Origin of the sequence: Parapusillimonas granuli (genome assembly GCF_013416525.1) — a bacterium.
Taxonomy (GTDB): Bacteria; Pseudomonadota; Gammaproteobacteria; order Burkholderiales; family Burkholderiaceae_B; genus Parapusillimonas; species Parapusillimonas granuli.
Genome location: NZ_JACCEM010000012.1, coordinates 1 through 55,101, shown reverse-complemented (window position 1 = coordinate 55,101; position 55,101 = coordinate 1). Strand labels below are relative to the sequence as shown.

The window sequence follows — 55,101 nt, the reverse complement described above, 5'->3', positions numbered from 1 at the left end:
GCGATGCGCTCGATTTTTTGTTGTGGATTTCCCACAACCAATGGACGGCGTTGTAAGGCATTGCAAATAATATTACCGAGCTCGTCCAGGTTGCGGGCGCTGCGCGAGCGGCCCATCCAGACCAGGCCGTCGCGGCCGCAAAGCACGGGCTGGCCATCGGCGCCGAGCTCGGGCTCCAGGCCCAGCACCCGCGCCAGCTGTGCGTTGTTGCCCAGCGTCGGGTGGGCGTCCAGCGGCAGGTGGTAGCCGAACAGATTCAGGTCGTGCGCCAGGGCCAGCGCCAGGCGCTTGCGCTTGGGGCCGCGCACGCGGGGGCTCTCGTTCTGCCAGAACCAGCCGTGGTGCACCAGCACGGCATCGGCTTTTCTATCGATCGCCGCCTCCAGCAGCGCCTGCGATGCCGTGACACCGGTGATAATGTGTCCGATACTGGCTTTGCCCTCGACCTGCAGTCCGTTCGGGCAGTAGTCCTTGAAGCGCGCGGCCTGCAAGGTGGCGTCGAGCCAGTCGGCCAGTTGTTGGGTGGAAACCTGTTTCATTGTTTTGCCTTTTCCTTATTGCGAGCTTATGCGTCGATTGTGGTTGCTGTTTGCCCAGACGGTGACGATATGCCTGGGTATTTTATTCATCGTGGCAACCTTGCGCCCCGACTGGCTGCACACACCGCAGCCGGCGCCGGCCACGCCACCCGCCCCGGAGCAGGGCGCGCCCTTTTCATTCGCCGCCGCCGTGGCGCAGGCCAGGCCGGCCGTGGTCAACGTCTACACCAGCAAGCACGTCAATGTGCCGGTCATCCCCATTCCCGCCGATCCCGAGCTCGAGCGTCTGTTCCGGGACATTCCCGGCTTCAGCCGCCGCAAGGAATCCACCAACCTGGGCTCGGGCGTGATCGTCCGGGAAGACGGCTACATACTCACCAACTACCACGTCATTGAAGCCGCCGACGCGATCGAGGTCGCATTGAGCGACGGCAGGCAGACCCGCGCCGCGGTGGTGGGCGCCGACCCTGAAAGCGACCTGGCGGTGCTGAAGATAGACCTGCCCGACCTGCGCGCGATCGCCTTCAACGGTTCGCACGAGGTCAGGACGGGCGACGTGGTGCTGGCCATAGGCAACCCTTTCGGCGTGGGGCAGACCACCACCATGGGCATCGTGTCGGCCTTGGGGCGCAACCGCCTGGGCATCAATATATATGAAAACTTCATCCAGACCGACGCTGCCATCAATCCCGGCAATTCCGGCGGCGCGCTCATCGACACCTCGGGGCGCCTGATCGGCATCAATACCGCCATTTATTCGGAATCCGGGGGATCGCTGGGCATCGGCTTCGCCATCCCGGCGGGCGCGGCGCAGACCATCATGGAGCAGATCATCAAGACGGGGACGGTGACCCGCGGGTGGCTGGGAATCGAGCCGCAAGACATCACCCCCGACCTGGCCCGCGCTTTCGGCTTGAAGCAGCACGACGGCGTCATCATCGCCAGTGTGTTGCGCAATGGCCCGGCGTGGCAGGCGGGGCTGCGGGTGGGCGATATCGTGCTGGCGTTGAATGGAGAGCCGGTGCGGGACGCGATCGGCTTCCTGAACCAGATCGCGCCGCTGCCGCCGTCGGAAAAGGCGAAGCTGCGCGTGGTGCGCGAAGGGCGGCGGATGGAGCTGGAAGTGCGTGTCGGGACGCGGCCGCCGATTCCGAAGCGGTGAGGGCGCCGGCCGCTGCCGCCGTCACCCGTTATCCGGATCGGACTCCAGCTCGTCGGCCGCGGCTTCCTTTACCTTCAGCATCCCCGCGACCACCACGCCGACTTCATACAGCAGGCACAAGGGCACCGCCAGCATGAATTGGCTGACCACGTCCGGCGGCGTCACCACCGCGGCGATGACGAACGCGCCGACGATGACGTACCCCCGCGCGCCGCGCAGTTTCTCGACCGTGACCATTCCGCTCTTCACCAGCAGAATCACGGCGATCGGCACTTCGAACGTCACCCCGAAAGCGACGAACATCGTGATCACGAAACTTACGTAGGCCTCGATGTCCGGCGCCGGCGTGATCGATTCCGGCGCGAAACCCGCGATGAACTGGAAGACCGTGCGGAACACCACGAAATAGCAGAACGCCATGCCCGCCAGAAACAGCAGCGTGCTGGACGCGATCAGCGGCAGCGCCAGCCGCTGCTCGTGGCGATACAGCCCGGGCGCGACGAAGGCCCAGGCCTGGTACAGGACCACCGGGAGCGCCAGCACGAAAGACGCCAGCAGCGTCACCTTGATCGGCACCATGAAAGGCGTGATCACGCCCGTGGCGATCATGCGCGTGCCTTCCGGCAGGGAGGCGAGCATGGGCTGGGCCAGCACGTCGTAGATGGCGGACGGCCCCGGGTAGATGAACAGAATGACGAACACGGCCAAGACCGCGCTGACCGCGCGCAGCAGGCGCGAGCGCAGTTCGACCAGGTGCGAGATGAAGGTGTCTTGGGAAGCTTCTTGTGTCACGTGGGAGCCCCCGGTTTGTCTTTGGTGTCTGGGCCGGCCGTGCCGGCCGGCTGGATGTCGGCGCCTGCGCTGGGCGCGGCCGCGCCATTGCCGGCGGGAAGGGTGGCTGGCGCGGCCGCGGGCTTGGCGGGTTCGGCGGCCGGCGCCGCGGTCGTTTCCGGGCCGCTCATCTGGGCCCGGGCCGAGTCGACCAGGGACTCGACCGAGGCGGATGCCTCTTTCAAGGCCTGCTCGGCCTCGGACAGAGGCTGCCGCAGGCTGTCGGAGGCTTCCTGCATGGACGACTTGACCGACTTGGCCGCTTCCTCCATTTGGCCCTTCAGGTTGTTGAGCTCGTCCAGGTCCATCTCGCGTTGGATGTCGGACTTGACATCGCTGACGTAGCGCTGAGCGCGGCCGACCAGGTGGCCGATGGTTCTGGCCACCTTGGGCAGGCGTTCGGGCCCGATGACGATCAGCGCGATCACGCCGATCAGCATAAGTTCACTAAAGCTGACGTCAAACATGGGTAAAGGATTCGCTTGAAAGAATAGGGTTAACGGAGCTCGGAGCGGCCATCAGCCCTGTTTTCAGGCGTCTTTCTTTTCCTTCGCCTGGACGTCGATGGTGTCGTCGCTTTGCACGCGCTGCGTCACCGTGGCGGGCGCGTCTTTTTCCTCGTTGGCGTCCTTCATGCCCTTCTTGAAGCCTTTCACCGCTCCGCCCAGGTCTTCGCCGATGTTGCGGATTTTCTTGGTGCCGAATACCAGCGCCACGATGACCAGGACGATAAGCCAATGCCAAATGCTGAAACTACCCATGATAAGTCTCCGTTAAGCAGCGGGTGCTGCGCGTTTGTTCCAGGGGCGCGGGCCGCCCAGGATGTGCATGTGCAGGTGGGCGACTTCCTGCCCGCCTTCCGTTCCGTTGTTGAACACCACCCTGAACCCGCCTTCGGGTCCGGGCGTGCAGCCGTTGTCACGCGCCAGCGCGGGCGCCAGGGTGACCATTCTACCCAGCCAGGCCGCGTCGCTTTCCTGGACCTCCTGCAAGGAAACGACGTGGCGCTTGGGGATGAGCAGCAAGTGTACGGGAGCGGCGGGATTTATGTCGTGGAAAGCGAAGAAATCGTCGTCCTCGTAGACTTTGCGGGAAGGGATTTCCCCCTTGGCGATCTTGCAGAAGATGCAGTTGTCACTCATGAGCTGTTCTCGGCTGATTACGGTTGGGGCCGGCCGGCTTTTTCGGCCAGCCCGGAAATGCCTTCGCGCCGTTCCAGTTCGGCCAGCACTTGTTCCGGGCGCAGCCCATAATAGGCCAGCGCGACCATGCTGTGGAACCAGAGGTCGGCCGTTTCGGCCACGATGCGTTCGGGCGTGTTGTCTTTGGCCGCCATGACGAGTTCGGTGGCTTCCTCGCCGATCTTCTTCAAGAAGGCGTCGGGACCCCGCGCCAGCAGCTTGGCGGTGTAGGAGCTGGACGGGTCGCCGCCGTTCGCGGGCAGGCGCGATTCCAGGGTGTCGGCCAGGCGGGCCAGGAAATTCCGGGTGTCGGCTCGTGTCATTTGTAGATCTGTTCCGGGTCTTTGAGCACGGGGTCCGTGACGGCCCAGGAGGCGGTGTCGCCGATGCCGTCCAGGCGCCGGAAGAAGCAGCTCTGGCGGCCCGTATGGCAAGCGATGCCGCCTTCCTGGCGCACCTTCAGGAGGATGACGTCGCCGTCGCAGTCCAGGCGGATTTCGTGGACGATCTGCACATGCCCGGATTCCTCGCCCTTGCGCCACAGGCGCCGGCGCGAGCGCGACCAGTACACGGCGCGGCCGGTGGCCACGGTTTCCCGCAGGGCCTCGGCGTTCATCCAGGCCACCATGAGTATCGCGCCCGTTTGCTCGTCTTGCGCAATGGCGGGCGCCAGCCCGTTCTCGTCGAAAGTGATGGCATCGAGCCAGAGGGGCGCGGTCATGATTGCAAGCGTACCTTGATGCCTTGGGCCGCCATGAATTCCTTGGCCTGCCGCACGGTGTATTCGCCGTAGTGGAAAATGCTGGCGGCCAGCACCGCGCTCGCGCGGCCGGTGGTGACGCCGTCGGCCAGGTGCTGCAGGTTGCCGACGCCGCCGGAGGCGATGACCGGCACCGGCACGGCGTCGGCGACGGCGCGGGTGAGTTCCAGGTCGAAGCCCGATTTGGTGCCGTCGCGGTCCATGCTGGTCAGCAGCAGTTCGCCGGCGCCGTACTCGGCCATTTTGCGGGCCCATTCGACGGCGTCGATGCCGGTGGCCTTGCGGCCGCCATGGGTGAAGATTTCCCATTTTGGCGCTTCGCCCGCCGCCGACACGCGCCGGGCGTCGAGCGCGACCACGATGCACTGCGAACCGTGGTAGCCGGCCGCCTCGCGCACGAGCTCCGGGTTGGCGACGGCCGCGCTGTTGATCGACACCTTGTCGGCGCCGGCGTTCAGCAGGCGCTGGATGTCGGCGACCTGCCGCACGCCGCCGCCCACCGTGAGCGGTATGAAGACCTGGCTGGCGACGGCTTCGATGATGGGCAGGATCAGGTCGCGGTCGTCGCTGGTGGCGGTGATGTCCAGGAAGGTGAGTTCGTCGGCGCCCTGCTCGTTATAGCGCTGGGCGATCTCGATGGGGTCGCCCGCGTCGACCAGGTCGACGAAGTTGACGCCCTTCACGACGCGGCCCGCCGTGACGTCCAGGCAGGGAATGATGCGGCGGGTCAGTTCGGAATCGGTACCGGGGGGGGAAACGGAATTCATGTCGCTCCAAGTTGGTCCGCCATTTCCTGGGCGGCGGCGAAATCCAGGGTGCCTTCATAGAGGCTGCGCCCCAGGATGGCGCCCTCGACGCCTTCGCTTTCAACGGCGCAAAGGGCTTCGATGTCTTTCAGGTCGGTGACGCCGCCCGAGGCGATGATGGGGATGGTGACGTGTTGCGCGAGCTTGACCGTGGCTTCGATGTTGACGCCGGACAGCATGCCGTCGCGGCCGATGTCGGTGTAGACGATGGCCTCGCAGCCGTAGTCTTCGAATTTGCGGGCAAGGTCGAAGACGTCGTGGCGGGTGAGCTTGCTCCAGCCGTCGGTGGCCACCTTGCCGTCGCGGGCGTCCAGCCCCACGATGATGTTGCCGGGAAAGGCGCTGCATGCATCGCGCAGGAAGCCGGGATCCTTGACGGCGGCGGTGCCGATGATGACGTAGCTGATGCCGGCGTCCAGGTAGCGTTCTATGGTGTCCAGATCGCGGATGCCGCCGCCGATCTGCACCGGGATGTCGTCGGCCACCGCGCTGATGATGGACTTGATGGCCGCTTCGTTCTTGGGCTTGCCCGCCACGGCGCCGTTGAGGTCGACGAGATGCAGGCGGCGCGCGCCCTGGTCCAGCCATTGTGTGGCCATGGCGGCCGGGTCATCGGAAAAAATAGTTGCGTCGTTCAGGTCGCCCTGGCGCAATCGCACGCAACGCCCGTCTTTGAGATCTATGGCGGGTATGAGTAACATGATGTTATGGATTCCAATCAACGAAATTCCGATAGAGCCGCAAGCCATGGCCGGCGCTTTTCTCGGGATGGAACTGTACTGCAAAAATGTTAGCCGCTGCTACTGCGCAGGTAAAGCGCATGCCATAGTGACTTACCCCAACAGTAATTTCGGGGTCGTCGGGCTGGGCGTAGTAGCTGTGCACGAAATAGAAATGCGTGCCGTCGGGTATGCCGGACCACAGCGGATGGGCGCGCGTCTGGCGCACGCGGTTCCAGCCCATGTGGGGAATCTTCAGCAGTTCGCGCCCCGCATCGCCGGCTTCGGAGGCGTATTGCGGCCCCGCGAAGCGCTTCACGCGGCCGGGGAAGATGTCCAGGCACCGCACATTGCCTTCCTCGCTTTCCGAGAACAGCATTTGCTCGCCCACGCAGACGCCCAGCAGAGGCTTGGCGCGCGCGGCGCGCAGGACGGCGTCGCGCAGGCCGGAGCGGTCCAGCGTGCGCATGCAGTCGGGCATGGCGCCCTGGCCCGGAAACACCACGCGATCGGCGCGATCGATGCCTTGCGGCGTGTTGCAGATTTCGATGTTCGCATCCGGCGCGGCGGCCCGCAGGGCGCGCGCGACCGAATGGAAATTGCCCATGCCATAGTCGACGATGGCGATATTGTTCACGGTGTGCACCCGTTGGGGGATGGAAAAGGTTTGTGCGCCGGCCGCCTTACAGTACGCCCTTGGTCGAGGGCACCACGCCCGCGTTGCGGGGGTCGGCTTCCGTGGCCATGCGCAGCGCGCGCCCGAAGGCCTTGAACACGGTCTCGCATTGGTGGTGCGAGTTTTCGCCGCGCAGGTTGTCGATGTGCAGGGTGACCAGGGCGTGGTTGACGAAACCCTGGAAGAATTCGCGCGCCAGGTCGACGTCGAAGCGCCCGATGTGCGACCGTGTGAAAGGAATGTGGTAGTACAGGCCGGGCCGCCCGGAGAAGTCGACCACCACGCGCGACAGGGCTTCGTCCAGCGGCACGTAGGAATGCCCGTAGCGGCGCAGGCCGGCCTTGTCGCCCACGGCCGCGGCGAAGGCCTGGCCCAGGGTGATGCCGACGTCTTCCACGGTGTGGTGGTCGTCGATGTGGGTGTCGCCGTCGCAGTGGATGTCCAGGTCGATCAGGCCATGGCGGGCGATCTGGTCCAGCATGTGGTCCAGGAAAGGCACGCCCGTGTTGATGGTCTGGCGGCCGGTGCCGTCCAGGTTGATCGAAACGCGCACGCGCGTTTCGTTGGTGTTTCGGGTGATGTCGGCGGTACGCATGGTGTTCAAGCAGTCGATACGGTGGGATTCAGGCGGTATTCGGCGCTGGCGGCGTGGGCTTGCAGGCCTTCGCCGTAGGCCAGCTTGGCGGCGACGCGGCCCAGCGTTTGCGCACCGCTTTCTGAAATGTGGATGAGGCTGGAGCGCTTCTGGAAATCATACACGCCCAGGGGAGACGAAAAGCGGGCGGTGCGCGAGGTGGGCAAAACGTGGTTTGGCCCGGCGCAGTAGTCGCCCAGGGATTCGGAGCTGTAGCGCCCCAGGAAGATGGCGCCGGCGTGGCGGATCTTGTCGGCCCATTGCCCCGGCTGCTCGGTGGAGATCTCCAGGTGTTCGGGAGCGATGTAGTTGGCGATTTCGCAGGCCTCGTCCAGGCTGCGCACGTGGATCAGGGCGCCGCGCCCGCCCAGGCTGGCGCGGATGATGTCGGCGCGCGGCATGGTGGGCAGCAGGCGGTCGATGGCGGCCTGGACTTCGTCCAGGTAGCCGGCGTCGGGGCAGAGCAGAATGGCCTGGGCCAGTTCGTCGTGCTCGGCCTGCGAGAAGAGGTCCATGGCGATCCAGTCGGCCGGCGTGGTGCCGTCGCAGATGACCAGGATTTCGCTGGGCCCGGCGATCATGTCTATGCCCACGGTGCCGAACACGCGGCGCTTGGCCGCGGCCACATAGGCGTTGCCGGGGCCGACGATCTTGTCGACGGGGTCGATGCTTTGCGTGCCATAGGCCAGCGCGCCCACGGCTTGCGCGCCGCCCATGCCCCAGACGCGGTCCACGCCGCCGATGGCGGCCGCCGCGAGCACGATGGGGTTGCGCACGCCGTCGGGCGTGGGCGTGACCATGACGACTTCGGGCACGCCCGCCACCTTGGCGGGAATGGCGTTCATGAGCACGGACGACGGGTAGGCCGCCTTGCCGCCCGGCACGTACAGGCCCACGCGGTCGAGCGGGGTGACTTTCTGGCCCAGGACGGTGCCGTCGGGCTCGGTGTAGGTCCAGGTCTGGCTGCGCTGGTGTTCGTGGTAGCGGCGCACGCGTTCGGCCGCGGTTTCCAGGGCGGCGCGCTGGTCGCTGGGCAGGGCGTCCAGGGCGGCCTGCCATTCGCGCCTGTCGATTTCCAGTTCGGGCACGGAGGCGGCCGCCACGCGGTCGTAGCGCCGGGTGTAGTCCAGCACGGCCGCGTCGCCGCGCTGGCGCACGTCGTGCAAGATGGCCGCCGTGGCGTGCTCGATGGATTCGTCCTGAGAGGCGTCGAAGGCCAGCAGCGTGCGCAGGCTGGACTGAAAGTCATCGGATAGGGTGCTCAGGCGCTTGATCGAAGGCATATTGCGGAACAAGAAAAAATCGTTTTATAACAATGCAGTGTACCGTAAGCGGCGGCCCTAGGCTTGCGCTTGCGATGCCTGCGCGAACGCGTCGAGCAGCGGCTGCAGCTTGGCCGCGCGGGTTTTCAGCGACGCCTGGTTCACGATCAGGCGCGAAGATATCTGCGCGACCTCTTCGACGGCGACCAGGTTGTTGGCCTTGAGCGTCCCGCCGGTGGAGACCAGGTCGACGATGGCGTCCGCCAGGCCGACCAGCGGGGCGAGCTCCATCGACCCGTACAGCTTGATGATATCCACATAGACCCCTTTCGCCGCGAAGTGTTCCCTGGCCGCCTGCACATATTTGGTGGCGACGCGCAGGCGCGAGCCCTGGTGCACGGCGGCTTCGTAGTCGAAGCCGCGCCGCACGGCCACGCACAGGCGGCAGCGGGCGATGTTCAGGTCTATGGGCTGGTACAGCCCGCCCGGATGCTGGGCGGCGTGTTCGTACAGGACGTCCTTGCCCGCGATGCCGAAATCGGCCGCGCCGTACTGCACGTAGGTGGGCACGTCGGACGCGCGCACGATGATCAGCTGCAGGTCGGGACTGCTGGTGGGCAGGATCAGCTTGCGCGAGGACTCGGGGCTTTCCGCGACCTCCACGCCGGCGGCGGCCAGCAGCGGCATGGTTTCGTCGAAGATGCGGCCCTTGGACAGGGCGAGCGTCAGGGGTTTGTCGAGGCTGGCAGGGCTCATGCGGCTTCCCGTGTGATGCGTTGGATGTCGGCGCCCACGGAGCGCAGTTTTTCTTCCATGCGCTCGTAGCCGCGGTCCAGGTGGTAGATGCGTTCGACGGTGGTGCGGCCGTAGCCGGCCAGGCCCGCGATGACCAGGCTGGCCGAGGCGCGCAGGTCGGTCGCCATCACGGTCGCGCCCGACAGGTTGGGCACGCCGGTCACGACCGCGGTGTGGCCGTCGATGTCGATCCGGGCGCCCATCCGGCACAGCTCCTGCACGTGCATGTAGCGGTTCTCGAAGATGTTCTCGACGATGACGGCGGTGCCGTCCGCGATGGTGTTCAGGGCCATCATCTGCGCCTGCATGTCGGTCGGGAAGCCGGGGTATTCGCTGGTGCGCACGCCCGTGGCGCGCGGGCGGCGGTTCATGCAGGCGCGCACCCAGTCGGGGCCGGTCTCGATCTCCAGGCCGGCGTCGCGCAGCTTGTCCAGCGTGGCGCCCATGGTCTGGGGGGCGGCCTGCCTGAGCATGATCTCGCCGCCGGCGGCGCCCACCGCGCACAGGAAGGTGCCGGCCTCGATGCGGTCGGCGACGATCCGGTGGCTGGCGCCGTGCAGGCGGTCGACGCCGTCGATGACGATGCGGTCGGTGCCGTGGCCCTGGATGCGGGCGCCCATCTTGATCAGGAGCTCGGCCAGGTCGGCGACCTCGGGCTCGCGCGCGGCGTTTTCCAGCACCGTGCGCCCGTCGGCGAGGACGGCGGCCATCATCAGGTTTTCCGTGCCGGTCACCGTGACCATGTCCGTGAGTATCGACGTGCCTTTCAGGCGCTTGGCCTTGGCCACCACGAAGCCGTGTTCGATGCGGATGTCCGCGCCCATGGCCGCCAGGCCCTTGATGTGCTGGTCCACCGGGCGCTGGCCGATGGCGCAGCCGCCCGGCAGGCTGACGCGGGCCTCGCCGTAGCGCGCCAGCAGCGGCCCGAGCACCAGGATGGAGGCGCGCATGGTCTTGACCAGCTCGTAGGGCGCTTCCAGGCTGTGCACGCCGGCGGCGCAGAGTTCGACCGTGCCGTCCGCGGCGCGGTCGTGGCGCACGCCCATCTGGCTCAGCAGGCGCAGCGTGGTGCCGATGTCGTTCAGGCGCGGCACGTTGTGCAGGGCGATGGCGTCGTCCGTGAGCAGCGAGGCGCACAGAATGGGCAGGGCGGCGTTCTTGGCCCCGGATATGGCGATCTCGCCGTTCAGGCGATTGCCGCCCTGGATCTGGAGTTTATCCATTCGGATTGGCCTTGTATTCTTCCGGGGTCAGGGTGCGCATGGACAAGGCGTGGATCTCGGCCCTCATGCGGTCGCCCAGCGCGGCATAGACCAGCTGGTGCCGTGCGATCAGGCGCTTGCCCGCGAAGGCGGGGCTGACGATCAGGGCGTCGAAGTGAGCGCCGTCGCCCTGGACCTCGATGTGCTCGCACTCGAGATGGTCGGCGATGTATTGGCGTACTTGTTCTGGGGTGGGCAGCATGGCCATGGCAGTCAGTTCCGGAGTTTATAGCCGCTCGCCAGCAGGCGCAGCGCAAAGATGGACAGTACGGCGAACGAGGCCGCGACGACCGCCAGGCTGTGCCAGGGCGAGACGTCGGACACCGAGAAGAAGCCGTAGCGGAAGCCGTCTATGGTGTACAGGACGGGATTCCATCGTGACACGGCCTGCCAGAAGGGCGGCAGGCTGTGTATGGAGTAGAACACGCCGGACAAAAAGGTGGCCGGCATGATCAGGAAATTCTGGAAAGCCGCGAGCTGGTCGAATTTTTCGGACCAGAGCCCGGCGATCAGGCCCAGCGTGCCCATGATGCCGCAGGAAAGCACCGCGAAGCACAGCACCCAGAAGGGATGCCGGACGGGCAGGTCGATGAAAAACAGCGCCACCAGCCAGATACAGGCGCCCACGCACAGCCCGCGGGCGATGGACGCCAGGATGTAGGCGCCGAAGATCTCGCGGTGCGAGAGCGGCGGCAGCAGGATGAACACCAGGTTGCCCGTGATGCGGCTCTGGATCAGCGACGACGAGGGATTCGCGAATGCGTTCTGCAGCATGCTCATCATCATCAGGCCGGGGATCAGGAACGAGGTATAGGGCACCGAGCCGTATACCTGCACTCGCCCCTCCAGCACGTGCGCGAAGATCAGCAGGTACAGCAGGGCCGTCAGGACGGGCGCGGCGATCGTCTGGAACGCCACTTTCCAGAAGCGCAGCAATTCCTTGCGCAGCAGGGTCGGGAAGCCGGAGCCCATGTCGTCGCGCGGCTTGATGACGGGGCGGGCGCTCATGCCGTCACCCCCAGGAATTCGTCGTCGTGCATGATGCGCACGAAGGCGTCTTCCAGGTGGGCGCCGCCCACCCGCGCCAGCAGCGCCTGCGTGGTGTCCAGGGCCACGACCCGGCCGCTCTTGAGCATGGCGATGCGGCCGCACAGGGCTTCGGCCTCTTCCAGATAATGCGTGGTCAGCAGGATGGTGTGGCCTTCCCGGTTCAGCCGGGCGATGAATTCCCACAGGGTGCGCCGCAGGTCGACGTCGACCCCGGCCGTGGGCTCGTCCAGGATGATGACCGGCGGCCGGTGCACCAGCGCCTGCGCGACCAGCACGCGGCGTTTCATGCCGCCGGACAGCGCGCGCATATTGGTGTCGCCCTTGTCGAGCAGGCCCAGGTTGGTCAGGATTTCGTCGATCCAGTCGTCGTTGTTGCGCAGGCCGAAGTAGCCGGATTGCAGCCGCAGGGTTTCCCGCACCGTGAAGAAGGGGTCGTAGACGATTTCCTGGGGTACCACGCCCAGCGAGCGGCGCGAGCGCTTGAAGTCGGCCACCACGTCGTAGCCGCAGACGCGCGCGGTGCCCGAGGTGGCATAGGCCAGCCCCGCCAGGATGGAGATGAGGGTGGTCTTGCCCGCGCCATTGGGCCCGAGCAGGCCGAAGAATTCGCCGTGCTCGACCGAGAAGCTGACACCGTCGAGCGCCTGGAAACCGCGTTTCCGGCCCGAGGACGAGAATCGTTGCTTCCAGGCCGCGGTGCGAGGGGTGTAGATTTTCGAGACGTTTTCTAAGCTGAGCGCTGACATGGACACACGAGAAAGGCCGGGCCGGCGCCCGCCGCCGCCAAAAGGGCGGCGGCGCTGGACCCGGCCAAGCCTGACATTATAGTGGCTGCCCCGCCGTGGGGGCGGCCGATGCGCGGCGCGGCGGCCTTATTTGCCGCCGTTCAAGGCTTTGATCAGCCCGTCGACGCCGTTTTGCGCGATCTGCTGCGAGAACTGGTTGCGGTAGTTCTGGATCAGCCAGATGCCTTCCACGTTCAGGTCGTAGATTTTCCAGCCTTGGCCGGTTTTTTCCAGGCGGTAGTCGATGCCGACCGAAGGGCCGTTGCTTTGCGTGAGCGTGGAGCGCACCACGACGTCGTCGGCGTTCGCGTCGCCGCGGAAGGGCTGCATGGTGAAGGCGGATTTCTGGTCCACCTTGGTGAAGGCGCCCGCATAGGTGCGGATCAGCGTGCCCTTGAATGCTTCGACCAGCGCCTTCTGCTGCTGGGGCGTGGCCTGGCGCCAATGGCGGCCGGCCGCCAGGCGCGTGGTTTTCTCGAAGTTGACGTAAGGCAGCACGTATTCGTTGACCACGCGCTTGATGCTTTCGAGGTTGCCGGACTTGACGGCCTGGTCTTTCTTGACGGCGTCCAGCGCGTTGTCGGCCACGGTCTGGACGAAATCGTTGGGCGCGGCCTTGCTGTCGACGGGCGATTGCGCCAGGGCGGGCGCCGCGCCCAGGCCGGCCAGGCCCAGCAGCGCGGCCGCGGCCAGGCCGCGGATCCGGATGAAAAAAGCAGAGGTATGGCGTTGAAACATGGGTTCTCCTGTTACTTGCCGGGCGCGGGCGTAGGCGCGGCCGCGGGCGCCGGCGCGGAACCGGGCGCGGACGTGGCGCCGGAGTCGGCGTCGTCGGAGTAATCGGGCAGGTCGTCGTCCGAGTAGTCCGGCAGTTCGTTGCCGTTGCGCCGGCTGTCCACCAGCGCCTTGCGGCGCTGGATGTAGGCGTCGCGGATGAAGCTGTAGCGGTCCAGCGCGACTTCGTTCACCAGCTTGTCGGCTTCCAGCAGGTCGGCCCGGGTATCGACGACATACAGGCCGACGAGCGAATTGCGCAGGGGCACGTCGTGGATGTGGAAGACCGGCGTGATGGGCGACACGCCCGCGGCGAAGGTGCCCAGCGTGCTGGTGGCGTCGCGGACGGAGCTGGAACCCAGGAAGGGCAGCACGACGTAGGGGCCGGAATCGAAGCCCCACACGCCCAGCGTGACGCCGAAATCGTTGGCGATGCGCTTGGCGCCGTTCATGGAGGCGACGTCGATGCAGCCCCCCAGGCCCATGGTGGTGTTGAACAGCACGCGTCCCAGCGTGTTGAAGAAATCGTGGCCGCGCGCCTGCAGGAAGCTGTTGATGGCCGACCAGACGTCGCCCACGTTATTGAAGACGTTGTGGATACAGGTTTGCGCCGGATCCGGCATGAGCTGGTCGTAGCCCGTGGCGATGGGCTTCAGCAGGGCCTGGTCGACCGTGTCGTTGAAGGCGAACATGCCGCGGTTGTAGCGTTCCCAGGGATCCTCGGGCGTGGGATTGCTGACGGTTGCGCAGCCCGTCGCCAATGCCGCCGCGCCCAGCGCGGCCGCCAGGCGCAGCCCGCGCGGAATCGGTCGGCAAGGCGTCGGAATGGAGTTAGAAGTCATGTTCTGGCTGTTGTCGTGTTGTTGAGCGGACATGCCGCAATTGTAGTGTGGGCGCGGATCACTGGCCGGCGGCGGGGGCGTCCTGCGCGCCGCCGCCTTCCTTGTCGGCGGAACTGTACAGGAATTTGCTGATCAGTTCCTCCAGCACGACGGCGCTCTGGGTGTATTGGATCCGGCTGTTCTGGGCGAGCATTTTTTCATCGCCGCCCGGGGTCAGCCCGATGTATTGTTCGCCCAGCAGGCCCGAAGTGAGGATGGAGGCCGATGAATCGGCCGGAAACTGGTATTGCTGTTCCAGGTCCAGCGTGGCGACGGCCTGGAAGCGTTCATTGTCGAAGCCGATGGCGGCGACCCGGCCCACCACCACGCCGCTGCTTTTCACGGGGGCGCGCACCTTCAGCCCGCCCAGGTTGTCGAAGTGCGCCGTCACCTGATAGGTGGGCGTAAAGGAGAACGAGCTCATGTTGCCCGCCCGCAAGGCCAGGAACACCAGGGCGATGGCGCCCAGCAGAACGAAAAGGCCTACCCAGAAATCGGTTCTTTCACGCGTCATGATTCATCCGTGTCTATCTGTTAATTGCTGAACATCAGCGCGGTCAATACGAAGTCCAGGCCGAGCACCAGCAGCGACCCGGTCACCACCGTGCGCGTCGTGGCGCGCGACACGCCTTCGGGCGTCGCCTTGGCCGTCCAGCCGGCGTGCAGCGCCACCAGCGTGACGGCTATCCCGAACACCACGCTCTTGAACACGCCGTTCAGAATGTCGTCGAAGACATCCACGCCGTCCTGCATCTGCGACCAGAACGAGCCGGGATCGATGCCGATGAGCAGGACGCCCACCACCCAGCCGCCGATGATGCCGACCATGGAGAAGACGGCCGCCAGCACCGGCATGGCGACCACGCCGCCCCAGAAGCGCGGCACCAGCACGCGCCGTATGGGGTCCACGGCCATGACTTCCATGGCGGCGATCTGCTCGCCGGCCTTCATCAGCCCGATCTCGGCCGTGAGCGAGGTGCCCGCCCGCCCCGCGAACAGCAGCGCCGTCACCACCGGGCCCAGCTCGCGCAGCAGCGACAGCGCCACCAGCAGGCCCAGCGCCTCTTCGGAGCCGTAGCGGTTCAGGGTGTAATAGCCTTGCAGGCCCAGCACGAAACCGACGAACAGGCCGGACACCGCGATGATCAGCAGCGAGTGGTTGCCGATGAAGTGGATTTGCTGGGAAACCAGCCCGGGGCGCCGGAAGACCAGGCCGCTGCGCCCCACGATGGCGCAAGCCAGGCGAATGAAGGCCCCCAGCCCGATGAGCTGCTTGCGGACCCGGGAGCCCAGGCGCGAAATGGATGCCGCGGGCGATTTCATGAGCGCCCCGTATGTTGGTCCAGCCATTTGTCGAAGGCGGGGGTGGCGGGATAGTGGAAGGCGATGGGACCGTCGGGCTCGCCGCGCAGGAACTGCCGTACGTAGGCGTCCTGGGATTCGGACAGGTCCTTGGGCGTGCCGCTGGCGATCAGGCGGCCCTGGCCCACCATGTAGACGCGGTCCGCGATGGCGAAGGACTCGACGACGTCGTGCGTGATCAGCACCGAGGCGCAGCCCAGGGTATCCGTCAGCTTGCGGATCAGCTGGGCGGTGATGCCCAGGGAGATGGGATCCAGCCCGGCGAAGGGTTCGTCGTAGAGCAGGAGCTCGGGCTCCAGGACGATGGCGCGCGCCAGCGCGACGCGCCGGGCCATGCCGCCGGAGATTTCGGAGATGTTCAGGTGCGCCGCGGCGCGCAGCCCGACGGCGTCCAGCTTGCCGAGCACGCGTTCCATGATCTGGCTTTCCGACACGCGGGTGTGTTCCCGCAGCGGAAAGGCCACGTTCTCGAAGACGTTCAGGTCGGTGAACAGGGCGCCCTGCTGGAACAGCACGCCCATGCGCTGGCGCAGTTCGCGCAGGCCCTCGCCGGAGGCTTCGGCCACGTTCTTGCCGAAGGCGCGTATCGTGCCCCGCTGCGGGCGGATCTGGCCGGTCGCGCCGCGCAGCAGCGTCGTCTTGCCCGAGCCCGAGCCGCCCATCATGGCCACGACCTGCCCTCGACGCACATTCAGGTCGATGTCCCTCAGCACCGTGTAGTCGCCGTAACCCAGCGCGACATTGCTGAACTCCAGGATGGGATCGGAGTCAAGTGGATCAGCCATAGACAAGCATCAACAGCCCAAAGATAAGGGAAGCATTGTACCTGCTGAACGCGCCGCGGTTTCCGGGGTCGCGTGATAATTGTTACCGTTTCTGTTGCGCTTTTGCCCCACCCGCGGGGCGGCCGGCCGCGCGGCCTCCGCTTTGCGGGCGGCCGGCCCGGCATCGCGCCCGCCCGTCACCGGGGCAGGGTGCTGGCCCCCATCAGGAACTCGTCCACCGCGCGCGCGCACTGCCTGCCCTCGCGTATCGCCCAGACGATCAGCGACTGCCCCCTGCGCATGTCGCCGGCGGCGAAGACCTTGTCGACGCTGGTGCGGTAGCTGTCCGTATCGGCGCGCGCATTGCCCCGCGCGTCGAGCTCGACCCCGAAGGCGTCCAGCACATGCTTGACCGGCGAGACGAAACCCATGGCCAGCAGCACCAGGTCGGCCGGCAGCTCGAACTGCGAGCCTTCTTTTTCGCGCATCTTCAATTGGCCGGTGGCCTTGTCCTTGAACCATTCCACCCTGGCGGCCGCCAGCTTCTCCACCTTCCCGTTCTTGCCTTCGAAAGCCCGGGTCGACACGGCCCAATCGCGCTCGCAGCCTTCCTCGTGGGACGAGGACGTGCGCAGCTTGGCCGGCCAGTAGGGCCAGGTCAGCGGGCGGTTCTCGACTTCCGGCAGCTTGGACATGAGTTCGAACTGGGTGACCGACAAGGCGCCCTGGCGGTTGCTGGTGCCGACGCAATCGGAGCCGGTGTCGCCCCCGCCGATCACGATCACGTGCCTGCCCTTGGCGGAAATCTGCTTCTCGACCCGGTCGCCGTTGTTGACCTTGTTCTGCTGGCGCAGGAAGTCCATGGCGAAATGCACGCCGCGCAGTTCGCGCCCGGGGACGGGCAGGTCGCGCGGCTGTTCGGCGCCGCCCGTGAGCACCACGGCGTCGAAGTCGGCGCGCAGCGCTTCGGGGCTGAGCACCGTCAGGCCGTCCTCGGCATGCGCCGCGTCGCCCACGTAGGTGGAGGGCTGGAACTCCACGCCTTCGGCCTCCATCTGCGCCAGGCGCCGGTCGATGTGCGACTTTTCCAGCTTGAAGTCCGGGATGCCGTAGCGCAGCAGGCCGCCGATGCGATTGCTTTTTTCGAACACCGTCACCGCGTGCCCCGCGCGGGCCAGCTGCTGCGCGCAGGCCAGGCCGGACGGGCCGGACCCCACGACGGCGACCTTCTTGCCGGTCTTGCGCTGCGGCGGCTGGGGCGTCACCCAGCCTTCCCGCCAGCCCTTGTCGATGATGGCATGTTCGATGGACTTGATGCCCACCGCATCGTCGTTGATGTTCAGGGTACAGGCCGCTTCGCAGGGCGCGGGGCAGACACGTCCGGTGAACTCGGGGAAGTTGTTGGTGGAGTGCAGGACGTCCAGCGCGCGGCGCCAGTCCTGGCGGTAGACCAGGTCGTTCCAGTCGGGAATGACGTTGTTCACGGGGCAGCCGTTGGAGCAGAACGGGATGCCGCAATCCATGCAGCGCGCGCCCTGCACCTTGGCTTCTTCGTCGCTCAGGGTGTGGACGAACTCGCGCCAGTGCTTGAGGCGCGCGGCGGGCGCCTCGTAGGATTCTTTGATGCGTTGAAATTCAAGAAAGCCGGTGACTTTGCCCATTTTTTTCCTCAGGCGGCGATTTGTTGGGGGTTGGCCGCGTTCCACAGTTCGGCCAGCGCGCGGCGGTACTCGACCGGCATCACCTTCACGAAGGAAAGCCGCGAACGGTTCCAGTCATCCAGGATGTCGCGCGCGCGGAAGCTGCCCGTGTACCGGTAGTGGTCCTCGATCAGCCGGCGCAGGATGGTCTCGTCGGTTTCGCGCTCGGCGCCGCGCACGGCGCTGTGCCAGGTCTCGATCCGGCCCTGCTCGTGCTGTTCGGCGTGCGGGGCCACGGCTTCGAGTTCGACCATCGCCAGGTTGCAGTTCTGGCGGAAGCCGCCGTCGGGGTCCCAGACGTAGGCCACGCCGCCGGACATGCCCGCCGCGAAGTTGCGGCCGGTATGGCCCAGCACGACCACGGTGCCGCCCGTCATGTATTCGCAGCCATGGTCGCCGGTGCCTTCCACCACCGTGGCGGCGCCGGAATTGCGCACGGCGAAGCGCTCGCCCGCCACGCCGTTGAAATAGGCCTCGCCCGACAGCGCGCCGTACATCACGGTATTGCCCGCGATGATGTGGTCGGGGCCGAAGCCGCGGAAGTCGTTGGGGGAGCGGACGATGATGCGCCCGCCCGACAGGCCCTTGCCGACGTAGTCGTTCGCCTCACCCACCAGGTCCAGGGTGATGCCGTGCGCCAGGAAGGCGCCGAAGCTCTGGCCGGCCGAGCCGTTGCACTGGATGTGTATGGTGTCGGACGGCAGGCCTTCATGCCCGTAGCGGGCGGCGATCACGCCCGACAGCATGGCGCCTATGGTGCGGTTGCGGTTGCGCACGGGAGTGATGAAGGACACTTTTTCGCCGCGCTCGATGGCCGGCTTGCTGCGCTCGATCAGCTGGTGGTCCAGGGCGTGGTCCAGCGCGTGATCCTGTTCTTCGGCCTGGAACAGCGGGCCGGACGATGGCACGGCGTGGAACACGCGCGAGAAATCCAGGCCGCGCGCCTTCCAGTGCTCGATGCCGGGGCGCAGGTTCAGCAGGTCGACCCGGCCCACCAGGTCGTTGAAGCGGCGCACGCCCAGCTGCGCCATGATCTCGCGGACTTCTTCAGCCACGAAGAAAAAGTAGTTGACCACGTGTTCCGGCTTGCCCTGGAACTTCTTGCGCAGCACGGGATCCTGGGTGGCGACGCCGACGGGACAGGTGTTCAGATGGCATTTGCGCATCATGATGCAGCCTTCCACGACCAGCGGCGCGGTGGCGAAGCCGAATTCATCGGCGCCCAGCAGCGCGCCGATGACGACGTCGCGCCCGGTCTTCATCTGGCCGTCGGCCTGCACGCGGATGCGGCTGCGCAGATTGTTCAGCAGCAGCGTCTGCTGGGTTTCGGCCAGGCCCAGTTCCCAGGGCGTGCCGGCGTGCTTGATGGACGAAACCGGGGAAGCCCCCGTGCCGCCGTCGTGCCCGGCGATCACCACGTGATCGGCCTTGGCCTTGGCGACGCCCGTCGCCACCGTGCCGACGCCCACCTCGGACACCAGCTTGACCGAGATGGAGGCGCGCGGATTGACGTTTTTCAGGTCGTGTATCAGCTGCGCCAGGTCCTCGATGGAATAGATGTCGTGATGCGGCGGCGGCGAGATCAGGCCGACGCCGGGCACCGAGTAGCGCAGCTTGGCGATGTATTCCGACACCTTGTGGCCGGGCAGCTGGCCGCCTTCCCCGGGCTTGGCGCCCTGGGCCATCTTGATCTGGATCTGGTCGGCGCTGCTCAGGTATTCGGCCGACACGCCGAAGCGCCCCGACGCCACCTGCTTGATGCGCGAGCGCAGGGAATCCCCGGCATTCAGCGGAATGTCGGCTTCGATGCGGCCGCCGCCCAGGAAGGACGCAAGGGTGTCGCCCTTCTTGACGGGGCTCTTGCCGTCCCGCATTTCGGCCCGGTAGCGCAGTTCGTCCTCGCCGCCCTCGCCGGTGTTGGATTTGCCGCCGATGCGGTTCATGGCGACGGCCAGCACGGTATGGGCTTCGGTCGAGATCGAGCCGAGGGACATGGCGCCCGTCGCGAAGCGCTTGACGATCTCCTTGGCGGGTTCGACCTCGCTCAGGGGGATGGCGCGCGCCGGGTCGACCTCGAACTCGAACAGCCCGCGCAGCGTCATGTGGCGGCGCGATTGGTCATTGATGAGCTGCGCGTATTCCTTGTAGGTGGCGTAGCTGTTGGCGCGCGTGGCGTGCTGCAGCTTGGCGATGGAATCCGGCGTCCACATGTGCTCTTCGCCGCGCACGCGCCAGGCGTAGTCGCCGCCGGTTTCCAGGGCGTTGGCCAGCACCGGGTCGTTGCCGAAGGCGGCCGTGTGCATGCGCAGCGCTTCTTCCGCCACTTCGAAAATCCCTATGCCTTCGATATGGCTGGGCGTGCCCGCGAAATACTTGTCGATCAGCCCCGAGCTCAGGCCCACGGCTTCGAAGATCTGCGCGCCGGTGTACGACATGTAGGTCGAGATCCCCATCTTGGACATGACCTTGTTCAGGCCCTTGCCGATCGCCTTGATGTAGTTCTTGACGGCGGTCTCGGGCTGCGGCAGGGTGGCGAGCGATTCCAGGGCCAGGTAGGGATGGATGGCTTCGGCGCCGTAGCCGCCCAGCAGGGCGAAGTGATGCACCTCGCGCGCCGAGCCGGTTTCCACGACCAGGCCGGTGCTGGTGCGCAGGCCCGCGCGGATCAGGTGCTGGTGGATGGCCGAGGTCGCCAGCAGCGCCGGAATGGCCACGTGCTCGCTGTCGATCTGCCGGTCGGTGATCAGCAGGATGTTGTAGCCGCTGCGCACGGCGTCCGCCGCGTTGGAGCACAGCGCGGCGATACAGGCCTCGATGCCGTCCGGCCCCCAGGCGACGGGATAGGTGATGTTCAGCTCGAAGCAGCGGAACTTCTGCGACGTGATCTGGGCGATGTTCCGGATCTGGGCCATGGCCGCGAAATCCAGCACCGGCTGCGACACTTCCAGGCGCAGCGGCGGATTCACGTTGTTGATGTCCAGCAGGTTGGGCTTGGGGCCGATGAACGACACCAGCGACATCACCAGCTGTTCGCGGATCGGGTCGATGGGCGGGTTGGTCACCTGCGCGAACAGCTGGCGGAAGTAGTTGTAGAAGGGTTTGTTGCGATTGGACAGCACGGCCAGCGGGGCGTCGTTGCCCATCGAGCCCGTGGCTTCCTCGCCCGTGGCGGCCATGGGCTCCAGGATCACCTTGAAGTCTTCCTGAGTCCAGCCGAAGGCCTGCTGGCGGTCCAGCAGCGACGCCACCTTGTGCGGCGTGTCGTCCAGCTTGGGCGCGGGCAGGTTTTCCAGCTTCAGGCGCAGGCGCTCGATCCATTGGCGGTAGGGGCGCGCGTTCGCCAGCTGGGCCTTGATTTCGGAATCGTCGATGATGCGGCCTTGCTGCAGGTCGATCAGGAACATCTTGCCCGGTTGCAGCCGCCATTTCTTGATGATGCGGTGCTCGGGGATGGGCAGGGTGCCGGCCTCCGAGGCCATGATCACCATGTCGTCGTCGGTCACCAGGTAGCGGGCGGGGCGCAGCCCGTTGCGGTCCAGCGTGGCGCCGATCTGCCGGCCGTCGGTGAAGGCCACGGCGGCGGGGCCGTCCCAGGGCTCCATCATGGCGGCGTGGTATTCGTAGAACGCACGGCGGTTCTCGTCCATGCCGGCATGCTGCTCCCAGGCTTCCGGAATCATGATCATCATGGCGTGGGCCAGCGAATAGCCCGACATCACCAGCAGTTCGAGGCAGTTGTCGAAGGTGGCCGTGTCGGACTGGCCCTCGTACACGATGGGGTAGAGCTTGGGCAGGTCCGCGCCCAGCACGGCCGACTGCATCATGCCTTCGCGGGCGCGCAGCCAGTTGAAATTCCCTTTCACGGTGTTGATCTCGCCGTTGTGGGCGATCATCCGGTAGGGGTGGGCCAGCGGCCACGCCGGGAAGGTGTTGGTGGAGAAGCGCTGGTGCACCATGGCCAGCGCGGAAACCGCCCGAGTGTCGGCCAGGTCGCGGTAATAGCGGCCGACCTGGTTGGCCAGCAGCAAGCCCTTGTAGACCACCGTGCGCACGGAAATCGACGGCACGAAGTATTCGCGGCCGTGCGCCAGCCGCATGTGCTGGATGGCGTGGCTGGCGGTCTTGCGGATGACGTACAGCTTGCGCTCCAGCGCGTCGGGCACCATGATGTCGGCGCCCCGGCCGATGAAAAGCTGCCGTATCACCGGCTCGCAGGCGCGCACCGTGGGCGACATCGGCATGTCGCGGTCGATGGGCACGTCGCGCCAGCCCAGCACCACCTGGCCTTCGTCGCGCACGGCGCGTTCCAGCTCCTGCTGACAGGCCAGGCGCGAAGCGGTTTCCTTGGGCAGGAACACCATGGCGACGCCGTATTCGTCAGGCGGGGGCAGTTCCACCCCCTGCGCGGCCATGTCTTCCCGGTACAGGGTGTCGGGAATCTGGATGAGGATGCCGGCGCCGTCGCCCATGAGCTCGTCCGCCCCCACCGCGCCGCGGTGGTCCAGATTCTCCAGGATCTTCAGGCCCTGCTGGATGATGGCGTGGCTCTTGCGGCCCTTGATGTGGGCGACGAAGCCCACGCCACAGGCGTCGTGCTCATTGCCCGGGTCGTACAGCCCCTGTCTTGCTGGGGCCGCCTGGACGGCGGGCGGGCGGGCTTTCACGGTCGGTTTGCGTGGGGCTTGGGACATGGTCGTGCTCTGGGATTGTTGCGATGCAAGAAAACCAAGATACCGTCAGGCGAGCGGGCGCGCAATAAAAATAAATAGGGGTCCGTCCCCATTTATTGACAGGCTATTTTTACAAAAAAATAAATGGGGACGTATCTAATCCATTGAAAAAAAAGGGTCAGGCCCGAGACGGTGCCTGACCTGCGCCGGCTTTGCGCGGGCGCCCGCGCGGCGCGGGCGCAACACGGCGGCTGGCCCGGGTCGCCAGATGCGCCAGGAAATCGGCCCCGCCCACCGCCCATTGCCCGAACAGCGCGTTCTGGATGCGCTGCGCATCGGCGGGCGGCAGGCCTTGGGCCAGCCGGTCCCGATAGCGGGCCTGGCGGGCGAAGGGCGTGTTGCCGTCCGCCCAGTAATCGTGGTGATCTCGGAGCAGGGTGCCCGCGCCGCGGCCGACGTGCTCCTGCGCCGACGACCATGGCCAGGATTCCGCGCGGTCCACATAATGCAACTGCGCCGGCAGGGACTCTAGCCACACCATGGCCGGCAGCACCCAGCTGCCGGGTTCGACCAGGGCGCTGCGGTAGCGGCCCGCGAAGACCCGGCCGCCGGCCGATGCGGCGGCGATCCGCCTGCCCAGGGCCTGCACCAGCCTGGGCATGCTGCGTTCGTCGGGCGGCGTGGCCAGCAGGGTGATGCGGTCATTCAGCAGCAGCCAGGCGTGCAGCGACACCTTGCATTCGCGCGCCTCGCGTTCCAGCATCGCCAGCAAGGCGTCGAGCTCGTCCGCCGGCGTGGGGTCGGATGCGCGCGCCAAGGGGTGTGCGAACCGCGCCTCCACCAACTGTGGAACCGACGGGGCATAAAGGCGTGGCAAACGGGCCATGGCGGCGTGTGTGGCGGGTGAAGAAGAAATAATTCTAACGTGTGCACGCCCTGACGGAATCAATTAATCTAGGGCCGTACCTCCTAAGCTTTAGGTTCTCGATGCATTCAACAGGGAGTATGTCTATGCAGCCGACCCTACCAGCCCAAGGCGCGCCCCTGCGCATACGCCGCATCGCCGTCTGCGGCGCGGGCGTCATGGGCGCCCAGATCGCAGCGCACTGCGTCAATGCGGGCCTGCCCGTCGTGCTTTTCGATCTGGCCGCCAAAGAAGGCGACAAGAGCGCCATCGCCCGGAAAGCCATCGACCAATTGCGCCAGCTGAGTCCGGCGCCGTTGGGCACGCCGGATCTCGCCGCGCTCATCGAGCCGGCCAATTACGACGAGCATCTGGGCCGGCTGCGGGAATGCGACCTGGTCATCGAAGCCATTGCCGAGCGCATGGACTGGAAGCGCGACCTCTATCAAAAGATCGCGCCGGCCCTGCGCGCCGACGCGCTGCTGGCCAGCAATACTTCCGGCCTGTCCATCACCGAACTGTCCGGGGCGCTGCCCGAGGCCTTGCGCGCGCGCTTCTGCGGCGTCCACTTTTTCAACCCGCCGCGCTACATGCCGCTGGTCGAGCTCATCCCCACCCGGGACACCGACCGCGGCCTGCTCGACGTCCTGGAAACCTTCCTGGTTTCATCGCTGGGCAAGAGCGTGGTCCGCGCCCGGGACACGCCCAACTTCATCGGCAACCGCATCGGCGTCTTCGGCATCCTGTCGGTCATGGAGCAGGCGCGGCGCTTCGGCCTCGGCTACGAGCTCGTCGACGACCTGACGGGCGCGCGCCTGGGCCGGGCCAAGTCCGGCACCTTCCGCACGGCCGACGTCGTGGGCCTGGACACCCTGGCCCACGTCGTCCGGACCATGCAGGAACAGTTGCCGGAAGACTCCTTCCATGCTCATTTCGGCTTGCCGCGCGTGGTCGCCACGCTGATCGAAAAAGGCGCGCTGGGCCAGAAGACGGGCGCCGGCTTCTATCGCAAGGAAGGCAAGGCCATCCTCAAGCTGGATCCGGACAGCGGGCAATACGTGCCCGCCGACGCCAAGATCGACGACAGCGTGGCCGCCATCCTGGCCGAGCGCGATCCGGCCAAGAAGCTGACGGCGCTGCACGAGTCCCAGCATCCGCAGGCGCGGTTCCTGTGGGCCGTACTGCGCGACATCTTCCACTACAGCGCGGTCCACCTGGCCGACATCGCCGATAACGCCCGCCAGCTGGACCTGGCCATGAAATGGGGTTTCGGGCACGAGCAGGGGCCTTTCGAAATCTGGCAAGCTGCCGGCTGGCAGGAAGTGGCCGGCTGGATCGCCGCCGACATCCAGGCGGGCGAGGCCTTGTCCAGCCGGCCGCTGCCGGACTGGGTGATGCGCGGGCCGGTCTGGGAAGCGCGCGGCGTGCACACCGCCGCCGGCTCCTGGAACCCGCGTGACGCGCGGTTCGAAGGGCGCAGCACCCTGCCCGTCTACCAGCGGCAGGTGGGCGCGCCGCGGCTGGCCGGCGAAGCGCCCGGCCTGGAGCGCAAAATCGTCTTCGAAGACGAGGCCGTATGCGCCTGGACGCTGCCGGCGCCGCATCCGTCCGACGTCTTGCTGCTGTCTTTCAAGACGCGCATGCATACGCTCAGCCCGGAAGTCGTCCGCGGCATCATGCACGCGGTGGATCTGGCCGAAGCGTCTTTCGCGGCGCTGGTCATCGGCCAGTTGGGCGATCCCTTCTCCGCCGGCGCCGACCTCAAGGCCCTGATGCCGCTTTTCGCGCAGGGCGGTCCGGCCGCCGTGGCGCCCATCGAACAGGAAATGCAAGACATGGTCATGCGCCTGCGTTATGCGCAGGTGCCGGTCGTGGCGGCACTGGCCGGCATGGCGCTGGGCGGCGGCTGCGAACTGTCCGTGCATTGCGCGCATCGGGTGGCGCATTTCGAAACCTACATCGGCCTGGTCGAGACCGGCATCGGCCTGGTCCCCGGGGCCGGCGGCCTGACCTGGGCGGCCAGGCGCGCGGCCGAGCTGCAGGCGCTGGGCGCGCCCGACGCGCCTCTGCTGGCCTATCTCAAGAAATTCGCCCTGGCCATCGCCGGCGCCCAGGTCTCGGCGTCCGCCCCGGACGCCCAGCGGCTGGGCTTCCTGGACCCTTCCGACACCATCGTCATGAACCGGCATGAATTGCTGTACGTGGCCGTGCGCGTGGCGCGCGCCATGGCCGAGTCCGGCCGGCGCCCACCCCTGCCGCGGCCCTTCCCGGTGGCGGGGCGCGACGCCCTTGCCACGCTGAAGGGCCAGCTGCTGAACATGAAGGTCGGCGGGTTCATCTCCGACTACGACTACGTCGTGGCCGGCGAGGTGGCCGATGTCCTGTGCGGCGGCGACGTCGATCCCGGTTCGCTGGCCGACGAGGCCTGGATGCTGGCCCGCGAGCGCCGCGCGTTCCTGGGCCTGCTGGGCCGGCCTCAGACCCAGGAACGCCTGATGGGCTTCCTGAAGACCGGCAAGCCGGTGCGCAACTGACACGGGGGAAAAGCATGTCCACATTGCAACAGGCATATATCGTCGCCGCCACGCGCAGCCCCATCGGCAAGGCGCCGCGCGGCGTATTCGCGCACACCCGTCCCGACGACCTGCTGGCCAAGGTGATACGAGGGCTGCTGGCCCAGGCGCCGGGGCTGGACCCCGCCGCCATCGAGGACTGCATCGTCGGCTGCGCCATTCCCGAAGGCCCACAGGGCTTCAACGTGGCGCGCATCGGCGCGCTGCTGGCGGGCCTGCCGGTGTCCGTGGCCGGCGTGACGGTCAACCGCTTCTGCGCATCGGGCCTTACCGCCATCGCCATGGCGGCGGACCGCATCCGCGTCGGCGAGGCCGACGTCATCATCGCCGCCGGCACCGAGTCCATGAGCCAGGTGCCCGTCATGGGCGTCAATACCAGCTTCAGCCCCGAAATCTTCGCGCGCGACGAAAACCTGGGCATTGCGTACGGCATGGGCCTGACCGCCGAACAGGTGGCCGAGCGCTGGAAGGTCTCGCGCGAGGACCAGGACGCCTTCGCCCTGCGTTCGCACGAACGCGCGCTCGCGGCGCAGCGGTCCGGCGAGTTCTCCGACGAGATCCTGCCCATCGAAGTGGTCCGCCGCACGCCCGATCCGGCGCTGGGGGCGGACGCCGGCGGCATCCAGGAACGGCGCCGCACGGTCGAGCTCGATGAAGGCCCGCGCGCCGACACCAGCATCCAGGCGCTCTCGCGCCTGCGCCCGGCATTCGCCGCCAGGGGCAGCGTCACCGCGGGCAACAGCTCGCAGATGTCCGATGGCGCGGGCGCCCTGCTCGTGGTGTCGGAACGCGCGCTGAAAACGCACGGCCTGCAGCCCATCGCGCGTTTCGTGTCGTTCGCCGTCAAAGGCGTTCCGCCCGAAATCATGGGCATAGGGCCCAGGGAAGCCATTCCGCAGGTGCTCAGGCAGGCCGGGCTGAGCTTGGGCAACATGGGCTGGATAGAACTGAACGAAGCCTTCGCCGCCCAGGCGCTGGCCGTCATCCGCGAGCTCGGTCTCGACCCGGAAATCGTCAACCCCCTGGGCGGCGCCATTGCCCTGGGGCACCCGCTGGGCGCCACCGGCGCCATACGCGCCGCCACCCTGGTGCACGGCCTGCGCCGGCGCAAGCTGGACTACGGCATGCTCACCATGTGCGTCGGCACCGGCATGGGCGCCGCCGGCATTTTTCAGAGGATGTGACCATGGACACTGTCACCGGAGGGGTCGGCCTCCGTACGGGGCCGGGCCCCATGGAGCCCGTCATGGGTTCGCACCCCCTGCGCTATCGGCATTGGGCGCCGCAGTGGCCCACGCGCCCGACGCTGGTCCTGATCCACGGCCTGTTCGGCGACATGGAGTCCTGGCCCAGCCTGCTCCCGGAGGCGCTGCGCCTGGGCTTCGGCGTGCTCTGCATCGAGCTTCCCAGCCACGGTGAAAGCCCCTTCGAGGCCACGGGTTTCGACCAGGCGGCCGCCCGGGTGGCCGAGACTCTGGCGCAAGCCGCGAACGGCCCGCTGGTCCTGGTGGGGCATTCCATGGGCGCGGCCATCGCCGCCCGCGTGGCGCGGCGCGTCGACGCCGCCCAGCTGCGATCGCTGCTGCTGATCTCGCCCGCGGGCTGCGGCCCCGACATCAACCAGAGCTTCGTGGACGGCATGCTGGCCGCCGCCGACAACCGGGAGCTGGAACATGAAATCGGCAAGTTGACGGTGGTTCCCTTCGGCCTGGATGAAGCCTACCTGAACGCCTATCGGTCCCGCCTGGCCGGGCAGCGCGCCGCCCTGGCGCGATTTTGCGCCACGGTGAGCGTCAAGGGCGTGCAGCAGGTGGACATCGTGCCCGACCTGGACGCGCTCGCCTGCCCGATCACGCTGGTCCATGGCCGCGAGGACCGCATCATTCCCTGGCAGCACGCCCTGAACGTGCCGCCGCAGGTGGCGCTGCACCTTCCGCAGCGTGTCGGCCACATTCCCTACGAAGAGGCGCCCGGGCTGGTGCACGGCATCATCGACCGGCTGTAGGGCGTTTACCCGTGCCGGGCCCGATAGGCATCGACGTGACGCTTGAGAATCGCCACCAGCTCCGCCATGCGGGGCTGGACGCGCTGGTTGGGCCCGCCTATCAGTAAGGCAAAGCAGCGTCCCTCCAGAGGAAAGGGCATCGCCACCCCCCCGAGGTCGGGGGTATAGCCGCCTTCGCCGAGGAACCATCCGCGTTCCCTGGACGTCTGGATCTCCTGTTCCACGGCGGCCGCCGTGGTGAGCGTCATTTCGGTATAGGCCTGGAAGGACGTCTTGCGCAGGATGGAAGCCCGGGTTTTCTCGTCCATCTGCGACAGCAGCGCACGGCCGGTGGCCGTGGCATGCAAGGGCACGCGCTTGCCCACCGGCGCCGCATACCGGATGGGATGAGGGGATTCGACCGTTGCCACGAACGTGGCATAGGCGTCGCTGGCCGCCGCAAGGACGGCCGTTTCGCCCGTTTCCGCAGCCAGCCGCTCAAGGAGCGCATGGACGTCCTTGGGTACCGGCTGGGCTTGTTCGATCCGGTTCACGAGATCCGCCAGCAGCGGGGCCGGATAGTAGCCGCCTTTGGGGCGAGGCTCATACAGATAGCCGCGTGTTTTCAATGTGCCGAGCAGCTTGAAAGTGCTGGAACGCGGCCAGCCAAAGTGGTTCGCAATGTCGGCAAGCGTGGCCGGGCGCTGATGCGCGGCGAAGAACTCCAGGAGTTCAAGGACGTTGGCGGCTTGCTTGTTCACGATGGCTGATTCTTCCGTATGGGGACGCCTGAATTTCGACCGTAAGCATACACCACCGCCTTCCCGCGCCCGGAAAGGAATAGCCCGTTTGTGTCTGCGCATCCGGGTTATCACCATGCAAGAGGAATTGATCATTAGTTCCCATACAGGTATTATTTGTCCACACACAGGAACAAAGAGATTTTTCAAGGCGAGGATGATGGAAGCAAAACTGGCGCATGGGCCGCTGACCGGCATACGGGTGATCGACATGACGTCCGTGCTCATGGGGCCTTTTGCGTCGCAGGCGCTGGGGGACATGGGGGCCGACGTCATCAAGGTGGAAGCGCCCCAGGGGGACCTGGTCCGCGAAATCGGCCCCGCGCGCAACGACGGCATGGGGCCGGTGTTCCTGAACGCGAACCGCAACAAGCGCAGCATCGTGCTGGACCTGAAAAGCAAGGAGGGCATGCAGGCGATGCACCGGCTGCTGGAAGGCGCCGACGTCCTGATGTACAACGTTCGGCCGCAGGCGATGGCGCGTCTCGGGCTGGCCTACGAAGACGTGGCGGCCGTCAATCCTCGCATCGTCTATGCGGGGCTGTTCGGATTCGGGCAGGATGGCCCCTACGCCGCCAGGCCCGCGTACGACGATCTCATCCAGGGCGCGGCGACGCTCTCTTCCCTGATCGCACAGGCCTCGGGCGGCATTCCACGCTACGTACCCACGGCGATCGCCGACCGCGTGGTGGGCATCACCGGGGTCAACGGCATCCTGGCCAGCCTGCTGGCCCGCGAGCGCACCGGGCGCGGCGACAAGGTGGACATCCCCATGTTCGAAACCATGGTGGGCTTCGTCATGGGCGACCACATGGGCGGCCTGACTTACGAGCCGCCCCTGGATCGCGGCGGCTATGCGCGGCAGCTGTCTCCCGAGCGGCGCCCCTACCAGACCCGCGACGGCCACATTTGCGCGCTGGTCTACACCGACAAGCAGTGGCGTGGGTTTCTGCGCGAGATCGGCCGGGAAACGCTCATGGAGGAAGACGCCCGCTTCTCCACCTATGCCCAGCGGTCGCAAAACGTCGATTACGTCTACGGCGTCCTGGCGGGCATTTTCATGGAGCGCTCGACGGACGACTGGATGCGGTTGCTCGAACGCGCCGATGTGCCGTTCATGCCGCTGCACACTCTGGAAAGCGTGCTCGAAGACCCGCACCTGAAAGCCACCGGGTTCTTCCGCATCGTCGACCACCCCACCGAGGGCGCCATCCGCAGCATGCGTGCGCCCATGGTCTGGAAGAACAATCCGCCCTCCGAACCGCGTCCCGCCCCCAGGCTGGGGCAGCACACTCGCGAGGTGCTCGCGGAACTTGGCTATCCGCCCGAACAGATCGACGTCATGGCGGCCGCCGGCGCCCGTGCCGGCGCAAGGGCCGGGGCGGGCTGACATGCCTGCCCGCGGCGCATCGACTTCAACCCAGCATACGGAGATCCCTCTATGATCCGGTCCCTGTTTTTCGCACCCGCCAACCGTCCTGACCTCGTCGTCAAGTTTCCCCGATTTTCCGCGGACTGCAGCGTGATCGACCTGGAGGACGGTACGCCGAGCGGTGAAAAAGCGGTCGCGCGCACCGCGCTGGCCAAAACGGTGGACGGCGCCCGCAAGGCGGGGCTCGCCGGCATGCTGGCGGTGCGCGTGAACGTGCCCGATTCTCCCCACTATCTGGCCGACCTCGAAGCCGCCTTCGCCTGCGACATCGATGCGGTGGTCATTCCCAAGCTGGAAAGCCCGGCGCAGGCGCTGGCCGCCGTCCACTGGATCGAGCACGGCTGCAAAGGGCGCGGACGCCGGCCGATGCTGATCGGCGGGCTCGAATCCGTTCGCGGCGTACTGAACGCCGTGCGAATCTGCGACGAGACGCCGTATCTCGGCGCCGTCTACTTCGGCGCGGAGGACTTCGCCGCGGACATCGGCGGGCGCCGCACGCGCGATGGCGACGAGGTGGCCACCGCGCGCGGCTGGGCGGTCATGGCGGCGCGCGCGGCGGGGCTGGTCGCCTTCGACCAGGCGGTGCTCGACATTCGCGATGACGCTCTGTTCACCGAAGACGCCAGGCGCGGACGCGACATGGGCTATCAAGGGAAAATCTGTGTGGCGCCCGCGCAGGTGGCCCTGGCCCATGCCGCGTTCTCGCCCACGCAAGAAGAAATCGACTATGCCCGCCGCCTGGTCGATGCCTATGAAGCCGCCACGGCCAGGGGCATCGGTACGATAGATTTCGAAGGCAAGATGGTCGACGGCCCCCTGCTGAAGCGCTCGCAAGCCGTGCTCGCCGCGGCTGGAGCGGCCTGATCATGCCGCGCCTGGTTGCCCTCGATGAGCTGGACCTGTCCGCCTACATACGTCCCGGCGACGGCGTCGTATTCGGCCAGGGAACGGCCGAGCCGCTCAGCCTGACGGCCAAGCTGGCGGAGCAGCGCCGCAGCTATCCCGGCGCGCAGGTGTTCGTGCCCATCACTTTTTCCGCTACTTTCGACCCCAAGCATGCCGACTGCCTGCGATTTCGCGGCACGGGCGGCATCGGCAGCATGCGCAAGATGGCCGGCAGCGGGGCGCTCGACCCCATCCCTTGCCATATCTCGGCCGTGGAGCGCCTGATCGCCGACGGCCTGATCGCTTCGGACGTCGTCATGCTGCTGGTGAGCCCGCCGAACGAACGGGGGGAATACAGCCTGGGACTGGTCAACGACTATGTCCGCGCCGCTGTTTCCCGCGCCCGGGTCGTGATTGCGGAAATCAGCGACCAAGTGCCCTGGGTCTATTGCGACCAGCCATTGCGGGAAGAAGAGATCACCATTGCCGTGCGCACCGATGTCGCGCCCGCCGAATTGCCCACGGCGGCCTTCTCCGACCGGGAGCGGCGCATTGCGGCCCATCTGCAGCCTTTCATCCCGGACCGGGCCACGCTCCAGGTGGGCATCGGCGCCGTGCCGGAAGCCATCCTCGCATCGCTGGCGGACCGTTCCGGCCTGGGGCTGCATTCCGGCATGCTGGGCGATTCGGTGGTCGATCTCATCGAACGGGGCGTCATCACCAACGCCCACAAGGGCATCGACCCCGGCGTGTCGATTACAGGAGCCCTGTTCGGCACCCGCAACAAGCTCTATCGCTTCGCCCACCGGAACCCCGCCGTCCGTCTTTGCTCGACCCGCTATACGCACGACCTCCGGACCCTCTCCGGCGTGAAGAATCTGGTGTCGTTCAATTCGGCGCTCGAGGTCGACCTCACCGGCCAGGTGAACGCCGAAGCCATCGGCGCCAACCATATCGGGGCGGTCGGCGGTCAAGTGGACTTCGTGCGCGCGGCCGTCCTGTCCGGGGGCGTGTCCATCATCGCGCTGCCCGCCGCCGGCAAAAAGAACGAAAGCCGGATCGTGAGCGCCCTCTCCGGCCCCGTCACGACGGCACGCAGCGACGTCGATCTGATCGCCACGGAATACGGCGTTGCCCGGCTCAAGGGGCTGGGGCTGCGTGAACGCGTCCGGGCGATGGTCGCGATCGCCGCGCCTGAACACCGGGACTCCCTCATGCGCGAGGCGCGACAAACATGGAGCGATTTGTGAAGCTGACCGATGAAGTGAAGTTTGAAGTGGTCGAGGGCGCGATTGCCGTCATCACCATCGACCGGCCGGAACGGCGCAACGCCATCAACCAGGGCGTCATCAAGGGCCTCGAGCAGGCATGGAAGCGGCTCGAGGAAGACGGCGCTCTACGGGTCGGCATCCTGACCGGCAGCGGCGACAAGGCTTTCTGCGCGGGGATGGACCTCAAGGAAGCGGCGGCCATGCGGCTGAAGGTGCCGCCGCGCGATATGTTCCCGGTGCTGGGCGATTCCATGCAAGTCAGCAAACCCACCATTGCCGCCGTCAATGGGGCGGCCTTGGCCGGCGGATGGCTGTTCGCGCAGATGTGCGACCTCTGCATCGCGGCGGATCACGCCACGTTCGGCATCACCGAGGCCAAGGTGGGGCGCGGCATGCCCTGGGCGGCGCCGCTGATCCGGATGCTGCCGCAGCGCATCTTCATGGAGGTGGTGCTCACCGCGCAGCCCCTGAGCGCCCGGCGCGCGCATGAGCTGGGCTACGTGAATGACGTCGTTCCGTTCCCGCGGCTTCTGGAGCGCGCGCTCGGCATGGCGCGCGAGATCGCGGCCAATGCGCCGCTCACGGTCAAGGCTGCCAGGGAGCTCGTCTACTTGAGCGCCGAAATGGGCCGCTCGGCCGGCTTGCGCGCCGCCCACCACCTGTTTGAATCCGTCTATTTGAGTGACGACGCCCAGGAAGGCCCGCAAGCCTTCGCCGAGAAGCGCCCGCCGAAATGGACGGGCCGGTGAACCCGGCCGGATTTTTCCATGCCATGACTTCTTACCCAGCAGGATCAGAACATGAACTTTGAACCGAGCCAAGAACACGAGTCCATACGCGTAGCGGTCAAGGCCCTTTGCGACCGATTCCCCGAAAGCTACTGGCTGGAGCGGGACGCCGACGGCGAATTTCCGCACGAGTTTTATACAGCCATGGGCCAGGCAGGCTGGCTGGGCATAGCGATACCGGAGCAGTACGGCGGCGCGGGGCTGGGCGTGCAGGAGGCGTCCGTCATGATGCAGACCGTTGCCGAATCCGGCGCCTGCCTGAGCGGCGCTTCCGCGGTCCACATCAATATTTTCGGCCTGCTGCCGGTGGTCGTCTACGGCACCGAAGAACAGAAGCGGCGCATGCTGCCGCCCATCGTCGACGGGCGGCTCAAAGCCTGCTTCGGCGTCACCGAGCCCGACGCCGGCCTGAACACGACGCGGCTGAAAACGCGGGCGGTCCGACAGGGCGACAAGTACGTCGTGCACGGCCAGAAAGTCTGGATATCGACGGCGCAAGTCGCGGACAAGATCATGCTGCTTGCCCGCACCACCGCGGTCGAAGACCTGCCCTCGGGGCGGACTTCGCATGGTCTCACGCTGTTCTATACCGACCTGGATCGCAGCAAGATAGACGTACGCCTGATCGATAAAATGGGCCGCAAATGCGTCGACTCCAATGAGCTATTCATAGACGGCCTGGAGATACCGGTCGAGGACCGCATCGGGGAAGAAGGGAAGGGCTTCAAATACTTGCTGCACGGAATGAATCCCGAACGCGTGCTGCTGGCCGCCGAAGCCGTCGGCGTCGGGCGCATCGCCTTGCGGAAGGCAACGGGCTACGCGGCGGAACGCAAGGTGTTCGACCGTCCCATCGGCATGAATCAAGCCATCCAGCACCCCCTGGCGCGTAACTGGGTGGAGCTCGAGGCCGCCCAGCTTCTGACGGCGAAGGCCGCCTGGCTCTATGACAACGGCCGCGAGTGCGGCGCCGAAGCGAATGCCGCCAAGTACTACGCCGCGGAAGCGGGGTTCCGGGCCTGCGAGCAGGCCATCCTGACTCACGGCGGCATGGGGTATTCGAAGGAATTCCACGTCGAGCGCTATCTGCGTGAAATCATGATCCCCCGGATTGCGCCGGTGAGCCGCGAACTGATTCTCAGCCATATCGCCGAGCGTGTGCTCGGCCTGCCCAAGTCGTACTAGAAGGTCCGCGCCCCGTCAGGGCCGCAGCGCCTATAACCACAAAGGAGACACAACATGTCGAACAAGAGAATATACCGCCGGACGCTGCTGGCGCTGGCGCTTTCATCGCTGATGCTGCCCATGGCCGGCGCCTGCGCGGACACATGGCCCAGCAAGCCCATCCGCCTGATCATTCCGGCGGGCCAGGGCGGCAGCGCGGATCCGCTCGGCAGAATGGTGGGAGAAGCCCTCGGCAAAGCGTTCAATCAGCAGGTCGTCGTGGAGAACCGGCCCGGCGCCAATGGAAACATCGGCGCAAGTACCGTCGTGAAGTCCGAACCCAACGGCTATACGCTGCTGCTCGGCTGGACCGGCACGCTGGTTCCCGTCGTCACCATGTACGACTCCAAGCCGTATCATCCGCAGCGCGATCTCGATCCCATCGTCCTGGTGGCCTCGGTACCGAACGTCATCGTCGTCCAGCCGTCCTTGGGCGTGAAGACGTTCCAGGAACTGGCGGACTATGCGAAGAAGAATCCCGGCGCGCTCAATTTCGGCTCGACCGGCAGCGGCAGTTCATATCACTTGTCGGGCGAGCTGTTCAACAAGGTCATGGGCGTATCGATGATCCACGTGCCGTACACCTCGCCGGGCGCCGTATTCACGGACCTGGTGGGCGGGCGCCTGCAGCTGGCCTTGCCCGGCATCACCGCCGCGGCTCCTTTGGTCGGCGATGGCCGGCTGAACGCCGTGGCGGTGATGTCTGCGACGCGCTCCGATGTCATGCCCGACGTCCCCACCACGACCGAGCTCGGTCAGCCCGAGCTGAAATCGGAGACCTGGTTCGGCCTGCTGGCGCCCAAGGGCACTCCGGCCGACGTCAAGCAGAAGATCAACGACGCCCTCAACACGGCGCTCAAGACTCCGGAGTTCCGCGGCAAGCTGGTCCAGATGGGCTTCACCACCATGGGCGGCACGTCGCAGCAATTTGCCGACACGCTGGCCGAAGACATAAAGAAATGGGGCGAGATCATCAAGTTCTCCGGAGCGAAACGCGATTGAGCCCGGGCCGCGTGTCCGGGCCGCGCAACCCGCCTCAAGCCCGATCCGCCACCAGCGCGCACAGCGCCTGGGTGACGGCCTTCTTGCTGTGCTCGCGCCGTTCCAGCATGCCGACGCCCCGCAGGATGGCCGGGCCGGGCAGGTCTTTGACGACCAGTTGCTGTTCCGACCATTCCGCATTGGCCAAGTGCGGCACGATGGCGACGCCGTAGCGTTGCCGGACCAGCTGCGCGATGGCTTCTATGGAGTTGAGCTCCAGCGCGATATTGGGCGTGATGCCCAGCTGCTCCAGCGCGAAGCTGACCAGCCTGCCCGTCCAGAGCGAGCGGTCGAACTGCAGGAACGGTTCGTGCAGCAGCAGGTCCAGGACGGAGCGGCGGACCATTTCCTGGGGCGCGATGAGCACCAGCCTTTCCTGGTAGAACGGCGTCCATATCAGCCCAGCCGGCACCGCGTAGGGCGGTTCCGCCACGACGGCGGCGTCGAGTTCGCCCTTGGCGACCATGCGGGCGAACTCGCCCGACTGGCCCGCCAGCAGCCGCAAGTCCAGCGCCGAGTATTCCCGCTTGATGCGCGCCAGCGCGCCGCCGAAGGAGCCCATCAGCGCGGAGACCAGGGCGCCGACATGCAGCGTGCCGCGCAGCACGCCACCGGGCTGGCTGAGCAAGTGGTCGTAGTCGGCCACCAGTTTTTCCAGGCGTTCCAGCACCCGCCGCCCGTCGGGCGTGACCGCCAGCGACTGCGGACCGCGCTCGAAGAGCTTGACGCCCAGCTCGCTTTCCAGGTTCTTGATCTGCAGGCTGACGGCGGCCTGGGTCAGGCCGACCTGACGGCCGACTTCGGCGAAGCTGCTCAGCCTGCCGGCCGCCAGCGCGGTACGGAACTGCCTTATCGACGACATGAGAGTTGGCTATAAAAATAAATTGGCCTGTCCAAAATAATTAATAGTTTTACTTTTGTCAACACCGGAGGCATCATAGGAAGACCCATTTCCCCCGTATCGGAAACCACAGCCATGAGCGAAACCTCTTCCACCCTGAGCGTCGAAGTCTGGCGCGGCGGGCAGAACGGAAGCTACCAATCTTTTGAAGTGCCGCGCCGCGCCAGCCAGACGGTGCTGGACGTCGTCACCCACATTCAGCGGCAGATGGATCCCACGCTGTCCTACCGTTTCGCCTGCCGCGTCGGCATGTGCGGCTCCTGTGCCATGCAGGTCAACGGCGTGGCGCGCTGGACTTGCCGCACCCACGTGTCCAAAGTCGCGAAAGACGGGCGGCTGCGGCTGGCGCCCTTGTCGAACATGCCCGTGATCAAGGACCTGGTCGTCGACATGGACACTTTCTTCGAAAAAATCCAGGCCGCGCACGGCCGCTTCAAGGGCGAACACACGCGCCACGAGCCTGTCGCGCTGGTCAAGCCCGACAGCCCGGCCCGCCAGGAAGCGGACGCCGGCATCGAATGCATAGGCTGCGGCGTATGCTATTCGTCCTGCGACGTCGTCACCTGGCGGCCGGACTACCTCGGGCCCGCCGCGCTGAACCGCGCCTGGACCCTGGTCAACGACGAGCGCGACGTCGACGGCGGCCGGCTGCTCGCCGTCGCGGGCGACGCGGGCTGCCATTCCTGTCACACGCAGGGCTCCTGTACGCTGCGCTGTCCCAAGCAGCTGTCGCCCACCGCCGGCATCGCCGGGCTCAAGCGCATGGCGGCGCGCGCGGCCATGCGCGGCGAACTCGGCAACGAAACCGGAGGCGCATGACATGGCGGGCATCAACGTCAAGGCGGCGCGCCGCTGGTATTGGCAGCGCATCACGGCCATGGCCATGGCCCTGTTCGTCGTCATCCACATCATCGTCATGGTCTACGCCATACGCGGCGGGCTCAGCGGCGCCGAAGTCCTGGCGCGCACGCGCGGGAACGTCTTGTGGGCGGGCTTCTACGGCGCTTTCGTCGTGCTCGTCAGCGTGCATGCGTCCATAGGCGTGCGCAACGTGCTGGTCGAATGGGCCCGCCTGCGCGACGGCGCGGCGGCCCTGCTGTCCAATCTTCTGTCGCTCGCCTTGCTGGTCATGGGCTTGCGCGCGGTCTGGGCGGTCACGTTGGGGGGCGCGGCATGAACGGCATGAAAAAAAACGGCCTGCGCGCCCGGTCGCACGCCAGCTGGCTGGCCTTCTTCCTGCACCGGGTCTCGGGCGTGCTGCTGACCATTTTCCTGCCCTTCCATTTCTGGACGCTGGGCCTCGCGCTGGAAAGCGAAGCGGCCCTGGACACCGCGCTCAAATGGTACGAGCATCCTTTGTTCAAGATCGGCGAATGGCTGCTGGTGTTCTTGCTGGCGGCGCACGCCCTGGGCGGGCTGCGCCTGCTGTTGCTGGAGTTCAGCCCATGGCGCGGCCTGCGCCCGGACATGATCTCCGCCGGCGTCGCCTCGGCCGCCGCCGTATCGATCGTTTTCCTTATCGCCGCATTGGGTTGAAGCATGAAAGAAATTGACTACACGCAGGTGGAAGAGGCGGCCCGCGAACTCTACATACGCGCCTTGAAGCTCTTGCCGGACGACATCAAGACCGGCTTCGGCAATCTGCAGGCCATGGAAACGTCCGAACGGGCGCGCACCATCCTGAAAACCATGGTCACCAACATCCGCGTGGCCGAAGACAATCACAACCTGCTGTGCCAGGATACCGGCATCCCGATCTACAACGTGTTCATCGGGCGGAACGTGGCCGTGGACGGCTGGCGCATGAAGCAGGCCATCGCCAAGGGCTGCGAGCGCGCCACGCGCGAGCACCCGCTGCGGTCCAGCGTCGTGCATCCCATCAGCCGCGTGAACAATCACACGTCCTGTGGCCCCGGCGTGCCCGTCATCCATTTCGACTACGTCGAGGACGCCGACACGCTGGACATCGAAATGATCCCGAAGGGCAGCGGCTCCGAGAACAACTCCTTTCTGCGCATGGCCATCCCCGCCGAAGGCCTGGCGGCCGTGAAGCGCTTCGTCATCGATTGCGTGATCGATGCCGGCGGCAAGACCTGTCCGCCCACCATCGTGGGCGTCGGCGTGGGCGGCACGTCCGACCTGTGCGTGCACCTGGCCAAGAAAGCGGCCACGCGTCCGCTCGGGTCCGTATGCGCGGACCCGCTGGGGGCCGAGCTCGAGCGCGAGCTGTCGGCGGCGGTCAACAAGCTGGGCGTGGGCCCGCAGGGCCTGGGCGGGGACGCCACGTCCTTCGCGGTGCACATCGAACTGGCGGCCACGCACATCACCATGAATCCGGTCGCCGTGAACATGCAATGCCATTCGGCGCGGCGGGCCCGGGCGCACCTGGGTTCCGGCCGGATCGAATACGGCTTCTGAAGGAGGGAAACATGGCACATTACGACTTGACGATGCCGGTCACCGAGGAACAGGCGCGCCAACTGCGCGTGGGCGACACGGTCACCCTGCAGAAGACGCTGTTCGGCATACGCGACGCCACCTATATCGCAATGTTCGATCACGGCCGCAAGACGCGCTTCGACCTGAACGGCCATGCGGTGATCCACACCGCGCCCAACGTGCGCAAAGTACCCGTGTCGGACGAATTCCCGGCGGGCTACGAGTCCGTCTGCATCGGCACCACCACCTCTTCACGCATGGAGCGCTTCACCCGCCAGCTGATGTCGCAGTGCGGCGTGCGCTTCATCATCGGCAAGGGCGGCATGCACCAGGGCTCGCTCCAGGCCTTCCAGGAACTGGGCGGCGCCTACCTGGGCATCGTCGGCGGCACGGCCGCGCTGGAAACCACCTGGATCGAACAGATCGAAGACGTCGACCTGGACGACCTGAATCCCGAATCGCTCTGGAAATTCCGCATCCGCGACTTCGGCCCCTTGCTGGTGGCCATGGACAGCCACGGGGGCTCGCTGTACGACGAGGTGAACGACGAAGTCAAGAGCCGCCGCGACGAAATCCTGGCATCCCTGGGGGCATCATGACGCCGCAGCCCGACGTAATCAGCACCGACATCCTGGTCCTGGGCTCGGGGGGCGCCGGCCTGTTCGCGGCCCTGCATGCGCACGACGCCGACCCTTCCCTGCACATCACCGTGGCCGTCAAGGGCCTGCTGGGCAAGTGCGGCTGCACGCGCATGGTGCAGGGCGGCTACAACGTGGCCCTGGCCGAAGGCGATTCCGCCGAGCGGCATTTCATGGACACCATCACCGGCGGCAAATGGCTGCCCGACCAGGAACTGGCATGGACGCTGGTGAACAAGGCCATAGAACGCATCCATGAACTCGAGAACGAGCTCGGCTGCTTCTTCGACCGCAACCCCGACGGCACCCTGCACCAGAAAGCCTTCGCGGGCCAGACCTTCGATCGCACCGTGCACAAGGGCGACCTCACCGGCATCGAGATCATCAATCGCCTGGCCGAACAGGTGTGGGCGCGCAAGATCCACCGCCTGGAAGAGCATCGGGCCATCGAGCTGATTCCTTCCGCCGACGGGGCGCGCATCGCCGGCGTGCTGATGATAGACCTGCGCACGGGGCTGTACCGGCTGGTGCGCGCCAAGGCCGTGCTGCTGGCCACGGGCGGCGGCCCCACCATGTATAAATTCCACACGCCGTCCGGCGACAAGAGCTGCGACGGCCTGGCCATGGCGCTGCGCGCCGGGCTGGGGCTGCGCGACATGGAAATGGTGCAGTTCCACCCGACGGGCCTGCTGGCCGGATCGGACACGCGCATGACCGGCACCGTGCTCGAAGAAGGGCTGCGCGGCGCGGGCGGCTACCTGCTGAACGGCAAGCAGGAACGCTTCATGCACAACTACGATCCGCGCGGCGAACGGGCCACGCGCGACGTCGTCTCGCGCGGCATCTATGCGGAAATGCGCGCGGGGCGCACTTCGCCGAACGGCGGCGTGTACATCCAGATGAGCCACCTGGGGCCCGACAAGGTGCGCAAGCAGTTCAAGGGCATGGTCGAGCGCTGCGCCGACTGCGGCTTCGATCTGGCCGGCGGCCTGGTCGAAGTCGTGCCCACCGCCCACTACATGATGGGCGGCGTGGTCTTCAATCCCGATTGCAGCACCGAATGGCCCGGCCTGTTCGCGGCGGGCGAGGACACCGGCGGCGTGCACGGCGCCAACCGCCTGGGCGGCAACGGCGTGGCGAACTCGACGGTCTTCGGCGGAATCGCGGGCGACAGCATGGCGGCCTGGGTGCGGGGCAAAGAGCTCGTCGACGTCGACGAAGCGCGGCTGCGCCAGGCCGTCGCGGCCGCCGAGCGCCCCTTTGCGCAGCCGGGCGGCGACCTGCACGCCTTGCGCGAACGCCTGTGGGACTGCATGTGGAACGACGCGGGCATCGTGCGCGACGAGGCGGGGCTCAAGCGCGCCGCCGCCACGCTGGATGAACTCCATCGAGAACTGGAGCGCGTGGGCGTGGCCGACGGCAATCGGGCTTACAATCTGACCTGGCACGATTGGCTGAACATGGATAGCCTCATACACGTGAGCAAAGCCATCGTCAGCGCGGCGCTGGCGCGCGAAGATTCGCGCGGCGCGCACTTCCGTGAAGACTTCCCCGACGTGCGCGACCTGGAGAACTCCTGGTTCTCCGTCATGCGCCTGAAAGAAGGATCCCTGCAATTGACCAGGCAACCCGTCAAGTTCACCCGCGTCCGGCCCGGCGAAACCATACTCCTGGAAGAAGAGGCCAAGGCATGACGGCTCCGCCCCGCGGAGCCGACCTGCTGGCCCGCGCCCTGCGCCGGGCGGGGGTGGAAACCGTTTTCAGCCTGTCCGGCAATCACGTCATGCCGGTCTACGATGCGCTCTACACTGAAAAACTGGGCCTGGTCCATACCCGGCACGAAGGCGCCGCGGTCCACATGGCCGACGCCCACGCCCGGCTGACCGGGCGGGTGGCGGTCGCGCTCGTCACGGGCGGCCCCGGGCACGCCAACGCCGTTTCCGCCTTGTACACCGCCTACATGTCGGAATCGCCCGTCGTGCTGCTGTCCGGCCATGCGCCGCTGAACCAGCTGGGCCGGGGCGCCTTCCAGGAAATGGATCAGGTGGCCATGGCCCGGCCGGTGGTCAAGCAGGCCTGGGCGGCAAGCGACCCGGCCGCCATCGCCCAGGATTTCGCCCGCGCCTGCCGCCTGGCCTTGTCCGGGCGGCCGGGGCCGGTGCACCTGAGCCTGCCCACCGACGTCCTGGAAGCGCCGGCCGCCGGCGCCGCGCTTCCCGATGCCGCCGAATTCCAGGCCAGGCCCATGCCCTTGTCCGGCGACGCCGCGCACGACCTGCTGGCCCGCCTGCGCCAGGCGCGGCGGCCGCTGATCCTGGCCGGCCCGCAAGGCCTGACGGACAGCGGGCGCCGGGCCGTGCAGCGGCTTCAAGACGCTTGCGGCATGCCCGTCATCGCCACGGAAAGCCCGCGGGGCGGCAATGACCCGGCGCTGGGCGCCTTCGCGCCCTTGCTGGCGCAAGCCGATTGCGTGCTGCTGCTGGGCAAGCGGCTGGACTTCACGCTGGGCTTCGGCAAGGCGCCGGCATTCGCGGACGGCTGCGTTTTCCTGCAGGCGGACGCCGATGAAGACGAATTCCGGCGCAGCACGGAAGCCGTCGGCGACCGCCTGCGCGCCCGCGCCCGGTCCGACTTCCATTCCGCCGCGGCGGCCTTGGCGGACGCGGCCGCCGTCGGCGGGTCGCGTCGCATGGAGGCGGATTGGCCCGAACGCGTCCGGTCCGGCATCGCCTACCGGCCCGAAGCCTGGCGCCAGGCCGTGGCGGCGACCGCGGCCGGCGCGGCGGATGCGGCCAAGCCCGCCCCTTTGCACCCCGCCGCCCTGTGCGCCGCCGTCCAGCCTTTGCTGGACAGCCATCCCGACGCGGTGCTGGTGGTCGACGGCGGGGAATTCGGGCAATGGGCCCAGGCCTGCCTGCATGCGCCCCATCGCGTCATCAACGGCGCGGCGGGCGCGATCGGCGCCGCCCTGCCCATGGCCATCGGCGCCAAGCACGTCTATCCGGACGCGCCCGTGGTCGCGCTGATGGGCGACGGCACTTTCGGCTTCCATTGCGCCGAGCTGGACACCGCCTTGCGCTGCCGCGCGCCCATTCTTTGCGTGGTGGGCAACGACGCACGCTGGAACGCGGAATACCAGATCCAGTTGCGCAGCTACGGCGCCGGCCGCGCCATAGGCTGCGAGCTTCTGCCGTCGCGCTACGATCGTGTGGCGGCGGCCTTCGGCGGCCATGGCGAGCACGTGGACAAGGCGGCCGATCTCCCGGCCGCGCTGGCGCGCGCCGCGCAATCCGGCCTGCCGGCTTGCGTCAATGTCGCGCTCGACGGCCTGCCGGCGCCGGTCGTGCGCCGGCCCTCATGAGGCGCGCATGGCGCTTTGGCTGATTCTCGGGATAGGCAGCGCCATGGCGGGCTTCGTGCAGGGCCTCGCCGGCTTCGGTTTCGGCCTGGTGTCTCTGGCGATCTGGTCCTGGGTGCTGGAACCCGCCCTGGCCGTGCCGGTAGTGGTGTTCGGTTCGCTGGTCGGTCAGCTGCTGGCCTGCGGTTCGCTGCGCCATGGTTTCCGCTGGGATCGCGTCCGGCCTTTTCTGCTGGGCGGCATCGTCGGCATTCCGACGGGGCTCTGGCTGCTGGACATGATGGATCCTCTGTTCTTCAAGTTCGGGGTGGGGCTGCTGCTGGCGGTGTATTGCTCGTCCATGCTGTTGATCTCCAGCATGCCCCGCATCACGCGGGGCGGCCGCGTCGCCGACGGGGTCATTGGCTGGGTGGGCGGAACGATGAGCGGTTTCGGCGGGCTGCCGGGAGCGGTTCCGACTTTGTGGTGCACCTTGCGGGGCTGGCCGAAGGATCAGCAGCGCACGGTGTTCCAGGCGTTCAATCTGTTCATGCACATGCTGACGCTGACGGCGTTCGCCATCCATGGCCTGCTGACTCGCGAGATTCTTGAGATCTTCGCATTCGTCGCGCCGGTGATCGTGATTCCGTCTCTGCTGGGCATCCGTCTGTACAGGCGGTTTTCGGATGGGACGTTCAAGGCGGTGGTGCTGGTGCTGCTGGCGGTGTCGGGGGTGATGCTGCTGGTGTCGACGGCCCCCAAGGTCTGGGTGCAGATCTTCAGCTGAAGGCGTGCCCAAAAAAAGCGGCCGTCGCCCGGCCGCTTTGGAATTGACCACACGCGGCCATGGAACCCCGATTCCATGGCCGTGGCGAACATCAGTTGATCTTGATGTTGCGCTCCTTGATGATCTTCGCCCAGTTCGCCGACTCCGCATCCATCGCCTTCTTGAACTCGGCGGGAGTATTGCCGACCGGCGACATGCCCTGGGCCTCCAGGCGTTCCTTGATGTCAGGCATCGCCAGCACCTTCACCGTGTCCTTCTGGATCTTGTCCACGACGTTCTTCGGCGTGCCTTTGGGCGCAATGAACCCGAACCAGCCGGAATTCTCGAACCCCGGGACGCCGGCCTCGGACACCGTCGGCAGGTTCGGCAGCATCTTCGCGCGAGTTTTGCTCGTGACGGCCAGCGCATTCACCCGGCCCGATTGCGCCAGCGGCGTGACCGCGCCGATATTGCCCACGATGAAATCGATCTGGCCCGCCATCAGATCCGTGTAGGCGGCCGCCTCGCCCCGGTACGGCACGTGGGTGACGTCGATCTTGGCGGCATGGGCGAAGTTCTCGCCCGCCATGTGGACCTGGCTGCCCAGGCCCGCCGACCCCATGTTCAGCGTGTTCGGATTCTTCTTCGCCAGATTGATCAAGTCTTGCAGCGTCTTGACCTGCAGCTTGTTGGCCGCCACCACCACCATGGGGCCTTCGGCCACATTGGTGATCAGTTCGAAGTCCTTGTTCACGTCGAACGGCAAAGTCTTGTACAGATGCGGATTGACGGTCAGGATGCTGCCGGACGCCATCAGTATGGTGTGGCCGTCGGGGTTGGCCTTGGCGACGATGGCCGTGCCGATGTTGCCGCCGGCGCCCAGCTTGTTCTCCACGACGACGGTCTGTTTCCAGAGCTCGCTCAGCTTGGCGCCAAGAAGCCGTGCCACCACGTCGGTGGTGCCGCCCGGGGAAAACGGAACGACGATGGTCACCGGCCCGGAAGGCCAGTTCGCGGCTGCCGCGGGCGTGCTCAGCCCCGTGGCGAGTGCGGTTGCGGCGAGCAACAGGGTGGCGCGCCGTAGTGGTCGAAAGCGATGTTGCATGAGAGTCTCCTGTTGTATTTGTACATGTTGAGTGCTGCCGTATCGAATGTTGTCATGTACCGCTTGCTGGAAAAAAACAAAGGGTCAGACCCCGCATGGGGCCTGACCCCAAGGGCCTGGAAGATTGGGACTTTGACCGCACGGTCAGGTCACCGTTATGCCGGCGTTCTTGATGATCTCGCGCCAGCGCTTGACCTCGCCCTCCAGATGCGTTTTGAATTCCGCCGGATTGCGTGGCTGGGGAATGAAGCCGAGCTTGATCATGGATTCGCGCATGGCGGGCTGGTCCACCTGGGCGACGATAGCCTTGCCGATCTTCTGCACGATGTCGTCCGGGGTGCCGGCCCGCAGCATCACGCCGGTCAGGTTCTCGACGATCAGCTCCGGCATGCCGGCTTCGGCAACCGTGGGCACGTCGGGCAGGTCGGGGCTGCGTTTGGTGGTGGTGACGGCCAGCGCGCGCAAGGCGCCGCTTTTCACATGGGACAGCGATTCCGGATAGTTGGAGAAAATGACGTCCAGGTGCCCGCCCATCAGGTCGGTGAGCGAAGGCGCGCCCCCTTTGTACGGGATGTGCACCAGCTTGTTGCCGGTCAGGCTCTGGTACAGGGCCAGCGTAAGATGCGGCGGCGTGCCGTTGCCGCTGGAACCTGCGTTCAGCGGCCGGGCCTTCGCCGCCTTGTCGAGATCGGCCATGCTCTTGATGTCGCTCTTGGCATTGACCACCACCATCATCGACGAGGCCGCAAGGCCGGCCACGGGCGTCAAGTCCTTGAGCAGATCGTAGCCCGCGCGGCCTTCGAACAGCGTGGCGTTGGAGGCGTGGGTGAGCGTGATCGCCAGCCAGGTATAGCCGTCGGGTGCGGAGCGCGCAACGTGCGCGGCGCCGATGTTGGCGCTGCCGCCCGATTTGTTTTCGACGACGACGTTCCAGCCGTGGGCGTCGGTCAGGGCTTTTGCCACCGCGCGGGCGGCGACGTCCGTCAGCCCGCCCGGCGCAAACGGCACCACATAGTTGACCGGGCGGCTGGGCCAGCCGTCGGCCGCGGCGCCCAGGGCGGCGCCGGGCAGCAGGCCGCCCAGGCCCGCCGCGCCGGCCGCCTGCAGCAGCTTGCGGCGCAAGGGGTCGGCACAGTGTCGGGAAGATATGGGCTTCATGTCTCTAGCTCCTTCGTTGGTGTTTTAGTATTGACGGGGCCGGACCCGTGCAAGGTCCGACCCCTCTGGGCCGCGCGCTGACACCTGTTGCGCGGCCCGGCCCCCTTTCCCGCTCAGGCGCTTTCGAACAGGCGGGTCAATACGAATTCGCGATGCCCCAGGGCTTCCGCGGCCGTCCAGCGGCCATTGGCGGTGGCGAGCATGCTTTCCAGCAGCTTGTCGCCGGCTTTGTCGAGGTCGATTTCGCGTTGCAGCAGGCCCGAGGTGTCGACGTCGATGTGTTCCGACATGGTGCGCACCGTGCGCGGGTTGGCGCAGATCTTGATCACGGGCAGGATGGGATTGCCGATGACGTTGCCCTGGCCGGTGGGGAAGAAGTGCACGGCAAAGCCGGACGCGGCGCACAGCGTGACCATCTCGGCCGCCGCGGACGACGAATCCATGAACCACAAGCCGCTGCTGGTGGGGGTTTCGGCCTTGTCCAGCACGCCGTCCACCTTGCACTTCTTGCCGATCTTCTGGATGTTGCCCAGCGCCTTTTCCTCGATGGTGGTCAAGCCGCCCGCGATGTTGCCTTTGGTGGGCTGCGATTCGGACAGGTCGCTGGTCTTCCAGCGGTTGATCATGTCCTGGTAGCGGTTGAACATGAACATGAAGCGTTCGCGCACCTGGTCGTTGGCGCAGCGTTCGGCCACGATGTGCTCGCCGCCCGTCAGCTCGGACGTTTCGCCGAAGACCAGGGTGGTGCCCAGGCCGTACAGCTTGTCGAAGGCATTGCCCACGGTGGGGTTGGCGCCACAGCCCGAGGTCGTGTCGGATTCGCCGCATTTGGTCGACACCCACAGGTCGCTGATGGGGCATTCCTGGCGCATGAGGCCGGTGGCGTAGTGGACGAATTCCTTGGCCTTGCGCGAAGCGCGCAGGATGGTGTCGTGGTCGCCGTGCAGCTCGATGCCGAATCCGGCCACGGGCTTGCCGGTGGCGGCAATGGCGTCCACCACGCGTTTGGTCCAGCCTTCTTCGATGCCGATGACGACGACCGCCGCGACGTTCGGGTTGCTGCCGGTGCCGATCAGCGTGCGGAAGTGCAGTTCCAGGTCTTCGCCGAATTGCAGGCGGCCATAGGGATGCGGCAAGGCCATCGTGCCCTTGATGTTGTTGGCGACGGCTTCGGCGGCCGCGTTGGAAATGTCGTCGACCGGAAGAATGATGACGTGGTTGCGTACGCCCACGCGCCCGTTGTCGCGGCGATACCCCATGAACGTGGTGTTGGCGGAAATGACAGCCATGTTGAAACTCCTTATTAACCTGTGGATATATGGGGTGGATCGCTTACCAGCGCTTGGTCTTGATGTTCTGCACGTGGGCGTGGTCGCCGGCCTTGATGGGCGCCACGACCTTGCCGATGTCGATGCCGTACTTGTAGACGGTGTCGCCCACCGCCATGTCTTTCAGGGCGACCTTGTGGCCGATGGGGATGTCTTGCTGGGCCTTGACGTGGATGAGCTTGTCTTCGTCCATTATCCAGGCAGTGAGCTCAGTGCCCGCTGTGATGCCTTCCACAACGGCGACGGCGACCGTGTCCTTGGAGTCGTGCAATACGGCGTGAATCATGTTTTTCCTCTCTATAAAAAACCGCCGGCTCGGCATGCGGGAATGGCCGGTCGGCACCGTGTGTAAGGAATGTTATTCGTGTGCGACATACATGTCAAGCATATCATATAGATGATTAGTATGAGGTATCATTGTCGCTGTGTTATATGCAAATAACTAGCCATGGGTCCTACTTCGTCTGTGCTCAGTCCTTCCGGTGTGCCTCTTTACGAGCAGGTCAAGCGCGCGGTGCTGGCCGCGCTGTCCACGGGCGAATGGAAGCAGGGCGAAGCCATTCCCCCTGAAAAACTGCTGTCCGAACGTTTCGGCGTGTCCATCGGCACGCTGCGCAAGGCCATCGACGAATTGGTCATGGAAAACATTCTCGTGCGGCACCAGGGGCGGGGCACCTTCGTGGCCATCCATTCCCAGAACCAGCATTTCTTCAAGTTCTTCCGCATCGTCCGGCAGGACGGCGAAAAAGCCTATCCCACGACCGAACTTCAAAGCTTCCGGCACATGCCGGCAAGCGACGAGGCCCTGGAAAAGCTGCGTTTGCCCCGGGGTTCGCGTGTATTCGAATTCGTCAATGCGCTGTCGCTGCATGGCGAAAAGGTGATCGTCGACACGATCTGCGTGTCCGATGTCATGTTCCGGGGGCTGACGCAGCAGCAGCTGCGGGAGCGGCCCAGCACGCTGTACAGTTTTTATCAGCAGATGTTCGGCATCAACGTCATTGCCACGGACGAGCGCGTGCGGGTGGCGGTGGCTGACGCGTATCACGCGGGGCTGCTGAATGTGGAACCGGGCGCGCCGCTGCTCGAACTGCGCCGCGTGGCGTATTCTTTTCACCAGACGCCGGTGGAGTGGCGGGTTTCCAAGGTCAATACGCGGCACTATGAATATATTGGCCAGGAGCATTTGATCAATTCATAGGGCGTGTCGGGGCTCCCGTTCGCGCCATGGGCGCAGCCCCGCAGCCGCCGCTCGGTCGAAATCCGCCGGAACACAGGAAAATCTAAGGGGAAACCTGGGTTCATATCCGAAGACAAGCGCCTTATCATATCGTGTCACGATCTATTCCCCCCAAACCATATCAAGCGGCGATGCGCTCGCACAGCACGATGAGGACCACCGCATGGAATTACTCGAGAACCTGATCCTTGGATTTTCGGTAGCGTTCACACTGCAGAACCTGGCGTATTGCTTGTTGGGCTGCCTGCTGGGAACCCTGATCGGCGTGCTGCCCGGCATCGGGCCGGTGCCCACGATCGCCATGCTTCTGCCCATCACCTACGTATTGCCGCCGGTGGCCGGCCTGATCATGCTCGCGGGCATCTACTATGGTGCGGCCTACGGGGGGTCGACCACGGCCATCTTGGTGGCCCTGCCCGGCGAGACGGCGGCGGTCGTGACGGTGCTCGACGGGCACCAGATGGCGCGCAACGGCAGGGCGGGCGCGGCGCTGGCCATTGCCGCCTTGGGTTCGTTCTTCGCCGGCTGCGTGGCGACCCTGGTGATCGCGGGCTTTGCGCCGCCGCTGGCCGAGGTGGCGTTCAAGTTCGGGCCGGCGGAGTACTTCTCGCTGATGGTGCTCGGCTTGATCGGCGCGGTCGTGCTGGCTTCGGGCTCGCTGCCGAAGGCCGTGTGCATGATCTTGCTGGGCCTGCTGCTGGGCATGGTGGGAACGGATGTGAACTCGGGCGTGGCGCGCTATGACTTCGGTATTCCCGAACTGCAGGACGGCATCGATTTCGCCGCCGTGGCCATGGGCGTTTTCGGCTTTGCCGAAATCATGAGCAATCTGGAGCTCAAGGACAAGCGTGTGGACCTGACCGGCAAGATCGGTTCGCTATACCCCAACAAGCAGGAATTCAAGGAGGCATGGCCCGCCTGCGTCCGGGGCACGGCTGTCGGCTGCGCGCTGGGGATACTGCCCGGCGGGGGCGCGGTTCTGTCTTCTTTTGCGTCGTACACGCTGGAGAAAAAGCTTTCGAAGTCGCCCGAGCGTTTCGGCCGCGGACACCCCGCCGGCCTGGCCGGCCCAGAATCCGCCAACAACGCCGGCTCGCAGGCATCGTTCATCCCTTTGCTGACGCTGGGCATCCCCGGCAACGCGGTCACCGCGCTGATGATAGGCGCCATGATGATCCACAACATTCAGCCGGGGCCGCAGGTCATGTCCAGCCACCCGGATTTGTTCTGGGGGCTGATCGTGTCGATGTGGATCGGCAACCTGATGCTGGTGGTCCTGAATCTGCCCCTGGTCGGGCTGTGGGTCAAGCTCTTGAACGTGCCGTATCGCATACTGTTTCCCGCCATTTTGGTGTTTTGCACCATCGGCGTCTATACGTTGAACTACAACGTCTTCGACATCTGGGTTACCGCCGCTTTCGGGCTGGTGGGCTATGTATGGACGAAGCTGAGCTGCGAGGGCGCGCCCCTGTTGCTGGGCCTGGTGCTGGGGCCGATGATGGAAGAGAACTTCCGGCGGGCCTTGCTGTTGGCCCGCGGGGATTTCACGACGTTCCTGACGCGGCCGCTGTCTTTGTCGCTCCTGCTGGCGGCGGCGGTCCTGGTGGTGCTGGTCGCATTGCCTTCGATACGGAAAAAGCGTGAAGAGGCTTTCGTGGACGAGGACTAGTGCGGTGGTTGGCCGGGCGCTATCGTAGAGGCTCGCCCGGGCCGATGCGATCGACGATCAGCGCGTAATGCTCCGGGCGGCGATGCCGCGCAAAGTCGAATACGTGCTTGCGGAAGGTGTCGCCCAGGCTCAGGTCGGCGTTGACCATGATCACCTCGTCGCCTTCGGTGCTGGCCTGAGCCACGATTTCCCCTGTGGGCGCCACGATGACGGATCCGCCTATCATGTGATGGCCGTTTTCGCTGCCGCATTTTGCCGCCGCCGCGGCCCAGACGCAATTTTGATAGGCGCTGGCCTGCAAGGTCACCAAGTGGTGATGCATGCGCAGGTGCACGGGCTCGGGCCAATGGATGTTCAGCGACGGCGTGTTGTAGCCCAGCACCACGACTTCCGCACTTTGCAGCGCCATGACTCGCCAGGTTTCGGGCCAACGCCGGTCGTTGCACAGACACATGCCTATCCTGGCGCCGAGCGTGTCCCAGACACCGAAAGTCTTGTCGCCCACATTGAAGTATTTCTTTTCCAGGTGCTGGAACGGGGCGTCCAACTTATGATCGTCGTGTCCGGGAAGGTGAATCTTGCGGTACTTCCCGACGATGCCGCCGGTTTTGTCCACCAGGATGGACGCATTGTAAGGTTGGCCTCCGGGCGTGAGCTCGGCATATCCCAGATAAAAACCAATGCCCAGCTTGCAGGCTTCGTCGAACAGCGGCTGGGTGTCGGGGCCCGGCATGCCGGTTTCGAAATAGCGCGCCTGCGCTTCTTCTTGGCTCATCCAGTATCGGGGAAAGAATGTGGTCAGGGCGAGTTCGGGAAACACCACGAGGTCCGCCTTGCGGCCATGCGCCTCGCGCAACATTTCCAGCAGCCGCAGCACCACGTCGCGACGTGTATCGGCCAATTGCACCGGCCCCATCTGCGCAACCGCCAAACCCAGCCTGCGCCTTCCTTTATCGATCATATCGCCTTGCTCCTCGGGCTCCAGAAAGCGCCATCATGCCGCCGCATGCCGCGCTTGTCGATGACGATAGACGAAGGTTATGGGCAAGCGATGATTTGCTATGGAGCCGCCGGGTCCAACAGGCTCTTCACCGCCGACAGGAAGCGGCGCCCCAGCAGCGGCAGCGGAGCGAGATCGGGACGCGTCGCCCAGATGTCGATGGAAGCGCGCGGCTCGATGGGACGGACCAGCAGGGAACTGGGCCCCGGGGGGAGGCAGCCGGCGTCGACCAGTGCCGGCCCCAGGCCATGCTGCGCGAATGCATAGGCGGTGACGGGGGAGTGAACTTCGATGGCGGCCGGACGGCAGGGGCCGGCGTCGCCGAAGAAGGCCAGTAACGCGCGGCTCAATGGCGCGCCGGGCGGATAACCTATCCATGCGCCGCGCAGCAGGTCGTCCGCTCGGATCACGGTCTTGTCCCCCAGCGGATGGCCTTCGGGCAGGATGCACACGATTTCCATATGGCCAAGCAGCGTCGACTTCAAGTGCGGGTGGTCCGGCGGAGCCATCGAGACGCCGACGTCGGCTTCGCCGCTCAGGAAATAGCCGACCTGTTCGTCGAAGGTGACGCTGCGGTAGTCCACCTGGGCGTGGGGATTGCGGTCCTGGAAGCCTGCAAGGGCTCGGGGAATCAGGTTCTGGCCGAAGCTTGCGCTGGAAATGATCTTCAAGATGCCCGATCCGGCCTCGCCCAGGGTCGCGGCAAGCTGATTGACGCGCTGGATTCCGTTGTAGATTTCTTCCACTTCCGCATACAGCCGGCGGGCTTCGGGCGTGGGAAGCAGCCGGCCTCGGTTGCGCTCGAACAGGCGATACCCGAGCCGGCTTTCCGTCAAGGCGAGGACGCGGCTGACCGCCGGCTGGGACACATGCAGGCTGCGCCCGGCGCCACTGATCGATCCGGCGATCATGATGTTGCGGAAGACTTCTATTTGCCGCAGGCTGAGCGGCGGCCGCGCAGCAGCGGGATGCGTCACACTCTCATCGGAAAAATCATCGTCTTCCATGGCGGCGCCCTGCCTCGTCGATAACGCCCGATTATATCTTCGCGACGTTTTTCGATGAGGGGCTTGCCGCATGCCGGTGATACGCTCGATACCTCTAACTAAAAAAGAGGAGACCAGTCATGCGGCGTATCATTCAGCGCTCGGTGGGCGCTTTGCTCATAGGATTCAGCATATTGGCGGGCGCGGCAAGCTTCGCCCAGGAGTGGCCCAGCAAGCCGGTTACGTTCGTCGTCCCATCGGCCGCCGGCGGTTCGCCCGATGTGCTGTCTCGCACTGTAATGAACCAGATCTCCAAAGACCTCGGTGCTTCATTCGTGGTCGAGAACAAGCCGGGCGCGGCCGGCAGCATCGGCATCGTGCAGATCAAGCGGGCGCGGCCCGACGGCTACACCATCGGCTACGGCAACATCAATACGCTGGCGGTGAACCGGGCGCTGTTCAACCAGCTGGCTTATGACGTGGACGCCGATCTGGAGCCCGTCATCCATTTCTTCAGCATCTATAACGTGCTCATCGTGCCGGCCGATTCGCCCATCCAGAGCGTTGCGGATCTGATCGAGCGCGCGAAAAAGGCGCCGGGAAAGATGTCTTACGGCGCGTCGGGCGTGGGAACCACCGGGCATATGGGTGGAGAGCTGTTCAAAAGCCTGGGCGGCATCGACGTAGCGTTCATCCCATACAACAGCGGGCCGGCCGCGCTGCAGGATTTGCTCGGCGGCCGGCTGGACTACATGTTCTCAAACTCGTCGGAAGCCGCACCCCTGGTAAAAAGCGGGAAGGCCCGGGCGCTGGGCGTCAGCAGCATGAAGCGCTTGCCGCTGTTGCCGGACGTTCCGACCGTGGACGAAGCCGGAGTGAAAGGCTATGAAACGATCGCCTGGGGAGGCGTGGTTGCGCCCAAAGGCACGCCGGCCGAAGTGATCGAAAAACTGAATATGGCGATACAAAAGGCATTGCGCGAGCCCGCCGTCATCGAAGGCCTGGCCACGCTGGGCGCCGAGCCCGGCGGCGGTTCCGCGGCCGACTTCAAGCGCTTGATAGACCGTGAAACGGTCAAGTGGAAAGGCATCATTGAAACGGCAGGCATCAAGAAGCTGGATTGATCCCGTCTCGCACGGTCCCGTCGAAGCAGAAGAACATGCAAATGGATTTCGTTGTAAAAGGCGCCCGGATCATAGATGGAAGCGGCGGGGCGCCCTACCATGCCGACGTGGCCGTCGCGGGCGAACGCATCGTTCGCATCGGCGATGTCGGATCGGCGCCGGGCGTGCCTTGGGTCGACGGCCGGTGCCAGGTGCTTGTGCCGGGCTTCATCGACTCGCACACGCACGATGACGGGTATCTGCTTGCGCACCCCGACATGACGCCTAAAGTATCGCAAGGCGTCACGACAGTGGTGACGGGCAATTGCGGGGTCAGCCTGGCGCCGCTCGCGCGATCCGGCTTGCCCCAGCCGCTGGATCTGCTCGGGCCGCCGGAGCTGTTTCGTTTCTCGACGTTCAGGCAATGGCTGGACGCCTTGCGCGCGTCGCCGCCGGCGGTCAATGTCGTTCCGCTGGTCGGCCACACCACCTTGCGCGTGTCCGTCATGGACGACACCGGGCGAGAAGCCGGCGATGCGGAAAGATCGGCGATGCGCAGCCTGCTGGCGGAAGCTCTGGACGCCGGGGCGTTTGGAGTGTCCACGGGCACCTTCTACCCGCCCGCCGCCGCGGCCACTACGGAAGAGATCATCGACGTCTGCGGCCCCCTGCGCGGGCGCGGCGGCATCTATGCGACGCATTTGCGCGATGAGGCCGACCATATCGTTCCGGCTATCGAGGAAGCGCTGGAGATCGGGCGCGCCGTTGATGCAAGAGTCGTGTTCTCCCACCATAAGCTCGCCGGTGAAAAAAATCACGGCCGGTCCCGCGAAACACTGGATATGATCAGCAGGGCGGCAGCGCGGCAGCCGGTATGCCTGGACTGCCATCCCTATCCCGCGACATCCACCATGCTGAGGCTGGATCGCGTGCGCATTGCCAGCCGCTGCATGATCACCTGGTCCAAAGCCTGGCCCGAAGCGGCTGGGCGAGACTTCAACGACCTGAAAAATGAATGGGGCCTGGACGACCAGGCGGCATTCGACAGGCTGACGCCGGCGGGTGCGATCTATTTTCTGATGGACCAGGAAGACGTATGCCGTATTTTTCAGCACCCGCTCACCATGGTCGGGTCGGACGGCCTGCCATTCGATCCCCATCCGCATCCTCGGCAATGGGGCACCTTCACCAACGTATTGAGGACCATGGTCCGGGAACGCCGGCTCCTGTCCATTGAAGAAGCCATCCATCGCATGACGGGCCTGGCAGCCCGGCAATACGGCTTGGCGGACCGGGGCGTGCTACGGGAAGGCCATTATGCCGACATGGTTCTGCTGGATCCGGAGACCGTAACCGACATGGCGACGTTCGAGAAGCCGATTCAGCTCAGCCGCGGCATCGGCGCCGTATGGGTCAATGGGCAACAAGTCTGGGACGGCGAAAAGGCGGGCGGCGCGCGTCCCGGGAAGGTGCTGGGGCCCGCTGGTGTCGACAAGCCATAGGGCGCTGGAGCTCGATTTGCAGACTTTTTAAAATTGCTGCTATAATTTCTGGCTTCGCTACACAAAAACGAAGCCGCAGTTGCTGCGGCGGGTTACGAAGGGCGGCTTTTAAATGGGCGGCCTTCGGTTTGGGATGCGAAGGGCGGATTCCCCAGGGATGATGCGGCAGTGGGCGGTTGATGAAAAGCACTTCAGAAAGTCTTCGATTTGACAGCCTAAAAAAACTGCTTCATAATCTCGTTTCTCTGCTTCAAACACAGCGCGGCACGCAGGTGCGGCCAGCGAGTGAGGCGGGGGCGGAAGTGCCGATGGGCGGCGAGGCTAGGGCTTCGGTTGACCATCACCCTTGTTCTTTAACAATCAAACAGCCGATAAGTGTGGGCGCTTGGAATGCGACGCAAGCGAGGCCTCTTT

General features: G+C 65.9%; 56 protein-coding genes (1 of these 56 only partly in view). 23 read left to right on the top strand and 33 right to left on the bottom strand.

Annotated elements, in window-relative coordinates:
• A protein-coding gene (locus H0A72_RS19440) for a Nif3-like dinuclear metal center hexameric protein (RefSeq protein WP_180158170.1) crosses the window boundary here: on the bottom strand, window positions 1–539 show its 5' portion. Its footprint begins 238 nt before the window's first position; only the first 539 of its 777 coding nucleotides appear in the window; it begins with the start codon at window positions 537–539; its stop codon lies off the left edge, out of view.
• 28 nt (window positions 540–567) lie between these two features.
• On the opposite strand from H0A72_RS19440, the gene H0A72_RS19435 reads away from it, so the two are divergent.
• Window positions 568–1,701: a S1C family serine protease gene (locus tag H0A72_RS19435; RefSeq protein ID WP_180158169.1), complete on the top strand. Its 1,134-nt coding sequence runs from the start codon at window positions 568–570 to the stop codon at window positions 1,699–1,701.
• A gap of 21 nt (window positions 1,702–1,722) precedes the next feature.
• Here the strand turns inward: H0A72_RS19435 and tatC are convergent, their stop codons facing one another.
• The 24 genes from tatC to H0A72_RS19315 all read right to left on the bottom strand — a co-directional run bounded on the left by tatC (window position 1,723) and on the right by H0A72_RS19315 (window position 23,430).
• Window positions 1,723–2,493 carry a twin-arginine translocase subunit TatC gene (gene tatC, locus H0A72_RS19430; RefSeq protein WP_180158168.1) on the bottom strand — a complete coding sequence of 257 codons (771 nt, stop codon included), beginning with the start codon at window positions 2,491–2,493 and terminating at the stop codon, window positions 1,723–1,725.
• A complete protein-coding gene (gene tatB / locus H0A72_RS19425) occupies window positions 2,490–2,999 on the bottom strand; it encodes a Sec-independent protein translocase protein TatB (RefSeq protein WP_180158167.1) in 510 nt (169 codons plus the stop codon). Before tatB ends, tatC begins: the two co-directional genes overlap by 4 nt.
• Window positions 3,000–3,062: 63 nt before the next feature.
• Window positions 3,063–3,293, bottom strand: a complete 231-nt coding sequence (gene tatA, locus H0A72_RS19420) for a Sec-independent protein translocase subunit TatA (RefSeq protein WP_180158166.1) — start codon at window positions 3,291–3,293, stop codon at window positions 3,063–3,065.
• 12 nt (window positions 3,294–3,305) lie between these two features.
• Window positions 3,306–3,674 carry a histidine triad nucleotide-binding protein gene (locus tag H0A72_RS19415; RefSeq protein WP_180158165.1) on the bottom strand — a complete coding sequence of 123 codons (369 nt, stop codon included), beginning with the start codon at window positions 3,672–3,674 and terminating at the stop codon, window positions 3,306–3,308.
• A 17-nt stretch (window positions 3,675–3,691) separates the two neighbouring features.
• Window positions 3,692–4,036: a phosphoribosyl-ATP diphosphatase gene (locus H0A72_RS19410; RefSeq protein WP_180158164.1), complete on the bottom strand. Its 345-nt coding sequence runs from the start codon at window positions 4,034–4,036 to the stop codon at window positions 3,692–3,694.
• A complete protein-coding gene (hisI, locus tag H0A72_RS19405) occupies window positions 4,033–4,434 on the bottom strand; it encodes a phosphoribosyl-AMP cyclohydrolase (protein ID WP_218953408.1) in 402 nt (133 codons plus the stop codon). Before hisI ends, H0A72_RS19410 begins: the two co-directional genes overlap by 4 nt.
• Complete coding sequence (gene hisF / locus H0A72_RS19400) at window positions 4,431–5,240, bottom strand: imidazole glycerol phosphate synthase subunit HisF (protein WP_180158163.1); 810 nt, start codon at window positions 5,238–5,240, stop codon at window positions 4,431–4,433. The genes hisI and hisF overlap by 4 nt, the downstream gene beginning before the upstream one ends.
• Window positions 5,237–5,980, bottom strand: a complete 744-nt coding sequence (gene hisA, locus H0A72_RS19395; RefSeq protein WP_180158162.1) for a 1-(5-phosphoribosyl)-5-[(5-phosphoribosylamino)methylideneamino]imidazole-4-carboxamide isomerase — start codon at window positions 5,978–5,980, stop codon at window positions 5,237–5,239. The genes hisF and hisA overlap by 4 nt, the downstream gene beginning before the upstream one ends.
• 4 nt (window positions 5,981–5,984) lie before the next feature.
• Window positions 5,985–6,635, bottom strand: coding sequence for an imidazole glycerol phosphate synthase subunit HisH (hisH, locus tag H0A72_RS19390; RefSeq protein ID WP_180158161.1), 651 nt, complete (start codon window positions 6,633–6,635; stop codon window positions 5,985–5,987).
• Window positions 6,636–6,681: 46 nt separating this feature from the next.
• A complete protein-coding gene (gene hisB, locus H0A72_RS19385) occupies window positions 6,682–7,269 on the bottom strand; it encodes an imidazoleglycerol-phosphate dehydratase HisB (protein WP_180158160.1) in 588 nt (195 codons plus the stop codon).
• A 5-nt stretch (window positions 7,270–7,274) separates the two neighbouring features.
• The gene (gene hisD / locus H0A72_RS19380; protein ID WP_180158223.1) at window positions 7,275–8,591 is read right to left on the bottom strand and encodes a histidinol dehydrogenase; all 1,317 of its coding nucleotides are present in this window, start codon (window positions 8,589–8,591) and stop codon (window positions 7,275–7,277) included.
• Between the two features lie 57 nt (window positions 8,592–8,648).
• Window positions 8,649–9,326, bottom strand: a complete 678-nt coding sequence (gene hisG, locus H0A72_RS19375) for an ATP phosphoribosyltransferase (RefSeq protein ID WP_180158159.1) — start codon at window positions 9,324–9,326, stop codon at window positions 8,649–8,651.
• On the bottom strand, window positions 9,323–10,588 hold the full coding sequence (murA, locus tag H0A72_RS19370; protein ID WP_180158158.1) for a UDP-N-acetylglucosamine 1-carboxyvinyltransferase: 1,266 nt from the start codon (window positions 10,586–10,588) through the stop codon (window positions 9,323–9,325). Before murA ends, hisG begins: the two co-directional genes overlap by 4 nt.
• Window positions 10,581–10,829 (bottom strand): BolA family protein, encoded by a 249-nt coding sequence (locus H0A72_RS19365; RefSeq protein WP_180158157.1) that lies wholly within the window; start codon window positions 10,827–10,829, stop codon window positions 10,581–10,583. Before H0A72_RS19365 ends, murA begins: the two co-directional genes overlap by 8 nt.
• An 11-nt stretch (window positions 10,830–10,840) precedes the next feature.
• On the bottom strand, window positions 10,841–11,635 hold the full coding sequence (locus H0A72_RS19360; protein WP_180158156.1) for an ABC transporter permease: 795 nt from the start codon (window positions 11,633–11,635) through the stop codon (window positions 10,841–10,843).
• Window positions 11,632–12,423: an ABC transporter ATP-binding protein gene (locus H0A72_RS19355; RefSeq protein WP_180158155.1), complete on the bottom strand. Its 792-nt coding sequence runs from the start codon at window positions 12,421–12,423 to the stop codon at window positions 11,632–11,634. Before H0A72_RS19355 ends, H0A72_RS19360 begins: the two co-directional genes overlap by 4 nt.
• Window positions 12,424–12,549: 126 nt before the next feature.
• Complete coding sequence (locus H0A72_RS19350) at window positions 12,550–13,200, bottom strand: MlaC/ttg2D family ABC transporter substrate-binding protein (protein ID WP_180158154.1); 651 nt, start codon at window positions 13,198–13,200, stop codon at window positions 12,550–12,552.
• An 11-nt stretch (window positions 13,201–13,211) separates the two neighbouring features.
• Complete coding sequence (locus tag H0A72_RS19345; protein WP_180158222.1) at window positions 13,212–14,078, bottom strand: MlaA family lipoprotein; 867 nt, start codon at window positions 14,076–14,078, stop codon at window positions 13,212–13,214.
• 58 nt (window positions 14,079–14,136) lie between these two features.
• A complete protein-coding gene (gene mlaD / locus H0A72_RS19340; RefSeq protein WP_180158153.1) occupies window positions 14,137–14,631 on the bottom strand; it encodes an outer membrane lipid asymmetry maintenance protein MlaD in 495 nt (164 codons plus the stop codon).
• A gap of 20 nt (window positions 14,632–14,651) precedes the next feature.
• Complete coding sequence (gene mlaE, locus H0A72_RS19335; RefSeq protein ID WP_180158152.1) at window positions 14,652–15,440, bottom strand: lipid asymmetry maintenance ABC transporter permease subunit MlaE; 789 nt, start codon at window positions 15,438–15,440, stop codon at window positions 14,652–14,654.
• Window positions 15,437–16,264 (bottom strand): ABC transporter ATP-binding protein, encoded by an 828-nt coding sequence (locus H0A72_RS19330; RefSeq protein WP_180158151.1) that lies wholly within the window; start codon window positions 16,262–16,264, stop codon window positions 15,437–15,439. Before H0A72_RS19330 ends, mlaE begins: the two co-directional genes overlap by 4 nt.
• A 176-nt stretch (window positions 16,265–16,440) precedes the next feature.
• Window positions 16,441–17,904 (bottom strand): glutamate synthase subunit beta, encoded by a 1,464-nt coding sequence (locus tag H0A72_RS19325; RefSeq protein WP_180158150.1) that lies wholly within the window; start codon window positions 17,902–17,904, stop codon window positions 16,441–16,443.
• A gap of 8 nt (window positions 17,905–17,912) precedes the next feature.
• On the bottom strand, window positions 17,913–22,634 hold the full coding sequence (locus tag H0A72_RS19320; RefSeq protein ID WP_180158149.1) for a glutamate synthase-related protein: 4,722 nt from the start codon (window positions 22,632–22,634) through the stop codon (window positions 17,913–17,915).
• A gap of 157 nt (window positions 22,635–22,791) precedes the next feature.
• Window positions 22,792–23,430 carry a hypothetical protein gene (locus tag H0A72_RS19315; protein WP_343060217.1) on the bottom strand — a complete coding sequence of 213 codons (639 nt, stop codon included), beginning with the start codon at window positions 23,428–23,430 and terminating at the stop codon, window positions 22,792–22,794.
• A 194-nt stretch (window positions 23,431–23,624) separates the two neighbouring features.
• On the opposite strand from H0A72_RS19315, the gene H0A72_RS19310 reads away from it, so the two are divergent.
• The 3 genes from H0A72_RS19310 to H0A72_RS19300 are packed head-to-tail and all read left to right on the top strand — an operon-like array spanning window position 23,625 to window position 28,095.
• Window positions 23,625–26,051, top strand: coding sequence for a 3-hydroxyacyl-CoA dehydrogenase/enoyl-CoA hydratase family protein (locus H0A72_RS19310; protein ID WP_180158147.1), 2,427 nt, complete (start codon window positions 23,625–23,627; stop codon window positions 26,049–26,051).
• A gap of 14 nt (window positions 26,052–26,065) precedes the next feature.
• Window positions 26,066–27,274, top strand: coding sequence for an acetyl-CoA C-acyltransferase (locus H0A72_RS19305; RefSeq protein WP_180158146.1), 1,209 nt, complete (start codon window positions 26,066–26,068; stop codon window positions 27,272–27,274).
• Between the two features lie 2 nt (window positions 27,275–27,276).
• Entirely contained in the window at window positions 27,277–28,095 is an 819-nt protein-coding gene (locus tag H0A72_RS19300) for an alpha/beta fold hydrolase (RefSeq protein WP_180158145.1), read from the top strand.
• Window positions 28,096–28,100: 5 nt separating this feature from the next.
• Here H0A72_RS19300 and H0A72_RS19295 read toward each other — a convergent pair whose 3' ends face one another.
• Entirely contained in the window at window positions 28,101–28,835 is a 735-nt protein-coding gene (locus H0A72_RS19295; RefSeq protein ID WP_218953406.1) for an IclR family transcriptional regulator domain-containing protein, read from the bottom strand.
• A 199-nt stretch (window positions 28,836–29,034) separates the two neighbouring features.
• Here H0A72_RS19295 and H0A72_RS19290 point away from each other — a divergent pair, with 199 nt between their 5' ends.
• Genes H0A72_RS19290 through H0A72_RS19265 form a run of 6 tightly spaced genes read left to right on the top strand, consistent with a single transcriptional unit; the run spans window position 29,035 to window position 35,476 of the window.
• A complete protein-coding gene (locus H0A72_RS19290; RefSeq protein WP_180158144.1) occupies window positions 29,035–30,264 on the top strand; it encodes a CaiB/BaiF CoA transferase family protein in 1,230 nt (409 codons plus the stop codon).
• 51 nt (window positions 30,265–30,315) lie between these two features.
• Window positions 30,316–31,170: an HpcH/HpaI aldolase/citrate lyase family protein gene (locus H0A72_RS19285; RefSeq protein WP_180158143.1), complete on the top strand. Its 855-nt coding sequence runs from the start codon at window positions 30,316–30,318 to the stop codon at window positions 31,168–31,170.
• 2 nt (window positions 31,171–31,172) lie between these two features.
• Window positions 31,173–32,441, top strand: coding sequence for an acetyl-CoA hydrolase/transferase family protein (locus H0A72_RS19280; RefSeq protein WP_180158142.1), 1,269 nt, complete (start codon window positions 31,173–31,175; stop codon window positions 32,439–32,441).
• Window positions 32,426–33,211 carry an enoyl-CoA hydratase/isomerase family protein gene (locus H0A72_RS19275; RefSeq protein WP_180158141.1) on the top strand — a complete coding sequence of 262 codons (786 nt, stop codon included), beginning with the start codon at window positions 32,426–32,428 and terminating at the stop codon, window positions 33,209–33,211. The genes H0A72_RS19280 and H0A72_RS19275 overlap by 16 nt, the downstream gene beginning before the upstream one ends.
• 51 nt (window positions 33,212–33,262) lie before the next feature.
• Entirely contained in the window at window positions 33,263–34,435 is a 1,173-nt protein-coding gene (locus H0A72_RS19270) for an acyl-CoA dehydrogenase family protein (RefSeq protein WP_180158140.1), read from the top strand.
• 54 nt (window positions 34,436–34,489) lie between these two features.
• Entirely contained in the window at window positions 34,490–35,476 is a 987-nt protein-coding gene (locus tag H0A72_RS19265; protein WP_180158139.1) for a Bug family tripartite tricarboxylate transporter substrate binding protein, read from the top strand.
• A 34-nt stretch (window positions 35,477–35,510) separates the two neighbouring features.
• Here H0A72_RS19265 and H0A72_RS19260 read toward each other — a convergent pair whose 3' ends face one another.
• Entirely contained in the window at window positions 35,511–36,377 is an 867-nt protein-coding gene (locus H0A72_RS19260) for a LysR family transcriptional regulator (protein WP_180158138.1), read from the bottom strand.
• Between the two features lie 114 nt (window positions 36,378–36,491).
• On the opposite strand from H0A72_RS19260, the gene H0A72_RS19255 reads away from it, so the two are divergent.
• The 8 genes from H0A72_RS19255 to H0A72_RS19220 are packed head-to-tail and all read left to right on the top strand — an operon-like array spanning window position 36,492 to window position 43,617.
• The gene (locus H0A72_RS19255) at window positions 36,492–37,235 is read left to right on the top strand and encodes a succinate dehydrogenase/fumarate reductase iron-sulfur subunit (protein ID WP_180158137.1); all 744 of its coding nucleotides are present in this window, start codon (window positions 36,492–36,494) and stop codon (window positions 37,233–37,235) included.
• A gap of 1 nt (window position 37,236) precedes the next feature.
• Window positions 37,237–37,593: a succinate dehydrogenase/fumarate reductase transmembrane subunit gene (locus H0A72_RS19250; RefSeq protein WP_180158136.1), complete on the top strand. Its 357-nt coding sequence runs from the start codon at window positions 37,237–37,239 to the stop codon at window positions 37,591–37,593.
• Window positions 37,590–37,952: a succinate dehydrogenase, cytochrome b556 subunit gene (gene sdhC, locus H0A72_RS19245; protein WP_343287145.1), complete on the top strand. Its 363-nt coding sequence runs from the start codon at window positions 37,590–37,592 to the stop codon at window positions 37,950–37,952. The genes H0A72_RS19250 and sdhC overlap by 4 nt, the downstream gene beginning before the upstream one ends.
• Before the next feature lie 3 nt (window positions 37,953–37,955).
• A complete protein-coding gene (locus tag H0A72_RS19240; protein ID WP_180158135.1) occupies window positions 37,956–38,834 on the top strand; it encodes a fumarate hydratase in 879 nt (292 codons plus the stop codon).
• Window positions 38,835–38,845: 11 nt separating this feature from the next.
• Complete coding sequence (locus H0A72_RS19235) at window positions 38,846–39,454, top strand: fumarate hydratase C-terminal domain-containing protein (protein ID WP_180158134.1); 609 nt, start codon at window positions 38,846–38,848, stop codon at window positions 39,452–39,454.
• Window positions 39,451–41,187, top strand: coding sequence for an L-aspartate oxidase (locus H0A72_RS19230; RefSeq protein ID WP_180158133.1), 1,737 nt, complete (start codon window positions 39,451–39,453; stop codon window positions 41,185–41,187). The genes H0A72_RS19235 and H0A72_RS19230 overlap by 4 nt, the downstream gene beginning before the upstream one ends.
• Complete coding sequence (locus H0A72_RS19225; RefSeq protein WP_180158132.1) at window positions 41,184–42,854, top strand: thiamine pyrophosphate-binding protein; 1,671 nt, start codon at window positions 41,184–41,186, stop codon at window positions 42,852–42,854. The genes H0A72_RS19230 and H0A72_RS19225 overlap by 4 nt, the downstream gene beginning before the upstream one ends.
• Window positions 42,855–42,861: 7 nt before the next feature.
• Complete coding sequence (locus H0A72_RS19220) at window positions 42,862–43,617, top strand: sulfite exporter TauE/SafE family protein (protein ID WP_180158131.1); 756 nt, start codon at window positions 42,862–42,864, stop codon at window positions 43,615–43,617.
• Between the two features lie 91 nt (window positions 43,618–43,708).
• On the opposite strand, the gene H0A72_RS19215 is transcribed toward H0A72_RS19220, so the two are convergent.
• From H0A72_RS19215 to H0A72_RS19200, 4 genes are all read right to left on the bottom strand, one after another.
• Window positions 43,709–44,701: a Bug family tripartite tricarboxylate transporter substrate binding protein gene (locus H0A72_RS19215; protein ID WP_180158130.1), complete on the bottom strand. Its 993-nt coding sequence runs from the start codon at window positions 44,699–44,701 to the stop codon at window positions 43,709–43,711.
• A 144-nt stretch (window positions 44,702–44,845) separates the two neighbouring features.
• Window positions 44,846–45,859, bottom strand: a complete 1,014-nt coding sequence (locus H0A72_RS19210) for a Bug family tripartite tricarboxylate transporter substrate binding protein (protein WP_180158129.1) — start codon at window positions 45,857–45,859, stop codon at window positions 44,846–44,848.
• Between the two features lie 113 nt (window positions 45,860–45,972).
• Window positions 45,973–47,148 (bottom strand): UxaA family hydrolase, encoded by a 1,176-nt coding sequence (locus H0A72_RS19205; RefSeq protein ID WP_180158128.1) that lies wholly within the window; start codon window positions 47,146–47,148, stop codon window positions 45,973–45,975.
• A gap of 43 nt (window positions 47,149–47,191) precedes the next feature.
• On the bottom strand, window positions 47,192–47,473 hold the full coding sequence (locus H0A72_RS19200) for a UxaA family hydrolase (protein ID WP_180158127.1): 282 nt from the start codon (window positions 47,471–47,473) through the stop codon (window positions 47,192–47,194).
• Between the two features lie 162 nt (window positions 47,474–47,635).
• Here H0A72_RS19200 and H0A72_RS19195 point away from each other — a divergent pair, with 162 nt between their 5' ends.
• Together H0A72_RS19195 and H0A72_RS19190 are read left to right on the top strand one after the other, a co-directional pair.
• Window positions 47,636–48,388 carry a GntR family transcriptional regulator gene (locus H0A72_RS19195; RefSeq protein WP_180158126.1) on the top strand — a complete coding sequence of 251 codons (753 nt, stop codon included), beginning with the start codon at window positions 47,636–47,638 and terminating at the stop codon, window positions 48,386–48,388.
• Window positions 48,389–48,590: 202 nt separating this feature from the next.
• Window positions 48,591–50,096, top strand: coding sequence for a tripartite tricarboxylate transporter permease (locus tag H0A72_RS19190; RefSeq protein WP_180158125.1), 1,506 nt, complete (start codon window positions 48,591–48,593; stop codon window positions 50,094–50,096).
• A gap of 19 nt (window positions 50,097–50,115) precedes the next feature.
• Here H0A72_RS19190 and H0A72_RS19185 read toward each other — a convergent pair whose 3' ends face one another.
• The gene (locus tag H0A72_RS19185) at window positions 50,116–51,057 is read right to left on the bottom strand and encodes an N-carbamoyl-D-amino-acid hydrolase (protein WP_246437013.1); all 942 of its coding nucleotides are present in this window, start codon (window positions 51,055–51,057) and stop codon (window positions 50,116–50,118) included.
• 98 nt (window positions 51,058–51,155) lie between these two features.
• Entirely contained in the window at window positions 51,156–52,103 is a 948-nt protein-coding gene (locus H0A72_RS19180) for a LysR family transcriptional regulator (RefSeq protein ID WP_180158124.1), read from the bottom strand.
• A 119-nt stretch (window positions 52,104–52,222) separates the two neighbouring features.
• Between H0A72_RS19180 and H0A72_RS19175 the strand changes: the two genes are divergently transcribed.
• The 3 genes from H0A72_RS19175 to H0A72_RS22030 form a co-directional block, all read left to right on the top strand.
• A complete protein-coding gene (locus H0A72_RS19175) occupies window positions 52,223–53,206 on the top strand; it encodes a Bug family tripartite tricarboxylate transporter substrate binding protein (RefSeq protein ID WP_180158123.1) in 984 nt (327 codons plus the stop codon).
• Between the two features lie 35 nt (window positions 53,207–53,241).
• A complete protein-coding gene (locus H0A72_RS19170) occupies window positions 53,242–54,687 on the top strand; it encodes an N-acyl-D-amino-acid deacylase family protein (protein WP_180158122.1) in 1,446 nt (481 codons plus the stop codon).
• Between the two features lie 179 nt (window positions 54,688–54,866).
• On the top strand, window positions 54,867–55,101 hold a 235-nt coding region (locus H0A72_RS22030), incomplete at its 3' end, for a hypothetical protein (RefSeq protein WP_218953405.1).

Bases quoted from the DNA above. Each gene is read 5' to 3' on its own strand.
- H0A72_RS19195 (WP_180158126.1), top strand. From the start codon at position 47,636: ATGGGTCCTACTTCGTCTGTGCTCAGTCCTTCCGGTGTGCCTCTTTAC.
- H0A72_RS19355 (WP_180158155.1), bottom strand. From the start codon at position 12,423: ATGTCAGCGCTCAGCTTAGAAAACGTCTCGAAAATCTACACCCCTCGC.
- sdhC (WP_343287145.1), top strand. From the start codon at position 37,590: ATGAACGGCATGAAAAAAAACGGCCTGCGCGCCCGGTCGCACGCCAGC.
- H0A72_RS19270 (WP_180158140.1), top strand. From the start codon at position 33,263: ATGAACTTTGAACCGAGCCAAGAACACGAGTCCATACGCGTAGCGGTC.
- hisI (WP_218953408.1), bottom strand. From the start codon at position 4,434: ATGACCGCGCCCCTCTGGCTCGATGCCATCACTTTCGACGAGAACGGG.
- H0A72_RS19305 (WP_180158146.1), top strand. From the start codon at position 26,066: ATGTCCACATTGCAACAGGCATATATCGTCGCCGCCACGCGCAGCCCC.
- H0A72_RS19175 (WP_180158123.1), top strand. From the start codon at position 52,223: ATGCGGCGTATCATTCAGCGCTCGGTGGGCGCTTTGCTCATAGGATTC.
- H0A72_RS19300 (WP_180158145.1), top strand. From the start codon at position 27,277: ATGGACACTGTCACCGGAGGGGTCGGCCTCCGTACGGGGCCGGGCCCC.
- mlaD (WP_180158153.1), bottom strand. From the start codon at position 14,631: ATGACGCGTGAAAGAACCGATTTCTGGGTAGGCCTTTTCGTTCTGCTG.
- murA (WP_180158158.1), bottom strand. From the start codon at position 10,588: ATGGATAAACTCCAGATCCAGGGCGGCAATCGCCTGAACGGCGAGATC.
- H0A72_RS19210 (WP_180158129.1), bottom strand. From the start codon at position 45,859: ATGAAGCCCATATCTTCCCGACACTGTGCCGACCCCTTGCGCCGCAAG.
- tatA (WP_180158166.1), bottom strand. From the start codon at position 3,293: ATGGGTAGTTTCAGCATTTGGCATTGGCTTATCGTCCTGGTCATCGTG.
- H0A72_RS19230 (WP_180158133.1), top strand. From the start codon at position 39,451: ATGACGCCGCAGCCCGACGTAATCAGCACCGACATCCTGGTCCTGGGC.
- mlaE (WP_180158152.1), bottom strand. From the start codon at position 15,440: ATGAAATCGCCCGCGGCATCCATTTCGCGCCTGGGCTCCCGGGTCCGC.
- H0A72_RS19275 (WP_180158141.1), top strand. From the start codon at position 32,426: ATGGAGCGATTTGTGAAGCTGACCGATGAAGTGAAGTTTGAAGTGGTC.
- H0A72_RS19365 (WP_180158157.1), bottom strand. From the start codon at position 10,829: ATGCTGCCCACCCCAGAACAAGTACGCCAATACATCGCCGACCATCTC.
- H0A72_RS19205 (WP_180158128.1), bottom strand. From the start codon at position 47,148: ATGGCTGTCATTTCCGCCAACACCACGTTCATGGGGTATCGCCGCGAC.
- H0A72_RS19220 (WP_180158131.1), top strand. From the start codon at position 42,862: ATGGCGCTTTGGCTGATTCTCGGGATAGGCAGCGCCATGGCGGGCTTC.
- H0A72_RS19200 (WP_180158127.1), bottom strand. From the start codon at position 47,473: ATGATTCACGCCGTATTGCACGACTCCAAGGACACGGTCGCCGTCGCC.
- hisF (WP_180158163.1), bottom strand. From the start codon at position 5,240: ATGAATTCCGTTTCCCCCCCCGGTACCGATTCCGAACTGACCCGCCGC.
- H0A72_RS19410 (WP_180158164.1), bottom strand. From the start codon at position 4,036: ATGACACGAGCCGACACCCGGAATTTCCTGGCCCGCCTGGCCGACACC.
- hisG (WP_180158159.1), bottom strand. From the start codon at position 9,326: ATGAGCCCTGCCAGCCTCGACAAACCCCTGACGCTCGCCCTGTCCAAG.
- H0A72_RS19215 (WP_180158130.1), bottom strand. From the start codon at position 44,701: ATGCAACATCGCTTTCGACCACTACGGCGCGCCACCCTGTTGCTCGCC.
- H0A72_RS19240 (WP_180158135.1), top strand. From the start codon at position 37,956: ATGAAAGAAATTGACTACACGCAGGTGGAAGAGGCGGCCCGCGAACTC.
- H0A72_RS19190 (WP_180158125.1), top strand. From the start codon at position 48,591: ATGGAATTACTCGAGAACCTGATCCTTGGATTTTCGGTAGCGTTCACA.
- H0A72_RS19225 (WP_180158132.1), top strand. From the start codon at position 41,184: ATGACGGCTCCGCCCCGCGGAGCCGACCTGCTGGCCCGCGCCCTGCGC.
- H0A72_RS19260 (WP_180158138.1), bottom strand. From the start codon at position 36,377: ATGTCGTCGATAAGGCAGTTCCGTACCGCGCTGGCGGCCGGCAGGCTG.
- H0A72_RS19235 (WP_180158134.1), top strand. From the start codon at position 38,846: ATGGCACATTACGACTTGACGATGCCGGTCACCGAGGAACAGGCGCGC.
- hisD (WP_180158223.1), bottom strand. From the start codon at position 8,591: ATGCCTTCGATCAAGCGCCTGAGCACCCTATCCGATGACTTTCAGTCC.
- hisB (WP_180158160.1), bottom strand. From the start codon at position 7,269: ATGCGTACCGCCGACATCACCCGAAACACCAACGAAACGCGCGTGCGC.
- H0A72_RS19255 (WP_180158137.1), top strand. From the start codon at position 36,492: ATGAGCGAAACCTCTTCCACCCTGAGCGTCGAAGTCTGGCGCGGCGGG.
- H0A72_RS19330 (WP_180158151.1), bottom strand. From the start codon at position 16,264: ATGGCTGATCCACTTGACTCCGATCCCATCCTGGAGTTCAGCAATGTC.
- H0A72_RS19185 (WP_246437013.1), bottom strand. From the start codon at position 51,057: ATGATCGATAAAGGAAGGCGCAGGCTGGGTTTGGCGGTTGCGCAGATG.
- H0A72_RS19350 (WP_180158154.1), bottom strand. From the start codon at position 13,200: ATGTTTCAACGCCATACCTCTGCTTTTTTCATCCGGATCCGCGGCCTG.
- H0A72_RS19250 (WP_180158136.1), top strand. From the start codon at position 37,237: ATGGCGGGCATCAACGTCAAGGCGGCGCGCCGCTGGTATTGGCAGCGC.
- tatB (WP_180158167.1), bottom strand. From the start codon at position 2,999: ATGTTTGACGTCAGCTTTAGTGAACTTATGCTGATCGGCGTGATCGCG.
- H0A72_RS19280 (WP_180158142.1), top strand. From the start codon at position 31,173: ATGCCGCGCCTGGTTGCCCTCGATGAGCTGGACCTGTCCGCCTACATA.
- H0A72_RS19265 (WP_180158139.1), top strand. From the start codon at position 34,490: ATGTCGAACAAGAGAATATACCGCCGGACGCTGCTGGCGCTGGCGCTT.
- hisA (WP_180158162.1), bottom strand. From the start codon at position 5,980: ATGTTACTCATACCCGCCATAGATCTCAAAGACGGGCGTTGCGTGCGA.
- H0A72_RS19345 (WP_180158222.1), bottom strand. From the start codon at position 14,078: ATGACTTCTAACTCCATTCCGACGCCTTGCCGACCGATTCCGCGCGGG.
- H0A72_RS19310 (WP_180158147.1), top strand. From the start codon at position 23,625: ATGCAGCCGACCCTACCAGCCCAAGGCGCGCCCCTGCGCATACGCCGC.
- H0A72_RS19290 (WP_180158144.1), top strand. From the start codon at position 29,035: ATGGAAGCAAAACTGGCGCATGGGCCGCTGACCGGCATACGGGTGATC.
- H0A72_RS19285 (WP_180158143.1), top strand. From the start codon at position 30,316: ATGATCCGGTCCCTGTTTTTCGCACCCGCCAACCGTCCTGACCTCGTC.
- H0A72_RS19170 (WP_180158122.1), top strand. From the start codon at position 53,242: ATGCAAATGGATTTCGTTGTAAAAGGCGCCCGGATCATAGATGGAAGC.
- H0A72_RS19180 (WP_180158124.1), bottom strand. From the start codon at position 52,103: ATGGAAGACGATGATTTTTCCGATGAGAGTGTGACGCATCCCGCTGCT.
- H0A72_RS19415 (WP_180158165.1), bottom strand. From the start codon at position 3,674: ATGAGTGACAACTGCATCTTCTGCAAGATCGCCAAGGGGGAAATCCCT.
- H0A72_RS19360 (WP_180158156.1), bottom strand. From the start codon at position 11,635: ATGAGCGCCCGCCCCGTCATCAAGCCGCGCGACGACATGGGCTCCGGC.
- H0A72_RS19325 (WP_180158150.1), bottom strand. From the start codon at position 17,904: ATGGGCAAAGTCACCGGCTTTCTTGAATTTCAACGCATCAAAGAATCC.
- H0A72_RS19320 (WP_180158149.1), bottom strand. From the start codon at position 22,634: ATGTCCCAAGCCCCACGCAAACCGACCGTGAAAGCCCGCCCGCCCGCC.
- H0A72_RS19435 (WP_180158169.1), top strand. From the start codon at position 568: ATGCGTCGATTGTGGTTGCTGTTTGCCCAGACGGTGACGATATGCCTG.